This window comes from Cochlodiniinecator piscidefendens (genome assembly GCF_011326755.1).
In the GTDB taxonomy this organism is placed as follows: Bacteria; Pseudomonadota; Alphaproteobacteria; order Rhodobacterales; family Rhodobacteraceae; genus Cochlodiniinecator; species Cochlodiniinecator piscidefendens.
Map to the genome: position 1 here is coordinate 1 of NZ_JAAOIE010000007.1, position 56,481 is coordinate 56,481.

The 56,481-nt window shown below is 51.1% G+C and carries 60 protein-coding genes and 1 other RNA gene (1 of these 61 only partly in view); 23 read left to right on the forward strand and 38 right to left on the reverse strand.

Features of this window, described 5'->3' with window-relative positions; all coding sequences use genetic code 11:
* Positions 1 to 381 precede the first annotated feature (381 nt).
* From betA to betI, 4 genes are read right to left on the reverse strand one after another with little or no spacing between them, the layout of a single operon-like run.
* Positions 382 to 2,040 (reverse strand): choline dehydrogenase, encoded by a 1,659-nt coding sequence (gene betA / locus G9C99_RS15185; protein ID WP_166418378.1) that lies wholly within the window; start codon positions 2,038 to 2,040, stop codon positions 382 to 384.
* 52 nt (positions 2,041 to 2,092) lie between these two features.
* Positions 2,093 to 3,547, reverse strand: a complete 1,455-nt coding sequence (betB, locus tag G9C99_RS15190) for a betaine-aldehyde dehydrogenase (protein WP_166418379.1) — start codon at positions 3,545 to 3,547, stop codon at positions 2,093 to 2,095.
* A complete protein-coding gene (gene betC / locus G9C99_RS15195; protein ID WP_166418380.1) occupies positions 3,547 to 5,055 on the reverse strand; it encodes a choline-sulfatase in 1,509 nt (502 codons plus the stop codon). Before betC ends, betB begins: the two co-directional genes overlap by 1 nt.
* Positions 5,052 to 5,633 carry a choline-binding transcriptional repressor BetI gene (betI, locus tag G9C99_RS15200; RefSeq protein WP_205859868.1) on the reverse strand — a complete coding sequence of 194 codons (582 nt, stop codon included), beginning with the start codon at positions 5,631 to 5,633 and terminating at the stop codon, positions 5,052 to 5,054. The genes betC and betI overlap by 4 nt, the downstream gene beginning before the upstream one ends.
* An 82-nt stretch (positions 5,634 to 5,715) precedes the next feature.
* On the opposite strand from betI, the gene choX reads away from it, so the two are divergent.
* The 3 genes from choX to choV all read left to right on the forward strand — a co-directional run bounded on the left by choX (position 5,716) and on the right by choV (position 8,574).
* Positions 5,716 to 6,633: a choline ABC transporter substrate-binding protein gene (choX, locus tag G9C99_RS15205; protein ID WP_166418381.1), complete on the forward strand. Its 918-nt coding sequence runs from the start codon at positions 5,716 to 5,718 to the stop codon at positions 6,631 to 6,633.
* Positions 6,634 to 6,712: 79 nt separating this feature from the next.
* Positions 6,713 to 7,549, forward strand: coding sequence for a choline ABC transporter permease subunit (choW, locus tag G9C99_RS15210; RefSeq protein WP_166418382.1), 837 nt, complete (start codon positions 6,713 to 6,715; stop codon positions 7,547 to 7,549).
* Positions 7,546 to 8,574 carry a choline ABC transporter ATP-binding protein gene (choV, locus tag G9C99_RS15215; RefSeq protein WP_166418383.1) on the forward strand — a complete coding sequence of 343 codons (1,029 nt, stop codon included), beginning with the start codon at positions 7,546 to 7,548 and terminating at the stop codon, positions 8,572 to 8,574. Before choW ends, choV begins: the two co-directional genes overlap by 4 nt.
* 31 nt (positions 8,575 to 8,605) lie before the next feature.
* Here the strand turns inward: choV and G9C99_RS15220 are convergent, their stop codons facing one another.
* Both G9C99_RS15220 and G9C99_RS15225 read right to left on the reverse strand, forming a co-directional pair.
* Positions 8,606 to 9,499: a DMT family transporter gene (locus G9C99_RS15220; RefSeq protein WP_166418384.1), complete on the reverse strand. Its 894-nt coding sequence runs from the start codon at positions 9,497 to 9,499 to the stop codon at positions 8,606 to 8,608.
* Positions 9,500 to 9,539: 40 nt separating this feature from the next.
* Complete coding sequence (locus tag G9C99_RS15225; protein ID WP_166418385.1) at positions 9,540 to 10,136, reverse strand: LysE/ArgO family amino acid transporter; 597 nt, start codon at positions 10,134 to 10,136, stop codon at positions 9,540 to 9,542.
* An 84-nt stretch (positions 10,137 to 10,220) separates the two neighbouring features.
* On the opposite strand from G9C99_RS15225, the gene G9C99_RS15230 reads away from it, so the two are divergent.
* Positions 10,221 to 11,117 carry a LysR family transcriptional regulator ArgP gene (locus tag G9C99_RS15230; RefSeq protein WP_166418386.1) on the forward strand — a complete coding sequence of 299 codons (897 nt, stop codon included), beginning with the start codon at positions 10,221 to 10,223 and terminating at the stop codon, positions 11,115 to 11,117.
* A gap of 8 nt (positions 11,118 to 11,125) precedes the next feature.
* Here G9C99_RS15230 and G9C99_RS15235 read toward each other — a convergent pair whose 3' ends face one another.
* Positions 11,126 to 11,542: a VOC family protein gene (locus G9C99_RS15235; RefSeq protein ID WP_166418387.1), complete on the reverse strand. Its 417-nt coding sequence runs from the start codon at positions 11,540 to 11,542 to the stop codon at positions 11,126 to 11,128.
* A gap of 171 nt (positions 11,543 to 11,713) precedes the next feature.
* On the opposite strand from G9C99_RS15235, the gene G9C99_RS15240 reads away from it, so the two are divergent.
* Together G9C99_RS15240 and G9C99_RS15245 are read left to right on the forward strand one after the other, a co-directional pair.
* Positions 11,714 to 12,511, forward strand: a complete 798-nt coding sequence (locus tag G9C99_RS15240; protein ID WP_166418388.1) for an SDR family NAD(P)-dependent oxidoreductase — start codon at positions 11,714 to 11,716, stop codon at positions 12,509 to 12,511.
* Between the two features lie 231 nt (positions 12,512 to 12,742).
* Positions 12,743 to 13,033, forward strand: coding sequence for a hypothetical protein (locus tag G9C99_RS15245; RefSeq protein WP_166418389.1), 291 nt, complete (start codon positions 12,743 to 12,745; stop codon positions 13,031 to 13,033).
* A gap of 201 nt (positions 13,034 to 13,234) precedes the next feature.
* On the opposite strand, the gene G9C99_RS15250 is transcribed toward G9C99_RS15245, so the two are convergent.
* A complete protein-coding gene (locus tag G9C99_RS15250; protein WP_166418390.1) occupies positions 13,235 to 13,975 on the reverse strand; it encodes a YebC/PmpR family DNA-binding transcriptional regulator in 741 nt (246 codons plus the stop codon).
* A 121-nt stretch (positions 13,976 to 14,096) separates the two neighbouring features.
* On the opposite strand from G9C99_RS15250, the gene G9C99_RS15255 reads away from it, so the two are divergent.
* A complete protein-coding gene (locus tag G9C99_RS15255) occupies positions 14,097 to 15,878 on the forward strand; it encodes an SLC13 family permease (RefSeq protein WP_166418391.1) in 1,782 nt (593 codons plus the stop codon).
* Positions 15,879 to 15,886: 8 nt separating this feature from the next.
* Here G9C99_RS15255 and G9C99_RS15260 read toward each other — a convergent pair whose 3' ends face one another.
* The 6 genes from G9C99_RS15260 to G9C99_RS15285 form a co-directional block, all read right to left on the reverse strand.
* Entirely contained in the window at positions 15,887 to 16,234 is a 348-nt protein-coding gene (locus G9C99_RS15260; protein ID WP_166418392.1) for an SH3-like domain-containing protein, read from the reverse strand.
* Positions 16,227 to 16,880 carry a nitrile hydratase subunit beta gene (gene nthB, locus G9C99_RS15265; protein WP_166418393.1) on the reverse strand — a complete coding sequence of 218 codons (654 nt, stop codon included), beginning with the start codon at positions 16,878 to 16,880 and terminating at the stop codon, positions 16,227 to 16,229. The genes G9C99_RS15260 and nthB overlap by 8 nt, the downstream gene beginning before the upstream one ends.
* On the reverse strand, positions 16,880 to 17,524 hold the full coding sequence (gene nthA, locus G9C99_RS15270; RefSeq protein WP_166418394.1) for a nitrile hydratase subunit alpha: 645 nt from the start codon (positions 17,522 to 17,524) through the stop codon (positions 16,880 to 16,882). Before nthA ends, nthB begins: the two co-directional genes overlap by 1 nt.
* 110 nt (positions 17,525 to 17,634) lie before the next feature.
* Complete coding sequence (locus G9C99_RS15275) at positions 17,635 to 19,416, reverse strand: SLC13 family permease (RefSeq protein ID WP_166418395.1); 1,782 nt, start codon at positions 19,414 to 19,416, stop codon at positions 17,635 to 17,637.
* A gap of 25 nt (positions 19,417 to 19,441) precedes the next feature.
* The gene (locus G9C99_RS15280) at positions 19,442 to 20,362 is read right to left on the reverse strand and encodes a DMT family transporter (RefSeq protein ID WP_166418396.1); all 921 of its coding nucleotides are present in this window, start codon (positions 20,360 to 20,362) and stop codon (positions 19,442 to 19,444) included.
* Complete coding sequence (locus tag G9C99_RS15285; RefSeq protein ID WP_166418397.1) at positions 20,359 to 21,171, reverse strand: TIGR00282 family metallophosphoesterase; 813 nt, start codon at positions 21,169 to 21,171, stop codon at positions 20,359 to 20,361. The genes G9C99_RS15280 and G9C99_RS15285 overlap by 4 nt, the downstream gene beginning before the upstream one ends.
* A gap of 84 nt (positions 21,172 to 21,255) precedes the next feature.
* On the opposite strand from G9C99_RS15285, the gene G9C99_RS15290 reads away from it, so the two are divergent.
* Positions 21,256 to 21,621: a hypothetical protein gene (locus G9C99_RS15290; protein ID WP_166418398.1), complete on the forward strand. Its 366-nt coding sequence runs from the start codon at positions 21,256 to 21,258 to the stop codon at positions 21,619 to 21,621.
* A gap of 33 nt (positions 21,622 to 21,654) precedes the next feature.
* Positions 21,655 to 22,974 (forward strand): PepSY-associated TM helix domain-containing protein, encoded by a 1,320-nt coding sequence (locus G9C99_RS15295; RefSeq protein WP_166418399.1) that lies wholly within the window; start codon positions 21,655 to 21,657, stop codon positions 22,972 to 22,974.
* A gap of 42 nt (positions 22,975 to 23,016) precedes the next feature.
* On the opposite strand, the gene G9C99_RS15300 is transcribed toward G9C99_RS15295, so the two are convergent.
* Both G9C99_RS15300 and mgtE read right to left on the reverse strand, forming a co-directional pair.
* Positions 23,017 to 23,577, reverse strand: a complete 561-nt coding sequence (locus G9C99_RS15300) for a 5-formyltetrahydrofolate cyclo-ligase (protein WP_166418511.1) — start codon at positions 23,575 to 23,577, stop codon at positions 23,017 to 23,019.
* Positions 23,574 to 24,965, reverse strand: a complete 1,392-nt coding sequence (gene mgtE, locus G9C99_RS15305) for a magnesium transporter (protein WP_166418400.1) — start codon at positions 24,963 to 24,965, stop codon at positions 23,574 to 23,576. Before mgtE ends, G9C99_RS15300 begins: the two co-directional genes overlap by 4 nt.
* Positions 24,966 to 25,086: 121 nt before the next feature.
* Here mgtE and guaD point away from each other — a divergent pair, with 121 nt between their 5' ends.
* Positions 25,087 to 26,376: a guanine deaminase gene (guaD, locus tag G9C99_RS15310; RefSeq protein ID WP_166418401.1), complete on the forward strand. Its 1,290-nt coding sequence runs from the start codon at positions 25,087 to 25,089 to the stop codon at positions 26,374 to 26,376.
* A gap of 10 nt (positions 26,377 to 26,386) precedes the next feature.
* Here guaD and G9C99_RS15315 read toward each other — a convergent pair whose 3' ends face one another.
* The 4 genes from G9C99_RS15315 to G9C99_RS15330 form a co-directional block, all read right to left on the reverse strand.
* On the reverse strand, positions 26,387 to 26,866 hold the full coding sequence (locus G9C99_RS15315) for a CAP domain-containing protein (protein ID WP_166418402.1): 480 nt from the start codon (positions 26,864 to 26,866) through the stop codon (positions 26,387 to 26,389).
* A 44-nt stretch (positions 26,867 to 26,910) separates the two neighbouring features.
* Positions 26,911 to 28,251 (reverse strand): 8-oxoguanine deaminase, encoded by a 1,341-nt coding sequence (locus tag G9C99_RS15320; protein ID WP_166418403.1) that lies wholly within the window; start codon positions 28,249 to 28,251, stop codon positions 26,911 to 26,913.
* Between the two features lie 89 nt (positions 28,252 to 28,340).
* Positions 28,341 to 29,159 carry an inositol monophosphatase family protein gene (locus G9C99_RS15325; RefSeq protein WP_331460016.1) on the reverse strand — a complete coding sequence of 273 codons (819 nt, stop codon included), beginning with the start codon at positions 29,157 to 29,159 and terminating at the stop codon, positions 28,341 to 28,343.
* 72 nt (positions 29,160 to 29,231) lie between these two features.
* The gene (locus G9C99_RS15330) at positions 29,232 to 29,597 is read right to left on the reverse strand and encodes a helix-turn-helix domain-containing protein (protein WP_166418404.1); all 366 of its coding nucleotides are present in this window, start codon (positions 29,595 to 29,597) and stop codon (positions 29,232 to 29,234) included.
* 347 nt (positions 29,598 to 29,944) lie between these two features.
* Here G9C99_RS15330 and G9C99_RS15335 point away from each other — a divergent pair, with 347 nt between their 5' ends.
* Positions 29,945 to 30,901, forward strand: coding sequence for an NADPH:quinone oxidoreductase family protein (locus G9C99_RS15335; RefSeq protein WP_166418513.1), 957 nt, complete (start codon positions 29,945 to 29,947; stop codon positions 30,899 to 30,901).
* On the opposite strand, the gene G9C99_RS15340 is transcribed toward G9C99_RS15335, so the two are convergent.
* Entirely contained in the window at positions 30,898 to 31,752 is an 855-nt protein-coding gene (locus G9C99_RS15340) for a LysR family transcriptional regulator (RefSeq protein ID WP_166418405.1), read from the reverse strand. The two genes, G9C99_RS15335 and G9C99_RS15340, sit on opposite strands and share 4 nt — an antisense overlap.
* Before the next feature lie 121 nt (positions 31,753 to 31,873).
* Here G9C99_RS15340 and G9C99_RS15345 point away from each other — a divergent pair, with 121 nt between their 5' ends.
* Positions 31,874 to 32,101, forward strand: a complete 228-nt coding sequence (locus G9C99_RS15345; RefSeq protein ID WP_166418406.1) for a DUF1127 domain-containing protein — start codon at positions 31,874 to 31,876, stop codon at positions 32,099 to 32,101.
* 115 nt (positions 32,102 to 32,216) lie between these two features.
* Positions 32,217 to 32,936 carry a Bax inhibitor-1/YccA family protein gene (locus tag G9C99_RS15350; protein WP_166418407.1) on the forward strand — a complete coding sequence of 240 codons (720 nt, stop codon included), beginning with the start codon at positions 32,217 to 32,219 and terminating at the stop codon, positions 32,934 to 32,936.
* 100 nt (positions 32,937 to 33,036) lie between these two features.
* On the opposite strand, the gene G9C99_RS15355 is transcribed toward G9C99_RS15350, so the two are convergent.
* The 8 genes from G9C99_RS15355 to G9C99_RS15390 form a co-directional block, all read right to left on the reverse strand.
* Positions 33,037 to 34,002: a class I SAM-dependent methyltransferase gene (locus G9C99_RS15355; protein ID WP_331460017.1), complete on the reverse strand. Its 966-nt coding sequence runs from the start codon at positions 34,000 to 34,002 to the stop codon at positions 33,037 to 33,039.
* A gap of 170 nt (positions 34,003 to 34,172) precedes the next feature.
* Positions 34,173 to 34,340, reverse strand: coding sequence for a 50S ribosomal protein L33 (rpmG, locus tag G9C99_RS15360; protein WP_166418409.1), 168 nt, complete (start codon positions 34,338 to 34,340; stop codon positions 34,173 to 34,175).
* A 168-nt stretch (positions 34,341 to 34,508) separates the two neighbouring features.
* Positions 34,509 to 34,881: RNase P RNA component class A (gene rnpB, locus G9C99_RS15365), an RNA gene on the reverse strand.
* A 13-nt stretch (positions 34,882 to 34,894) separates the two neighbouring features.
* Complete coding sequence (locus G9C99_RS15370; RefSeq protein WP_166418514.1) at positions 34,895 to 35,512, reverse strand: N-acetylmuramoyl-L-alanine amidase; 618 nt, start codon at positions 35,510 to 35,512, stop codon at positions 34,895 to 34,897.
* A gap of 59 nt (positions 35,513 to 35,571) precedes the next feature.
* Positions 35,572 to 36,270 (reverse strand): excalibur calcium-binding domain-containing protein, encoded by a 699-nt coding sequence (locus tag G9C99_RS15375; RefSeq protein WP_166418410.1) that lies wholly within the window; start codon positions 36,268 to 36,270, stop codon positions 35,572 to 35,574.
* Between the two features lie 33 nt (positions 36,271 to 36,303).
* A complete protein-coding gene (gene gatA, locus G9C99_RS15380) occupies positions 36,304 to 37,791 on the reverse strand; it encodes an Asp-tRNA(Asn)/Glu-tRNA(Gln) amidotransferase subunit GatA (RefSeq protein WP_166418411.1) in 1,488 nt (495 codons plus the stop codon).
* Entirely contained in the window at positions 37,791 to 38,078 is a 288-nt protein-coding gene (gene gatC / locus G9C99_RS15385) for an Asp-tRNA(Asn)/Glu-tRNA(Gln) amidotransferase subunit GatC (RefSeq protein WP_166418412.1), read from the reverse strand. Before gatC ends, gatA begins: the two co-directional genes overlap by 1 nt.
* A gap of 158 nt (positions 38,079 to 38,236) precedes the next feature.
* Positions 38,237 to 38,692 carry a nucleoside deaminase gene (locus G9C99_RS15390; RefSeq protein WP_166418413.1) on the reverse strand — a complete coding sequence of 152 codons (456 nt, stop codon included), beginning with the start codon at positions 38,690 to 38,692 and terminating at the stop codon, positions 38,237 to 38,239.
* A 75-nt stretch (positions 38,693 to 38,767) separates the two neighbouring features.
* Here G9C99_RS15390 and G9C99_RS15395 point away from each other — a divergent pair, with 75 nt between their 5' ends.
* The 9 genes from G9C99_RS15395 (at position 38,768) to dtd (ending at position 47,124) form a co-directional block, all read left to right on the forward strand.
* The gene (locus tag G9C99_RS15395; protein WP_166418414.1) at positions 38,768 to 39,775 is read left to right on the forward strand and encodes a pseudouridine synthase; all 1,008 of its coding nucleotides are present in this window, start codon (positions 38,768 to 38,770) and stop codon (positions 39,773 to 39,775) included.
* Positions 39,776 to 39,844: 69 nt separating this feature from the next.
* Positions 39,845 to 40,663 (forward strand): TerC family protein, encoded by an 819-nt coding sequence (locus tag G9C99_RS15400; protein WP_166418415.1) that lies wholly within the window; start codon positions 39,845 to 39,847, stop codon positions 40,661 to 40,663.
* A gap of 196 nt (positions 40,664 to 40,859) precedes the next feature.
* A complete protein-coding gene (locus tag G9C99_RS15405) occupies positions 40,860 to 41,744 on the forward strand; it encodes a 5-bromo-4-chloroindolyl phosphate hydrolysis family protein (RefSeq protein WP_166418416.1) in 885 nt (294 codons plus the stop codon).
* A gap of 21 nt (positions 41,745 to 41,765) precedes the next feature.
* Positions 41,766 to 42,956 (forward strand): toxic anion resistance protein, encoded by a 1,191-nt coding sequence (locus tag G9C99_RS15410; RefSeq protein ID WP_166418417.1) that lies wholly within the window; start codon positions 41,766 to 41,768, stop codon positions 42,954 to 42,956.
* An 11-nt stretch (positions 42,957 to 42,967) separates the two neighbouring features.
* Entirely contained in the window at positions 42,968 to 43,912 is a 945-nt protein-coding gene (locus tag G9C99_RS15415) for a DUF2927 domain-containing protein (RefSeq protein ID WP_166418418.1), read from the forward strand.
* Between the two features lie 21 nt (positions 43,913 to 43,933).
* On the forward strand, positions 43,934 to 45,055 hold the full coding sequence (locus tag G9C99_RS15420) for an SPFH domain-containing protein (protein ID WP_166418419.1): 1,122 nt from the start codon (positions 43,934 to 43,936) through the stop codon (positions 45,053 to 45,055).
* 3 nt (positions 45,056 to 45,058) lie between these two features.
* Positions 45,059 to 45,589 carry a cytochrome b gene (locus G9C99_RS15425; protein ID WP_166418420.1) on the forward strand — a complete coding sequence of 177 codons (531 nt, stop codon included), beginning with the start codon at positions 45,059 to 45,061 and terminating at the stop codon, positions 45,587 to 45,589.
* Positions 45,586 to 46,677, forward strand: coding sequence for a TFIIB-type zinc finger domain-containing protein (locus G9C99_RS15430; RefSeq protein ID WP_166418421.1), 1,092 nt, complete (start codon positions 45,586 to 45,588; stop codon positions 46,675 to 46,677). The genes G9C99_RS15425 and G9C99_RS15430 overlap by 4 nt, the downstream gene beginning before the upstream one ends.
* 9 nt (positions 46,678 to 46,686) lie before the next feature.
* Entirely contained in the window at positions 46,687 to 47,124 is a 438-nt protein-coding gene (gene dtd / locus G9C99_RS15435; RefSeq protein ID WP_166418422.1) for a D-aminoacyl-tRNA deacylase, read from the forward strand.
* Positions 47,125 to 47,134: 10 nt separating this feature from the next.
* Here dtd and G9C99_RS15440 read toward each other — a convergent pair whose 3' ends face one another.
* From G9C99_RS15440 to glpD, 9 genes are all read right to left on the reverse strand, one after another.
* Positions 47,135 to 47,434, reverse strand: coding sequence for a YciI family protein (locus G9C99_RS15440; protein ID WP_166418423.1), 300 nt, complete (start codon positions 47,432 to 47,434; stop codon positions 47,135 to 47,137).
* Between the two features lie 108 nt (positions 47,435 to 47,542).
* Entirely contained in the window at positions 47,543 to 47,995 is a 453-nt protein-coding gene (locus G9C99_RS15445) for a molybdenum cofactor biosynthesis protein MoaE (RefSeq protein ID WP_166418424.1), read from the reverse strand.
* A 2-nt stretch (positions 47,996 to 47,997) separates the two neighbouring features.
* Positions 47,998 to 48,246, reverse strand: coding sequence for a molybdopterin converting factor subunit 1 (moaD, locus tag G9C99_RS15450; protein WP_331460018.1), 249 nt, complete (start codon positions 48,244 to 48,246; stop codon positions 47,998 to 48,000).
* Positions 48,243 to 48,923 carry a CDP-diacylglycerol--glycerol-3-phosphate 3-phosphatidyltransferase gene (gene pgsA / locus G9C99_RS15455; protein ID WP_166418425.1) on the reverse strand — a complete coding sequence of 227 codons (681 nt, stop codon included), beginning with the start codon at positions 48,921 to 48,923 and terminating at the stop codon, positions 48,243 to 48,245. Before pgsA ends, moaD begins: the two co-directional genes overlap by 4 nt.
* A gap of 16 nt (positions 48,924 to 48,939) precedes the next feature.
* On the reverse strand, positions 48,940 to 50,820 hold the full coding sequence (uvrC, locus tag G9C99_RS15460) for an excinuclease ABC subunit UvrC (protein WP_166418426.1): 1,881 nt from the start codon (positions 50,818 to 50,820) through the stop codon (positions 48,940 to 48,942).
* A gap of 428 nt (positions 50,821 to 51,248) precedes the next feature.
* On the reverse strand, positions 51,249 to 52,205 hold the full coding sequence (locus G9C99_RS15465) for a calcium/sodium antiporter (protein WP_166418427.1): 957 nt from the start codon (positions 52,203 to 52,205) through the stop codon (positions 51,249 to 51,251).
* 170 nt (positions 52,206 to 52,375) lie between these two features.
* Complete coding sequence (locus G9C99_RS15470; protein WP_166418428.1) at positions 52,376 to 53,173, reverse strand: S49 family peptidase; 798 nt, start codon at positions 53,171 to 53,173, stop codon at positions 52,376 to 52,378.
* A gap of 93 nt (positions 53,174 to 53,266) precedes the next feature.
* A complete protein-coding gene (gene glpK, locus G9C99_RS15475; protein ID WP_166418429.1) occupies positions 53,267 to 54,742 on the reverse strand; it encodes a glycerol kinase GlpK in 1,476 nt (491 codons plus the stop codon).
* A 3-nt stretch (positions 54,743 to 54,745) separates the two neighbouring features.
* A complete protein-coding gene (glpD, locus tag G9C99_RS15480) occupies positions 54,746 to 56,314 on the reverse strand; it encodes a glycerol-3-phosphate dehydrogenase (RefSeq protein ID WP_166418430.1) in 1,569 nt (522 codons plus the stop codon).
* Positions 56,315 to 56,433: 119 nt separating this feature from the next.
* Here glpD and G9C99_RS15485 point away from each other — a divergent pair, with 119 nt between their 5' ends.
* Positions 56,434 to 56,481, forward strand: partial view of a DeoR/GlpR family DNA-binding transcription regulator gene (locus tag G9C99_RS15485; RefSeq protein ID WP_166418431.1) — the beginning only. 711 nt of this gene lie beyond the right edge of the window; 48 of the gene's 759 nt are visible here — the first part of the coding sequence; it begins with the start codon at positions 56,434 to 56,436; the stop codon falls past the right edge of the window.

A 56,481-nucleotide genomic window follows, 5' to 3' on the forward strand; every position in this document is an offset into this window, starting at 1 on the left:
TCTACAAGTCGCTTCCAGCTAAATCAACCTCTAAATCCCATCCGCAACCTCAGCTGCTTCCGTTCCCCTCAGAGCGTCTCGTTTCCGTGTCGCCCTTTCGGTAAGGCGGTGTTTAGGCCTATGCGAAAAGAGTCGCAACCCCTTTTTTCGAAAAATGTGAAAGTTTTTTGAAATTTCCTTCATTATATATGTTTTTCAACAACTTACCCGAAATAGAAAAGTGAACCTTTTGCTGGAACAACAAAAACACCCCGAAAACAGAGGGTTTTGCGGAAGCCCCTTATGGATATACCCAACACAATCCGCAGCCCAACGGTTCCGACCCCCATCTAGCGTCGAAAAATACAAAAAAGGCCCGCCACTGCGGCGAGCCCTTTCTGTTTAACGCTGAGATGATTCCCAATTGGTGTTCATCCAAGGTTCATCATTTGCAGGGGCAAGCATTCCCTTACCTAAGATATGATCAGCTGCTTTTTCACCGGTCATAATGGATGGCCCATTCAGGTTCCCATTGGTAATCCGAGGGAAGATAGAACTGTCCGCGACGCGCAGCCCCTCTACGCCGATCACACGGCATTCTGGATCAACGACCGCCATTGGATCATCGGTCGCCCCCATCTTGCAAGAACACGACGGATGATAGGCACTTTCGACATGCTCCTTAATGAACCCGTTTAGCTCATCATCAGACTGCACCGCATCCCCCGGTTGGATTTCATGTTTGACGTAGGGCTTGAACGCATCCTGCGCAAAGATTTCGCGGGTCAAACGAATACAGGTGCGGAAATCTTCCCAGTCCTGTTCAGTGGACATATAGTTGAACTGAATGTTGGGTGCGTCTTTTGGATCAGCCGATGCCAATGTCACCTCACCGCGTGACGGGGAGCGCATTGGACCGACGTGCGCCTGGAACCCGTGGCCCTCGGCGGCGACCTTACCATCATAACGCACAGCAATAGGGAGGAAGTGATACTGGATATCAGGATACTCCACCCCCGCCTTTGAACGAATGAACGCGGCGCTTTCAAATTGGTTTGATGCGCCGAGGCCTTTTTTGGTGAACAGCCACTGCGCTCCGATCACCGCTTTGGACACGAGGTTCCAATGCTTATAGAGCGTGATCGGTTTTTTGGACGCCATCTGAAGATACAGTTCCAAATGGTCCTGCAGGTTTTTACCAACGCCTGGGCGATCGGCGACAACCTCGATCCCGTGTTTCGCCAATTCCGCAGCTGGGCCAATGCCCGAAAGCATCAACAGTTTGGGTGAATTGATAGAAGAGGCAGATACGATCACTTCGCGGCGGGCGCGAATGACCTCGATCTTTCCGCCACGCTCAACCTCAACCCCGACAGCACGGCCCTCTTCGATAACAACCTTGCGCGCCAATGCGCGAACCATATCGCAGTTGTCACGTTCCAGCGCCGGACGCAGATACGCATTTGCAGCAGACCAACGACGCCCATTGTGCACCGTTTGCTCCATCGGGCCGAAACCCTCTTGCTGTTGACCATTATAGTCATCGGTCACCGGATAGCCCGCTTGCTCCCCTGCATCGACGAAGGCCTGAAACAATGGGTTTTTGCGTGGGCCACGGCTGACGTGCAACGGGCCGGATTTTCCGCGCCAGTCAGGATCACCACCGTGTCCGCCAGAATCCCAGCTTTCCATGCGTTTGTAATACGGCAACACATCCGCATACGACCAACCCTGCGCACCACTTTCGGCCCAGTGATCAAAATCCTTAGCATTGCCGCGCACATAGACCATGCCATTGATAGAAGACGATCCACCAATAACTTTACCGCGCGGCGTTGCCAGACGACGGCCATCCAAATGCGGCTCTGGCAGGGATTGATACCCCCAGTCATAGGTTTTCATATTCATCGGATAGCTCAGCGCAGCCGGCATCTGAATAAGCGGCCCAATATCTGTGCCACCATGCTCGATGATGAGCACCGACGCGCCTGCCTCAGACAAACGATAAGCCATCGCGCAGCCCGCAGACCCCGCGCCAATAATTACAAAATCAGCTTCCATTTTCATTCCACCATCAAGGGCACGGCCCCGCCTACACGGGGCCTGCTCGCTTTTAGTAAGGGGCCTCTACGTCATTCATAGAGACATAAACCGTCTTCATTTCTGAGAAATGGTTGATCGCGAGCTTTGAATTTTCGCGTCCAACACCTGACATCTTGCTCCCGCCAAAGGGGGCTTCAACTGGGGCAAGGTTGTAGGTGTTGATATAACATGTCCCCGCTTCAAATCCGGCAACAACGCGGTGCGCACGCATAATGTCGGCGGTAAACACCCCGGCGGCTAGGCCAAATTCAGTATCATTGGCACGCGCCAGCACTTCTTCTTCTGTGTCGAAATCAAGCACAGACATGACAGGACCAAAGATTTCTTCGCGAGCGATAGACATATTGTCCGTCACATCGGCAAAAATCGCTGGCTCAAGGTAATACCCTTCGCCTTCGATCCGTTTGCCGCCGTAGACCAGACGTGCACCTTCGGCGACGCCCTTCTCAATATAGCTGAGCGCAATGTTCATCTGGTTTTCAGACACCATTGGGCCAAAGCTCACGTCTTCATCCATTGGGTCGCCAATTTTGGCATTGGCCAAACGCTCTGACAGGCGTTTCAGGAACTTTTCTTTGATGCCCTTCTGAACGAAAACACGGGTTCCGTTGGAGCAGACCTGACCTGAAGAATAGAAGTTCCCAAGGATCGCACCGCCAACGGCATTTTCAACATCAGCGTCATCAAACACGATCATTGGGGATTTACCGCCAAGTTCCATCGTGACGTGTTTCATCTCGGCAGCAGCTGCTGCATAAACCTTGCGACCTGTTGGAACGGACCCGGTCAAAGAAACCTTGGCCACGCGCGGGTCTGTGATCAATGATGCGCCAACTGCGCCGTATCCTTGCACAACATTATAAACACCTTTTGGTGCCCCTGCTTCGATCAGGATCTCAGCAACTTTCAACGCCGATAGAGGTGTAGTTTCTGATGGCTTGAACACCATAGAATTGCCACATGCCAGCGCAGGCGCGCCTTTCCAACAAGCAATCTGTGTTGGGTAGTTCCATGCGCCGATCCCAACGCAAACACCCAAGGCTTCGCGCATCGTGTAGACGAAATCACCGCCAGCCAATGGAATATGTTCACCAGTCAACGACCCGGCCAAACCACCAAAATACTCAAGCGCATCCGCACCAGAGGTCGCGTCAGCAACGGTGGTTTCCTGAATCGGTTTACCGGTGTCGTGGGTTTCAATCACCGATAGTTCATAGTTGCGTTCACGCATCATGTCAGACGCCTTGCGCAGCACTCGGCCCCGTTCGGTACCTGACAATGCAGCCCATTCTTTTTGGGCGGCTTTGGCAGAATTCAAAGCCAAATCAATAATAGCCGGGGTTGCTGCGTGTAATTTGGCAATTGTTTCGCCGGTTGCAGGGTAGACCACGTCGATCACATCGCCTGCGGTATCTTCGACGTATTCGCCATTGATAAAGTGGCTGGCTTTAGGTTGGTATAACATCATTCACCTCTTGGGAAACGGGCGTTTTCTTCGACCACGTTCAAATCCATATGATTGCGCATATAGCGCTCACTTGCTTTCAGAAGGGGTTGGTAATCCCACGGGAAATAGGCGCCATTGCGCAAGGATTCATAAACCACCCAGCGCCGCGCTTGCGATTGGCGCACATCCGCGTCAAATCGGTCTAAATCCCAACGATCGTCAGACTTAGCTCGCAGCGTTTGCAATGTTCCGGCATGGGCCGGATCATCCGCTAAATTGGTCAACTCGTGCGGGTCGTTTTCCATATCAAACAGCTGATCCGCGTCCAGCGCACAGCGGTTATATTTCCATTTGCCATACCGCAATGACACCAACGGCGCATAAGACGCCTCAGCCGCATATTCCATCGCAACCGGGGTCGTTCTGACCTCGCCTTTTGCATAGGGAATCAAGCTTTCGCCATCAGTCCACGGTAGAACCTCATCCAGACTGACATTGGCCAAATCACAAAGCGTCGGCGTGAAATCTATGTTGGATACGGGTTCTTTCACCAACTGCGGCTCAAGATCAGGCGACGACACCATAAACGGCACACGCGCTGATCCCTCATAAAAACACATCTTAAACCACAGACCCCGATCCCCGAGCATATCGCCATGATCAGAGACAAACATGATAATCGCCTCTTGGCGAGTGCTTTCAAGCGCTTCGATCACTTCGCCGATTTTATCATCAAGATATGAGATATTGGCGAAATAAGCCCGGCGGGACCGCTTTATGTCCTCTTCGGTGATGTTGAAGCTACGCCAATCATTCGCGTCAAAAATCCGCTTGGCGTGTGCATCATGTTCTTCATAAGGCATCGCCGGAACTTCGGGCAAAAGATGTTCGCAATCCTCATACAGATCCCAGTATTTCTTACGCGCTACATAAGGGTCGTGCGGATGTGTAAAGCTGACAGTCAGGCTCCACGGGCGGTCATCTTTGCCACGGGCAAGGTCATAGACTTTACGCGTCGCATTATAGGCAACCTCGTCATCATATTCCATCTGATTGGAAATCTCAGCCACACCTGATTCAGTGACCGAACTCATATTGTGATACCACCAATCAATCCGCTCGCCCGGCTTACGATAATCAGGGGTCCAGCCGAAATCAGGCGGATAGATATCCGTTGTTAGACGCTCTTCAAAACCATGTAGCTGGTCAGGGCCAACAAAGTGCATCTTACCCGACAGGCAGGTTTGATACCCCGCCCGACGCAAATGGTGTGCATAGGTTGGAATGTCAGATGCAAATTCTGCCGCGTTATCATAAACCCGTGTCCGCGACGGCAACTGCCCGGTCATAAACGATGCCCGCCCCGGCGCGCACAAAGGCGACGCAGTATAGGCATTTTGAAACCGCACAGATTTCGCCGCCAGTTTCTTTAAGTTCGGGGCGTGCAGCCAGTCCGCTGGACCATCGGGAAACAACGTCCCGTTCAACTGATCCACCATAAAGATGAGAATATTCGGTTGGCTCATTTGTGCCCCTCCAGCAAAAAGTCGAGATAGTCGATCACCATCGCTGCTGCGGCCTCTCCCGTAGGTTGGGCCCCCTTCAAAGCATGGCGAATATAGTGGCCATCAATCATGGCCGCGATTCCGGTCGCCGCAAATTCTGCGTGCCCCTCCAAAAGTGGACGCAGCCCAACCAAAAGGTTCGAATGCATCCGTTTTTGATAGATTCGCAAAAGCCGCGCGGCTTCTTTTGACGTCTGAGCTTGAACATAAAAATTCAGCCAAGCACTGATCACCTCAGGGCGGAAATTGCCGGCTTCAAAGCTGGCGCGGATTACGCCTTCAACTCGGTCTCGTGGGGATTTGGCCAAGACCAAAGCCCCACGAACCTGCGCGCCGTAAACTGTGAGGATATGGCGCATAGCAGCAAGAAATATTTGATCTTTTCCACCAAAGTAATGATGGGCAAGCGCTGAGGAAACCCCTGCTCGTTTTGCGATCTGTGACACTGTTACATCCAGAGATCCAGCGCGGCCAATTTCAGTGATCGTCGCTTTCACCAGCGCCTCGCGCCTGATAGGCTCCATCCCGAGTTTAGGCATGATTTTCTCCAAAAAGCTTGCTTTATGACTCTTCTTCGATTTTAATTGACTCGTCAATCAAGAAAAAACAGGGAACTAAATAATGACTTTTAAAACTGCTATCTCCGCATTGGCCTTGTCTGCTGCTGCTGGCACTGCTTACGCCGATTGCGGCACTGTTACGTTTTCAGACGTGGGCTGGACAGATATCACAGCGACCACTGCAACTGCCTCTTTGATCCTCGAAGCACTTGGCTATGAAACAGATATCAAAGTTCTGTCTGTACCTGTGACTTACATCTCTTTGGCTGAGGGCGACGTTGATGTATTCTTGGGCAACTGGATGCCAACCATGGAAGCCGACATCGCACCCTACCGCGAAGCAGGCACCGTTGACATCATGGGTCCAAACCTCACTGGTACAGCCTACACATTGGCAACCAACGCCCAAGGCGCGGCGCTCGGCATTGCAGACTTTGCTGATCTCGCAGCCCACGCAGAAGCCCTCGACGGCAAAATCTACGGCATCGAGCCCGGCAACGACGGCAACCGTATTGTTATGGACCTGATCGACGCTGACACCTTCGGCATGAGCGCGCTTGAAGTTGTCGAAAGCTCTGAACAAGGCATGTTGGCGCAAGTTGATCGCGCGTCTTCTCGTGATGAACCTATCGTGTTCTTGGGTTGGGCTCCGCACCCAATGAACTCAAACTTCGAAGTAACCTACCTCACCGGTGGCGAAGAATGGTTTGGCGCAGAGGGTGACGTGTTTACCAACACCCGTGCAGGTTATGCCGAAGAATGCCCAAATGTCGGCGCGCTTCTGAACAACATGACGTTCACCCTTGATATGGAAAACCAAATCATGGGCGCAATCCTGGACGAAGGCGAAGACGCAGATGATGCTGCAGAAGCATGGCTTGCTGCAAACGCTGACGCGCTTGGCCCATGGCTTGACGGCGTGACAACCAAAGACGGCGGCGATGCAATGGCTGCGGTTAAATCGTCACTGGGTCTCTAAGGCTTTGTAAAACTAAGATCAGAAGCTCCAGCCATCGCGCTGGAGCTTTTTTATACATGAACGGAATGTGGTGGGCGCGATGGATTGGCTGACTGAAGAGAAGATCCCAATAGGGAAAACTGCTAAAATTATTTTCGAATGGATGCGCGACAACTTCGCTTGGTTCTTTGAGGGGCTTGAAGTCTTTCTGACATGGGTGATCGAGGCAACCGTTGAACTGCTGCAATACCCGCACCCCGTTTTTCTCATCGCGCTCTTTGCCGGGTTGACTTGGGTTATTCAAAAGGACTGGAAACGGGTCGTTCTTGTTTCGCTTTGCTTTCTCTACGTCCTGAACCAAGGCTATTGGGAAGAAACCACCGAAAGCTTAACGCTTATCCTTTATGCCGTGTTGTTCTGTATGGGTGTTGGCGTTCCAATCGGCATCTATGCGGCGCATAACCCCCGTTTTTATTCATTCATCCTGCCCGTTTTGGACATGATGCAAACCATTCCGACCTTTGTGTATCTGATCCCGATGATCGTTCTCTTTGGTATTGGCATGGTTCCGGGCCTCGTTGCGACGTTTATCTTCGTAATTCCTGCGCCCATCCGCCTGACCGAACTTGGCGTATCCCAAGTTCCAACCTCTTTGATCGAAGCCGCGCGCGCCTTTGGTGCGACCCCGCGCCAAACGCTTTACAAAGTCGAATTGCCCTACGCCTTCCCGCAGATCATGACCGGGTTGAACCAAACCATCATGCTCAGCCTATCCATGGTTGTGATTGCCGCCCTCGTTGGCGCGGATGGCTTGGGTGTGCCAGTGGTTCGTGCACTGCAACAGGTGAATGCCGCCAAAGGCTTCGAAAGCGGATTTGTCATCGTCGCCGTCGCAATCGCGCTCGACCGGATGCTACGGGTGGAGAACAAGACATGAGCAATGCTGTAGAATTTGACAACGTCTCTATCGTCTTTGGCGACAGTCCTGAAACCGCGCTTCCGCTTATGGATGACATGAAGGAACGTGGCGAAATCCAAAAAGAAACCGGTCAGGTGTTGGGTGTTCACAACTGCTCAATTGATGTGGCTGAGGGCGAAATCCTCGTCCTTATGGGGCTGTCAGGATCAGGAAAATCGACTCTTCTGCGGGCCGTAAATGGGTTAAACCCCGTGGTGCGCGGATCTGTGCGGGTGAACAATGGCGATCAAATGGTCGACATCACCAACACCGATGAAACAACCCTGCGCCACATGCGCCAACACCGCATTGCAATGGTGTTTCAACAATTTGGCCTTTTGCCATGGCGCACGGTGCGTGAAAACACCGGCCTTGGGCTTGAGCTCGGTGGCATGTCCAAAGTAGAACGCACCAAAAAAGTTGATGAACAACTCAAATTGGTGAACCTGTCTGATTGGGCGGATCGCAAAGTGGGCGAACTGTCAGGCGGCATGCAGCAACGCGTCGGGCTTGCCCGTGCGTTTGCAACGGATGCGCCGATTTTGCTGATGGATGAACCCTTCTCAGCGCTTGATCCATTGATCCGCACACGGCTTCAGGATGAATTGCTAGACCTGCAACGCGACCTGAAACGCACTATCATTTTCGTGAGCCACGACCTCGACGAAGCCTTTAAGCTTGGCGACCGCATCGCGATTATGGAAGGCGGGCGCATCGTGCAATGCGGCACGCCTCAGGATATTTTCTCAAATCCTGCAAATGAATATGTGGCGGATTTCGTCGCACATATGAATCCGCTTGGCGTCTTATGCGCCCGCGACGTGGTTGAACCCACAGACGAAACACCAAAACTCACAGTATCCCCCGATACAGACATCCGCGAAGTGATGGAACGCATCGGTGAAACAGGGGACGCTGTTGGGGTCATTGACGAAGCCGGTACCCTGATCGGTAAAGTCACTAAAGACCGAGTCCTCGCAAAACTCCTCGATCCCCGCAGCTAACCTTAAAACCCGGTCTTAGGACCGGGTTTTTTTATGCCTGAGCAGCGCGTCGTTTTAATACTGTTTCCCGCCAACTGATAAAACTGATCGCAGCAATAATAATGCCGCCACCCAACATCACCCAGCTGTCCGCAGGTTCATTAAAAAACAGCGCGCCCAGCAGCGTTGCCCAAATCAGCTGTAAAAATGTCACCGGCTGCGTGACAGATACCGGGGCTGCCTGAAATGCCAAGGTCATCGAAAAATGCCCCGCCGTTGCAAACACCGCGACTAAGAACAGCCAAAACACCTGCATCCCACTCAGCGGCACCCAGACCATCCACGCAAATGGTGCAAGCCCAATGGCCACCGTGATAGACAGCATCCCCACCACGACCGAGGGCGACACCTGATCCGCCATGCGCTTTGCGATCAAATATCCCCCGGCAAACAAAATCGGGGTCAAAATCATCGCCCCGTGACCCGCTGTCAGTTCCCGCACACCCGGGCGCAAAATAATCAAAGCCCCGATCAATGCCGCCAACACCGCCCCCAATCGACGCAACGCAAAGGTTTCCCCCAGCAACAGCGCGGCCCCCAGCGTAACATAGACAGGTGATAGATAATTCATCGCCGTGACCTCAGCGATTGAAATCTGCGTCATCGCAAAAAACCACAGAATGACCCCGCCGGTTTGCATCACCCCACGCAAGGCGAACAATTTAACCTGCGTCGACGTCATGCGCGCTTCGATCATGGGTTTGATCATCGGGATGACAAACAACAGACCCAAAGCATACCGCATAAATGCCGCTTGGGCTGGTGGGACAGCCCCACCGATATGTTTCACCAATGCAGTGACGGCGACAAAATTCAAACCGGTCATCAACATCCAAAACACCCCCATAAGAGGGCGATCTGGTTTTTGTGTTTTAAGATTACTCATAGCAGCCAAAGGATACCCCTGCCCGCTCTATTGCAAGGGCTCATTGCGTCAGCAGCTTGGCCGCTATCCCCCACATGACAAGCGCAATGATGAAATCCAAAATCCGCCACGCCAATGGCTTTGAAAATAAGGGCCTGAGAAGCCGCGCGCCGTAGGCCAACGAAAAGAAAAAAACAAAAGAAGACAAGACAGCCCCCGCTCCAAAGGCCAATGCGCTGTCATATTGTGTCGATACAGAGCCCAGAAAAACCACCGTATCCAGATACACATGCGGGTTTAGCCAAGTCAGCGCCAAACAGGTTAGCAATGCCTTGCTCAAACTTTGCCCTCCGTTCCCTTCAGCAGTCAGTGCTTCTCCACCGCGCCACGCTGCCCGCATTTTTTCAAATCCGTACCAGACCAAAAACGCCACACCACCATATAGGAACACCGGCGTTACGAGCGGCAGCGTGCGTTCAATCCAGCCAAAACTGCTGACGCCGAACGTGATCAACAAAGCGTCTGACACCGCGCAGGTCAAAGCCACCCAAAACACATGCTCCCCACGCAACCCCTGTCGCAACACAAACGCATTTTGCGCCCCAATTGCCAAAATCAAACTTAGCCCCAAAAAGAACCCGGCACTTGCACTTTGCATATCAAACTCCTTGCTTGACGAGGGGATACTCTGGGCGCACAGTTTAGCCAAATTAATAATTTTGAAATGGAATTAAAATTTCTAATGTTGGATTATACCCTCCTTACCGCCTTTGCCGCTGTCATCCGACATGGCAGCTTTGACGCGGCGGCCTCTGCATTGGGGTTAACGCAGTCCGCTATCTCCCAGCGTATTAAACTGCTCGAAGAACGCTTCGGCAGCACCCTGATCATTCGCGGACAACCCGCCCAACCAACCTCCTCGGGGAAAACACTCCTGCGTCACGTTCAAGAAGTCCAAATGCTTGAACGCGCCTTAACAGACGATCTCGGGATTGCGACGGATGCCCCAACGACACTGCGGATCGCGGTCAACGCCGACAGCCTCGCGTCATGGTTTTTAGTTGCCTTAGCAGACTTCACCCAAGACCATCCGAATATTTACTTCGACCTCATCACAGATGATCAGGATCATTCCGCCGAGTGGTTGAAATCTGGCGAAGTTGTCGCCGCAGTCACCGCCATTGCCCGCCCAATCAGCGGATGCGATTGCACATCGCTGGGGAATTTTCGCTATATCGCAACTGCCAGCCCTGCCTTTGTCAGTCGCTATTTTCCAAATGGCGTCACAATTGCAGCCCTGAGCCAAGCTCCCGCCTTGCAATACGACACCAAAGACCAGTTGCAAAATCAATGGGCCCAGCGCGAATCCGGTGCCTCGCTAAAAGCCCAACATCATGTTGTTCCATCGACCCAAGGCTTCATCGACGCCGCGAAACTCGGCCTCGGTTGGGGCATGAATCCCGCACACTTGGTTGAGCCACTGATAAGGTCCGGTGAGCTCGTGGGGTTGGGGCAAAATCCACAATTTGATATCCCGCTCTATTGGCAATGCAATCGCATCACAGCCAAAACATTAGCCCCCCTTACCAAAGCCGTACGCAATGTGACCAAAGACCAAAAATCTGCAGCGAGCCTCTGATTGTCAAACTACCCGCCGCGTCCGGGCTCATCCGGGTTACTGGAAAAAAGTGCGATTTTGTTGCCTTGGGGATCGCGTAGATATCCCACATAAAAATGAGGCCCATAAGCATCACGAAAACCAGGTTTTCCCTCATCAAATCCCCCCGCGGCAAGCGCCGCGGCGTGCAGATCACAAACCTGCTGTTGATTGCGCGCCTCAAATGCAACCATAGTTCCATTCCCTGCCGAGGCCGGATGCCCGTTAAAAGTAGGTTTAACGTAAAAATCAGGCGAAACGGGACGCTGCCCTGGCGGAACAGACAGTACGTAGCTCAAGCCCTCATCCCCCTCCGTCAACCCATAATCAAGCGTCGGTAGGAAGGCAGAATAAAACAGTTTCGCCCGCGCGATATCATCTGCGCCGACAGTGACGTAGGCAATCATTTCATATGTTCCTCATCATAAATTTGGCGAATGCAATAGGTCTGAGACCTTATGCTAGGCCAACGCAGCCAACCGTTCAATAACCGTAATAAAACGGGTCAATTTTCCTCTTTAATAAATCAAAATCGACCTTAGATACATAAACAGTTCATTAAATGCAGGGGCAACACCATGAAACCACTCGAGGGAAAAGTTGCCATAGTGACAGGGGCCTCTGCGCCTCAAGGCATAGGTCGTGCAACGGCATTGCGCCTTGCCAAAGACGGCGCTTCTGTGGTTGTGGCTGACTTGCAGGCGCACGAAGGCCTTCTTTCCCAACTGACTTCGGTTATTCAAGCTGAAGGCAATAGCGCGAAATCAGTTATCTTAGACGTCACATCTGCACAAAACATCCAAGATTGCATGGCAACAACGCTCGCCACATTTGGGCGGCTGGACATCCTCGTAAACAACGCGGGCTCATTGGCCGGGTCAGACAATTTCCTGTCCACCACCCCTGATCAATGGCGCCAAAGCTTTGACGTCAATATTTTGGGGCCCATGATGTTAGCCCAAGCCTGCATTCCCGAAATGCAACGTGTCGGCGGTGGACGCATCATCAATATCGGCTCAACCGGAAGCCTCGGCGCTGAACCGGGCTTTGGGGCTTATACTGCGATGAAACATGGGCTGGTCGGCTTCACCAAAACGCTTGCAGCGGAATTTGGACCTGACGGCATTCTCTGTAACACCGTCTGCCCTGGCTACATCGCGACGGATATGCACACTGCTGCCAATACCCGCCTAGCCAAAGAAAACGAATTATCTGTCGATGACATTAAAAAACGCCGCTATGCAAATGTCGCTCTGCGGGATGCCGGCCTACCGCTGGATGTGGCCAATGCCGTTGCCTATCTGGCCGGGCCACAGGCAAATTACGTCACCGGTATCAATCTTCCGGTGACAGGAGGCGTACCATTCGGGATCTAACCAATCCACAACCATATTCCTTTGCCACAATGAGGTTGCGAAAGATGGCGTATTCCATCTGTGACAATGCCGGGCAGTTTGCCATGTGGTGCACTAAGCCTCGAAGCGACTAGGGCAACCAACAATAGCTACGGCCCAATCAACGCCGTGAGGCTCTGTTCTACTGGTTCCGTTGTTATGTCTTCAGCTATTCTTGTATGGTGTAGGCATCTTTCAACAGAGGGGTTCTAAATGCCAATCAATGTTTTCGCCGACGTCGACGATACCATTCCCACTCAAGAGAAACCTAAATCCATGGCATGGCTTTGCGACGATAGCTGGGAATTGCCTGTACAACTCGTTGAATTTGAACGCTGGCTTGAAAAAGACGGGAAGAACCTTCCCAAAGGTAGTTACATCGCAGATATCGGTTTTAGCCCACGATCGGACGCAAGCGGCGGCGGCGGCACCCTATCAGTCTCAGCAATGCAGACGCTCGTGAAGATCAGAATGGAAGTATGGTTTTCTGAGTACCGTAAATAACAGGAGACCATATGGGTTGTCGCTTCGTCCTGCATAGCAGACCTTGGCCTGGCCACGAGGAGCACGTTAGTTGTAGCCCTCAAACGCAAAGCGGCGCCCCAAAGGACGCCGCAATTCGTATGCATATAAACCATATAAACCATATAAACCATATAAAAGCTGCATAATTCCTGCATAGAAACCATACAGTCGTTTTGATGGTTAAAGCTGCGCCATAACTTCGTCTGATGCATCAAAGTTTGTGGTGACGCGCTGCACGTCATCATCGTCTTCCAACGCATCCACAAGCTTCATCAATTTCTGCATATCTTCTAGGCCCAATTCCGTGGAAATGGTTGGTTTCCATATCAGTTTTGTTGAATCCGTCTCGCCCAATTCCGCCTCAAGCGCGTTGGAAACATCGTTCAAATCGGTATCCGCACAAATGATTGTGTGGCCCTCTTCTGAACTTTCAACATCCTCGGCCCCAGCTTCAATCGCCGCCATCATAACCGTATCGGCATCCCCAACAGAAATCCCATAAGTGATCTCGCCTTTGCGATCAAACATGAAGCCAACAGAACCGGTTTCACCAAGGTTTCCACCGTTTTTTGTAAAGGTGGAACGCACGGTAGAAGCAGTACGGTTTTTGTTATCAGTCATCGTTTCAACGATCACCGCGACCCCATTGGGACCATAGCCCTCATAGCGGATTTCATCATATGTTTCAGCGTCGCCACCGATTGCCTTTTTAATAGCGCGATCAATAACGTCCTTAGGAACGGAATTTGATTTTGCTTCTTTAACAGCCAGACGCAAACGCGGGTTTTTATCGACATCAGGGTCGCCCATTTTCGCTGCGACGGTTATCTCTTTGGAAAGTTTAGAGAAAAGCTTTGAACGAATGCCATCCTGGCGCCCTTTGCGGTGCTGGATGTTTGCCCATTTTGAGTGACCTGCCATGCGAGCCTCCTGATCCGGTAATGTAAAGTTACCCCCATATACTGCAGGTCTACAGATGGCCGCAAGCCATTGCAATTTCGTGCCCAATCCGATTGGTTAAAGAGGACAGAAGGAAACGACCATGACCAGTGACCAGATTATTCTATTTAGCCTCTTTGCCGTTGTGTTCGCGATGCTGCTTTGGGGGCGCTTTCGCTATGATCTCGTGGCATTTGGCGCGCTTATGGTGGGTGTTGTGCTGGGCGTAGTTCCAACGAGTGATGCCTTTTCCGGGTTCGGGCACCCCGCGACATTGGTGGTCGCGCTTGTGCTCATTGTATCCGCTGGTTTAGTCCGGTCTGGTGCGGTATTTCTGATTACACGCACCTTAGTAGACAGCACGCGATCCCTTGCTGCACATATCACATTGATGGGGGCCATTGGCGGTGTGCTTTCTGCATTTATGAATAACGTTGCCGCCCTTGCGTTGTTGATGCCTGTCGATATTCAAACCGCGCGCAAAGCTGGTCGTGCGCCGGGCCTTTCACTTATGCCACTTTCCTTCGCGACGATTCTGGGGGGCATGGTTACAATGATTGGCACCCCGCCAAACATCATCATCGCCTCTATCCGCGAAGAAAGCTTAGGTAGCCCATTTCGAATGTTTGACTTTGCCCCGGTTGGTGGCGTGGCCGCAATCGCCGGACTTGTCTTTGTCGCATTGATTGGTTGGCGATTAATCCCGCAAAGCGCAGGCACTGATTCCGGCAGTGATCCAATGGCCGAAATCGGTCAGTACATCGCAGAACTCACCATTCCCGAAGGTTCTAAACTCATAGGGCAGCGATTGTCAGAACTCTATGAAACCGCAGACAAAAGCGATGCCGCCATTTTGGGGTTGGTCCGAGACGGCAAAAGACGCTTTGGAACCGCACGTCATACAGAGCTAAAAGCTATGGATGCTATTGTGCTCGAAGCTTCGCCCGATGCACTCGACGAATTTCGGGCAACCCTGTCGCTTGATTTTGCTGAATCTGGTCGCCAAGAAGCACTTCGCGCTGACGGTGAGGGTCTGTCGGTAATCGAGGTTGTCGTCCCAGAGAATGCCCGCATTGCAGGGAAAACTGCGCAAGGCATCGGATTGGGCTGGCGCCGTCGCACCGTACTGATGGGTATTTCGCGTGAAGGAAAGCGCATCACCCAACAGGTTCGTAAAACTGAAATCCAACCCGGCGACATTCTTCTTTTGTTGGCTCCGGCCGAAAGCGGTGCAGAAGTCACTGAATGGCTTGGCTGTTTGCCACTTGCCAATCGTGGATTAAACGTCACAGAGAACAGTAAAGTCTGGCTCGCTATCGGCCTTTTTGCTGCGGCTGTCGCGGCGGCAAGTGTCGGTTTAATTTATCTTCCCATTGCGCTTGGGCTGGTTGTCATTGGGTTTATCTTAACCAAAATCATTCCCGTTCAAGAGGTCTATGATCATATTCAATGGCCGGTTGTCGTTTTGCTCGGATCAATGATCCCTTTGGGTTCAGCCCTGCAAACATCGGGTGGAACTGAACTCATTGCGGGCACACTCCTATCATTAACAGCAGGATTTGCCCCGTGGGTCATTTTGACCATTCTAATGGTTGTGACAATGACATTATCGGACGTGCTTAATAACACGGCTACAACCATTGTCGCCGCTCCGGTGGGAATAGAGATGGCGAACGCCCTAGGTGTAGATCCCGATCCATTTTTGATGGCAGTCGCAGTCGCCGCCTCATGTGCGTTTCTCACCCCAATCGGTCATAAGAACAACACGCTCATTTTAGGGCCAGGCGGATATAAATTTGGCGACTACTGGCGTATGGGGCTACCGCTTGAGATACTGATCGTCGCGGTATCAATCCCCGCAATATTGGTATTCTGGCCGTTTTAAACAGCCCGTTATTTCAAGATTACCGGCTGACCGTGGCGTGTCTCTAAATAAGCGGTTTCCCAATCGTTGCGCCTTTGGGTTAGATCGTTCGTTGAAACAAGCGCGCCTGATGCCAGCACATGTTCAAGCGCGCGAAGTGCCGCTTCGTAATAACTGGTTTCGGTGTCTGGTGCGCCTTCGGCCTCGCCTTTGCGTAATTCTGCACCAAGAGTTTCAGCCCACAAGTTGGCCGAAACCCGGCCATTTGTGATCATTGTATCCGCGATTGCCAAAACCTGCGCGTGCCATGCTTCTGCAAATTTAGGCGCATTCGGAGCAAGCCCGTCTTCGGGTCCGAACTGACACGTCTTATTCAAAATAGCTCTCCCACAGATCAAGCGTCACAGTATCGCGTGGGTCAGCCTCTTCACCCCAAAGTTCCGTAGCCTTAAACACCACTGTGTAAAGATGCTCAGCCACCTCTAGACCTTGCGCGCTTTTGTCCGGGAGAGGATGCGCACCATGATGACTGATTACCTCCCCTATCCGCCCCCGCGCATAGGCCGGTAGGCGCGTATGGGTCGGCACAGCATAAGAAATCGTGCGCACCTGATCCCCTACGGAAAATTTGGCAGGTTCATCGGTGGGCACTTCAAAATCTTTTACTGAAAGACGCATATTCTCCATCAGCTCGGGCAACCCAATTCCCTTTGGCGGTGTCCCTTTTGGTGTTGTTAAAAGATGTCCCTCAATCGCCTCGCCCACCGTGAAATAACCTGTGTCGATATATCCAACCAAGTCGGTCAGACACCACTTTTCGAAATACGGGACTGTCATATAAGTCGCAGGATCCATACGTTCGACCATGTGTCGCCACCAATCAATCGTCAGTCCGGGCCGCCCGCCAGCCCGCGCCAATGCCCAAGCACGCGCTTCCCAATCATGGTGAAAAGGCACTTCGGGTTCGTTGACGTCCACTGGACCAAACCCCTGTTTACCGCCAAGGTCATGAATTGTATCCATCAAGCAGCCCCCGTTTTTAAATCGCGGTCAGTGCCAATCATTGCGTTACGAGTAACAATTTCTGCCAGTTGCACTTCTGACCAGCCTTCGGTTCCTGCAGGGCGCTGTGGCACGATCAAATAGCGCAGCTCAGCCGTGCTATCCCATACGCGCACGGCCACATCCTCGGATAATTCTACACCGAACTCCTTTAGAACTTTGCGCGGTTCGCGTACTGCGCGCGCACGATATGCCCCGGCCTTATACCATGCGGGTGACATTCCGAGTAAAGAAAACGGATAACAAGAACACAGCGTACAAACGACAAGGTTATGCGTCGTGTCCGTGTTTTCTACGGCTTTCAAGTTGCCCGTGGCGTTGCCTTCAAACCCAAACTCTTTGATGGCTTCGGTTGCATTTTCAAGCAGACGCGCGCGAAAATCCTGATCAAGCCAAGAGCGCGCAACAACCTGCGCACCGCGTTTCGGACCGATTTCTTCAGTGTAAGCCTCAACCCATGAGTCAAGTGTTTGGGTGCTGACCAACCCGCGTTCCACCAGCAAGCTTTCTAACGCCTTTACACGCAAAGCAGGTTCTGGGGGCAAATGAGAATGTAAATGCCGATGCAATGCGGCCGCTTTATCGCTGTCAAAACTTGCTGCCATTTTGCTTTTCCTCACGCTGTTTAGCCGAAGTGTCGGCGTGAACCGCTTATGAAGTCAAGTCAGCATGACCCGCATCTCAGCCTGCGCGAATGTGTATTCACGCACAGGCTTTATAAGGGCCAGAAATACGGAATCATAAGCGAAGCCAACAGCCCAACACTCAAATTCAAGGGAATCCCAATGCGCATAAAGTCTGTGAACCGATATCCACCGGGCCCATATACAAGCATGTTTGTTTGATACCCAATCGGCGTCGCAAAGGACGCCGAAGCCGCAACCATAACGGCGACAACCAAAGGCCGCGCGTCAAACCCAAGCACATCAGCCAAACCAATCGCAATCGGCGTCACCACGACAGCAACCGCATTGTTTGAAACAAGTTCGGTTAGGATAGAGGTTAGCAGATAAATCGCCCAAACAATCAAAAACGGCGGCATTTGTGCCAAGGCCGGTGAAATTGCCTCAACGATCAAAGCGACAGCCCCTGAAGCTTCGAGTGCCGCACCGATGCCCAACATAGCAAAAATCATCGCGAGCAATCGCCCATCCACAAAAGAAAACGCCTCTTCCGCGTCAATGCAGCGGGTAACGAAAATCAGAGCAACGGCCAAAACTGACAACAAAAAGATCGGAGCAACGCCCAAAGCGGCAAGCGCGACAATACCCACCAAAGTTGCGATCGCAATTGGCGCATGTGCGCGACGATACGCTCGGCCAGACGGCTTACTCACATCAACAAGCCCAACATCGGCAGCGAGTCGTTGAATGTCTTCGGGTGCGCCTTCAAGCAAAAGCGTATCCCCAACACGTACCACGAGTTCGTCCAATTGGCGTCCGATATTCTGATTGCGACGATGCACCGCCAATGGATACACACCGTAACGCCGCCGCAACCGCATCGCCCCAAGCGAACGGCCAATCATTTTACAACCCGGCGAAATCAGAACTTCGACCGTTGTGGTTTCAACAGCTGACAGCTGATCAACACGTTTTAAACCTTTGTCGCGCTGCAGAGAAAGCAATTCGGTAACCTCAGTCCTGAGAACCACGCGGTCCCCAACCTCGAGCGTGACTTCCTTTAGGTTCCGACGCAGTGAAAGATCACCGCGCAAAACATCCACCAAACGCACGCCTTCCCGCTTAAACAGTTGCACTGACGTTACTTCGCGACCAATGAGGTTACTGTCCGGGGGAATTGCGGCCTCTGCGAAAAACTTTCTCTTGGACTGATTTGATAGCAAATCCGCCATAGAATCCCGATCCGGCAGCAACTTTGGTCCTATAAAACGCAGATAAATCATCCCCCATAGGACAAGGATAATCCCCAAAGGCGTGACTTCGAAAATGGAAAACGCTTCCATCCCATTCGCGCGGGCAACGCCATCCACGAGCAGGTTTGTTGACGTACCGATCAGCGTCAAAGTCCCCCCCAATATCGCCGCATAGCTAAGCGGAATAAGCAGTTTAGACGCTGAAATATTCAATTTTCGCGCCAACTGAACAAACACTGGGATCATAACAACAACAACGGGTGTATTTGAAACAATTGCGGACGCAATGATCACAAATCCCATCAAAGCGGCAATAGCGACAACTGGGTTTTTCTCTGCTTTTCGTTCTGCGACCTGAGTAAACCAATCCAGAGCCCCCGTTCGCACCAATGCCCCCATGACAATAAACATTGCTGCAATCGTCCATGGCGCCGGGTTTGATAGTACGGACAACCCAGTCTCATATGGTAAAATCCCTGTGGCCAGCATCAAAGAGACACCAGCAATTGCAACCACTTCGGTCGGGAAAACTTCCCTTATGAACAAAACAAACATTAAGCCCACAACACACAGGGCTAAGATCGCTTCGCCCGTCGGCGAAAGAAAGGAATTGAGGTCCATAAGGTCCTATAAAGTTACTTCGGTTTTATACAGTGTCGCCTAGCCCAGTCGAAGGATCAAGCGCTGGTTCGTCGCGTGGCTGAACAAGAAACATCCCAACGAACATAATCCCCATAGCGGCCCAAATGTAACCGGAATAGGTTTCTCCCAAAATGAACATAGACCAAAAAACACCCGATCCTGTCACGAGGTAGGCAACCTGCGCCGCAAATACGGCGCCCGCACGTCCAACAAGCCACACATACCCCGCATATGCGATCGTATTAATCACCGCAGCAGCAACGATGGCAAAGTCTGGCAAGCCATAAGGCGGCAATGGAGAAATCATATGATTGCTAAGCAAAGCAGGTGGTGCGCTCACAATCACACCTAAACCCATCGCCGCGGTTAAAATTTGCACAGGATCGGCATTAGGCAATCTAAGTTTTGCAACAAGGTTCCCCTCAAGCCCATAAAAGAACGGTGCGATAAGAGCCAGCGGAACAAAAATCACTAATGCCCGATCAGGGAGGCTCGTGCTGGGGGCCATGATCAAGACGATCGCAATCATCCCTAGGACAAGCCCTAACATACGCGTTATGGAAAATTCTTCCTGCCCAAGAAACAGCGCGATTGGAAATGCGAACATGGGAACTAACGAAATCATCAGCGCGCTCAATCCCCCCGGCAAATAGACCGCTGCCTGATAGATCCCGATATTCGGCAATACGCTCCCGAATAACATAACGACTGCGTAAAGCTTAAAATGCTTGGAAGAAAAGACGGGCCATTTTCCCCGCCATAACGACAGGAGTAAGAGGAGTACAAAAGAAACCAGCTGGTTCCAGAAAATCACCCCGAAATGCCGATACCCTTCAGAAACCGCAATTTTATTCAGAGGGAAAGACATCCCCCAAATGCCCCCCAATGCGATCAGTACGAGAAAGGGGAGCCAGCGCTTCATCATGGTGTCGACTGCTCTAACCTGCCGCCAACTCGCACCATTTTAACGGTTTTGGCTTTGCCGGTTTGATCATCGGTTTCAACAAAAAGACCCGAAAGCGTTGCTTCGCCCGATGCCGGCGTAAAACGCCCCTTTGACATTCCGGTAATAAAGCGATGCATCGGTTCAGATTTCTCCATACCGATGACGGAGTTATAGTCCCCACACATCCCGGCATCAGCCTGAAACGCCGTACCCTTAGGCAGGACTTGCGCGTCACCTGTCGGGATATGAGTATGCGTTCCAACCACAACACTGGCACGACCATCGCACCAATGACCCATTCCCATTTTTTCGCTTGTCGCTTCGCAATGTACATCGACCAAAATGGCGTGGGCTTGTCCACCAAGCGGATGGCGTTTCAACACTTCGTCAACTGCTGAAAACGGGTCGTCAAACGGGCGCTTCATAAACACCTGACCCAAGACTTGTGTAACTAGGATTTTGCGACCGCGCCCTGCATCAAACAAACGCGCGCCAACACCGGGGGCATTTTTAGCAAAGTTCAATGGGCGTACGATGCGCTTTTCTTGTTCGATAAAGGTCAACATATCGCGCTGATCAAAGGCATGATCGCCAAGCGTCAAAGCATCGGCCCCAGCATCTAACAAAACTTTTGCATGTGCTGCAGACAGCCCCATACCACCCGTTGCATTTTCGCCGTTGACCACGACAAAATCCAACTTCCAGTCTTCGCGCAGACCCTTAAGCCGCTCAACCACAGCCGTACGTCCCGCGCGGCCCACAACATCGCCTAAAAACAGTATTCTCATACCGTCCTGCCTAGGCCGGAAATTTCGTTTCGGCAAGGAGAGAAAAGACTGGAAACAAAGTTTATCTCTTGTTAGCTCCCGATCATGACACCGATTTTGCGTATCATTTCTATTCTATTGGTTTGCACCGCGATTTTAATGCCGCGTGTGAACGCAGCACTCATTGCTGCATTGCCCGGAGCTTTTCAAACGATAATCATTTGTACCGGCACAAGCCTTACGACGATTGTGTTGGATGCATCCGGTGCTCCTGTATCAGAAAAGATAACTGAAAATGCCCCGTGCATTTTTGCACATGGTGCGTTGCTGCCAGAACAAAATACAGAGTTTTGGCAAAAGCTGTCCTTGTCATATACACGCGTTGCTTCATTTTTCGAAGCGCCAACCCTGCATGACAAGGGTTTACTCTACAGACCTCCTGCCCGCGCCCCACCCTTTAACGTTGTTTGATCGTCTTACTCTTCAAATACGTTAGGAATTATTATGTCTTATGAAACACCTGCGGTGGATACCGCAGACGTGCCTGCGCGCGGCGCTACCTTTTATCGACTCGTCTGGAAATGGCACTTTCTCGCTGCTTTATATGTGCTGCCATTCATGGCCATATTATCGGTGACAGGCACGCTATATCTTTACAAACCCCAAATCGAAGCTTGGATCTATGCCGATCGGATGGTCGTTCCGGTCACCGGAGAAATGCTATCCCTTGAAACACAAGTAAACGCAGTGGAAGAGGCTGTCGGCGTCACCAGACTACGCGGAATAACCATATCTGATCAGCCGGGCCGTTCGACGGTTATTGAATTCAACGACGATGATCGCGTTCGTAGCTATGCTTGGGTGAACCCATACACCGCTGAACTTTTGGCGGTAACACCGCGCGATGAAACCTTGATGCGGATGATTAAAAAGTTTCACGGCGAATTGCTGCTCGGCGGGTTTGGCACCAAATTTGTTGAACTGGCGGCCCATTGGGCCATCGTCATGTTCGTGACAGGCGTCATCATGTGGTGGCCGCGTAATAACCGAAGCCTCAAAGACGCAACCCGCCTCCCCCGTGGTACTGGCCGTAAATGGTGGCGCGAGGCACATCTGTTTTCAGGGATGATGGCAACCGTGCTGATTGTCCCTATCTTAATCACGGGGTTGCCTTGGACCGATATTTTCGGCGGCGGATTGTCTTATGTACAAACACAGACAGACCAGGAATCGCGCTCTTTGCGGTTTGGCGGCAATGCCCCCAGTTCAACCACATCAGAGGGCGTACAAATTCCCTTTGCTTCGGTATTGGACATCGCCAAATCTGAAGGGCTTATTGCCCCTTATGAATTGCGCTCACCACGCAAACCAGAAGAGGCGTTTTGGATTCGTTCAGCAAGCACAAATCGGTTTGAGCAAACAGAGCTGGTAATCGACCAATACAGCGGTGAGGTTCTGGCCCGTGTCAATTTTGATGAAAACCCCGTTTTGGCGCAGGCTATTTCGCTCGGGATTTCATTTCACCAAGGCGAGCTTTATGGCCCTTTAAACATTGTGCAAAATACGCTTGCAGCTATCCTCGGCGTCTTCTTATCCGTTTCCGGTTTTGTAGCTTGGTGGATGCGAAGGCCAGCTGGATCAATTGGAGTGCCAACCACACCTGACGCGAAACTAAGCGCAGGGGTTATCATCGCAATCGTGGTTATGATGGTCCTCTTGCCGCTTATGGGGCTTTCATTGATCGTCGCGCTTTGTTTGGATTGGCTTTTGTTTAAACGCATTGGGTGGTTCCAAAGCAAACCAACCAACATTGCGGCTGAATAAGCAATTGGGCGGCCAAAAGGTCGCCCAAATATCATTCGAGGACTAGAACTGAATAAGTTCTTTTTCCGTCACGATACAATCTAGCGGCTGATCTGTTGGCTCCAACGGCAAATTCTCTGCCTCTTGGTCAGCGTAGGCAAAACCAATTGCGATAGTTGGTCGAATGCCGCGCAGTCGTTCCAACGTGCGATCATAAAAACCACCACCATAGCCCAGCCGCCCGCCTTGGCGGTCCCAACCGACCAATGGTACGATCAACACTTCAGGCTCTAAAAACTGGGCTTTTTCCGGGACGCGCGCGCCAAAAGGTCCATCGACCAAAGCGCACCCCGGCGTCCACACACTGAAATCCAGTGGAAAACCCGCGTCTTTGATCACCGGAACTGTCACAAAGCCAGTTTTTGACATTTCAGCCATAGCGTTAAGTGGGTCGATTTCTGTGCGGATTGGCATATAACCCGCAATCGTTTTTCCCGCAAAAGGCTCCAACACTTCAAGCAAACGCGCCGCACCTAGCGCGCCTTGCCCTCTTTCGTGTGCAATCTTGCGCCGTGCGAATGCTTCTTTGCGTGCGACTGCCTTACGTTCAACTAAATCCATCAGAGTAATATCCAAGCTGCGAGCCCCAAAAAGGCGAAAAAGCCGACAACATCCGTGACCGTCGTGACAAAAGCACCGGAGGCCAATGCCGGGTCAACGCCAAGCTTTTCCAACGAAACGGGCACCAATATCCCCGCCAGTCCAGCTATAACGAGATTAATCACCATAGCCGCAGCGATAACGACGCCAAGCCCCGCATTTGCGAACCATATATATCCGACGATCCCCATAACCACGGCAAAGACCAACCCATTTGCCAACCCCACCAATGCTTCGCGTTTGATCACACGCCACATGTTAGAGCTGGTCAAATCTTTAGTTGCAATGGCACGCACTGCCACGGTCAATGCCTGTGTCCCCGCATTGCCACCCATTGACGCGACAATTGGCATCAACACAGCGAGTGCCACAAACTCAGCAATCGTCGCTTCAAACTGAGCGATAACCAAAGACGCCAAAATTGCCGTAATCAAATTCACAAAGAGCCAGGGAAACCGGGCCTTTGTGGTTTCGAAAACTTTGTCAGACAGGCTGGTTTCACCAACACCCGCGAGCCGAAGAATATCTTCTTCGTGCTCTTCATCCAGAACCGCCATCGCGTCATCAATGGTGATCACACCAACCAAACGGTCGTCTTCATCGACAACCGGTGCAGAAATCAGGTGATACTGATTAAACGCGTAAGCGACGTCTTCTTCGGGCTGTGTCACGCGAATTGGGCGGAAACTGTCTTCGGTCAGGTTTTGCAACGGCATCTTGCGCGGCGATGCAAGTAACTTCCCAAGTGTTACATACCCGGTTGGTTTCAAGCGCGGGTCGGTCAGAATGACATGGTAGAATTCTTCGGGTAGGTCGTCTTGGCGACGTAGATAGTCTATGGCTTGCCCAACATTCCAAACCTCAGGCGCAATGACAACTTCGCGCTGCATAAGCCGCCCGGCAGAGTCTTCGGGATAAGACAAAGCGCGTTCAACCGCCACACGCTCCGCATCTTCAAGTGCGCCTAGAATTGTTTCTTGCTGATCCTCATCAAGGTCTTCGACCAGATCAACAACATCGTCGGTTTCAAGATCACGTACCGCATCAGCCAGTTCTTCGGGTTCAAGCGCGTCGATTGCTTCTTCGCGCAGGCCCTCGTCTAACTCCGAGAGAACATCACCGACCTCACCATCGTCACCGCCATCCCAGAGTTGGATAAGCGCGCGTCGTTCTTTACGCCCGATTTGTTCGAGGATGTCGGCAATATCCGCAGCGTGCAGCGGCTCAAGTAACTCACCAAGACGCGGACTGTCAAAATTGGAAACCGCGGTAAGAACTTCGCCTACAAGGTCATCATCAAGCGAAAAATCTTCTTCTTCGTCTTCTTCGATCTCGAGGAGTTCTTCACTCATCCGCGGCCCCTTTCGCTTTTTTAAGTACAATATCCAAAGGTGTTTCAAATAAACAGAGGCAAAGCCAAGATTTACCGCAGCCGTTTCACCCTTTAGTCTGTCAGAAAAAGGAAACACTCGCATGACATCATCGGTTTTACTGTTAGGACAGACTCTAAGTTTTACTGCGAACCCAATGCACACGTCTGTAGACGATGCTGCCCACTGGCAAACCCATGGTGCCGTGTTGATCGAAGGTGGAATAATTGCGGCTGTTGGCGAACGCGATGCCATGCGCGCCCGTTACCCCATGGCTAAAACTGTCGATTATGGGGACCACCTGATCACTGCTGGGTTTGTTGATGCGCACGCCCACTACCCCCAAACAGCAATTATCGCCAGTTGGGGGAAGCGCCTGATAGACTGGCTAAGCACCTATACGTTCCCCGAAGAAATGCGTTTTGGCGACAAAACTTTTGCCACCGATATTGCCCAGCGATACTTGGACCTAACGCGCGCAAATGGAACAACCACCGTTGCAACCTTTTGCACAATTCACCCCGAAAGCGTCGATGCAATATTCGAGGCGGCAGAGCAGCGCGGACAGCGCATTGTTGCAGGAAAAACATGCATGGATCGCAATGCCCCAGACGGATTACGCGATACAGCCCAATCAGGATACGACGATAGCAAAGCATTGCTGCAAAAATGGCACGGGCGTGAACGGGCCAGTTATGCCATTACGCCCCGCTTTTCTCCGACATCAACACCAGAGCAACTCGAAGCTATGGGTACTCTGTGGGCTGAACATCCTGATTGTTTGATGCAAACCCATTTGTCTGAGCAAGTTGACGAAATCGAATGGGTGAAAAACCTGTTCCCCGACGCAAGAGATTACTTGGATACCTATGAACGCTTTGGCCTTGTTGGCCCCGGCGCATTGATGGGGCATGCGATTCACCTAACACCCCGCGAACGCGCTAGGATGAAGGACCTTGATGTGAGCCTCGTGCATTGCCCAACATCAAACACATTCATCGGGTCCGGCCTGTTTGACATGCAAGGCCTCACTGCCGAAGGCCACCGGATAGGGTTGGCTACAGATACCGGGGGTGGATCGAGTTTCTCAATGCTGCGCACCATGGCCGCTGCATATGAAATTGGCCAATTGCGCGGAACAGCACTGCACCCCGCACAGCTTTACTGGCTTGCAACGCAGGGATCAGCCCAAGCCTTAAGAATGGAAGACAAAATCGGTAATATCGCCGTAGGTATGGAGGCAGACCTTACCGTACTTGACCTATCATCTACACCAGCAATTGCGCAAAGGTCAGCCCGTGCGAACACCCCATGGGAGGCCCTTTTTCCGACCATCATGATGGGGGATGATCGGGCAATCAAAGATGTTTGGATCAACGGGAAAAAGGGCTAATTTAGCCCTTTCAACACCCTTCTCGACCAAAGACAAGCACCCAGTTGTTATTTGCAGCAACCCCTACGCCAACGTCATCTACACGTGTATCTAGATTATTGGCACGGTGCCCTGATGATCCCATCCAACCCGCTAAAATAGTCGCAGCGGTGGGCTGCCCCTGCCCAATATTTTCAGTGGTACGGCAATAGCTATAGCCTTGTGCGCGCACTCGGTCGACGCTTGTTTGTCCATTTGGCGAGGTATGGGAAAAATATCCGCGTTCCGCCATATCACTTGCATGGTTTTGTGCTGCGGTTTCAAGCCTCGCATTGCGGTTCAACAACGCTAAGCCACGTCGGCTGCGTTCCTGATTCAGTAATGCAAAAAGCAAATCATCTGCGGGTTGACCAGATTCAACAACGGCGTTTGAAACCTCAGTTGTTGTTGGCGCGGACACACAACCGACGACCAATAACATCGCTAAACACGTGGTAAACATCTTATGCATATGAAGGCTCCATCAATTTTTTTGACGCTGGCGATACCATCATATTACTTCGAAGTGGCCAGATGTCTCGCTAAAATGTTTTGCCGCTCAATCACCCTAGGTAGATCAAGTGTCACCATCTGTCCGTCACGCACAATTTGACGCCCTTCAACGATCAGATCCCGCACTTTATCTGGGCCTGCCAAGACTAAAGCAGCAGCATCCCAACTGCCGGCACTCTCAATACCATTCGTATCCCAAATTGCCAAATCCGCGCGTTTTCCAACAGAAATTTGCCCGCAATCGTCACGCCCCAGCACTTCGGCGCCGCCTCGGGTTGCTATTTCCAAAGCCTCGCGGGCGCTCATCGCATCTGCACCGTTTTGCACGCGTTGCAATAACATGGTCTGGCGCGCTTCTCCGATTAGATTACCAATGTCATTTGACGCCGATCCATCCACTCCCAAAGCGACAGGCACCCCTGCGTCACGCATCGCCCTCACGGGTGCAATACCTGATCCAAGCCGGCAATTTGAACATGGACAATGCGCAACCCCAGTCTTTGATCGCGCAAACAGATCAATTTCGCGGCCATCCAGCTTTACACAATGGGCGTGCCAAACATCGTCACCTGTCCAACCCAAATCTTCGGCATATTGCCCGGGGCGACAGCCAAATTTCTCTAGGCTATAGGCAATGTCTTCTTCATTCTCAGCAAGGTGCGTGTGCAGCATGACCTTTTTATCCCGCGCCAAGAGCGCGGCGTCCCGCATCAAATCTCGGCTTACAGAAAACGGAGAACAGGGCGCGATCCCCACACGCAACATCGCGCCGGGGTTAGGATCATGAAATGCATCAACCACCCGAATACAATCTTCCAATATCGCGCTCTCACGTTCGACCAAAGCATCTGGTGGCAACCCACCATCGCTTTCACCAATTGACATTGCCCCGCGCGTCGGATGGAACCTAAGTCCGACCTCCTGCGCAGCAGCGATGGTATCATCCAATCGCGCGCCATTTGGATAGAGATACAAATGATCCGACGTCATGGTGCAGCCAGACAGCGCAAGTTCCGCTAAACCGACTTGGGCAGAAACGAACATTTCCTCAGGCCCAAATCGCGACCAAATCGGATAGAGCGTCTGCAACCAACCAAACAACAACGCGTCTTGCCCGCCGGGAACAGCGCGTGTCAGTGTTTGGTAAAGGTGATGATGGGTATTAACCAGCCCTGGGGTAACAACGCACCCTCGCGCATTTATTGTTTCACCTGATGTGGTTAAAGCATAACCGACCTTCTTGATCACGCCATCTACGACCAAGATGTCAGCGCCGCACACTTCGTCGCGGGCGTCGTTCATGGTTACGATCATATCGGCATTTTGGATAAGAAGTTCGGTCATAGCACACGTTCCTTGCGCCCCTTCGGTGAACGTGTGACTGCGCCGACAGAAGGGGTAAGGACTCGTGCGCTTACGCGAAAATTAGATAACTATTCGCCGCTATTCAAGCTTTTTTGGATAAGCTCAAGCGCTTCTTCGTGTTGTTGTTTATTTGCAGCCGCAATAACGCGTCCACCATCATGTGCAGGGTTTCCATCCCAATCCGTTACAACCCCACCAGCGGCAGTTATCACTGCAATCGGTGCCTGAATATCATAGGCTTGCAACCCAGCTTCGATGACAAGGTCAATTTGCCCAGCAGCCAGCAACGCATAGGCGTAGCAATCCATACCATAGCGAGTGAGCTTTGCTTTTTCAGCAACTGCTCTGAAGGCTTGCCCTTCGGTAGCGGTCCCAACTTCTGGAAATGTAGTAAATACGATTGCATCGCTCAAAGGGCGTGCTTCGAGCGTTTTCAACGCCATGCCCCCGTGCGGCCCCAACATCTGAGAAACGCCAAAACCACCGCAAAAACGTTCCTGAATATAAGGTTGATCAATCACGCCATACAGAGGACCAGAGCCGTCACGAATTGAAATCAAAACACCCCAAGTCGGGGTGCCACTTAGATATCCACGTGTCCCATCGATCGGATCAAGCACCCAGGTGAGGCCGCTACTGCCTTTTTGGTACCCGTACTCTTCGCCCAAGATGGCATCATTCGGACGCCTGATAGCAAGAATTTCGCGCATGTCGCGTTCTGCGGCACGATCTGCGACGGTGACAGGATCAAATCCCGATCCATCTTTATTATCCGCAGTCAAAGTACTTGAACGAAAATGCTCAAGCGTCGCAGCCCGCGCGGCCTGAGCCAGCGCGTCTGCAGTTTCGCGGATAGATTGTTTTTCGAGATCAGTTAGTATAACCACTTCGCCCTCCTGCAATGTCTGCCGACGCGTAACGCTATCGGCTCCATTGCGTCAAGGCATAGGGTGCTTCTCTCAGGCAGCGTCGCTTAGGACACGTGCGAGATCGAACAAACGACGACGCTGATTTTCAGGTATCGCATAGTAGGAACGGATCAATTCCAAAGCTTCTTTGTCAGCAAGGATATCACCCTGTTTGACTGTTTCCTCGTCAACACCAGTGTCACGTAGGCCTTCGAAGAAATATGCAACCGGAACGCCAAGAGTCTCTGAGATATCCCAAAGACGAGACGCGCTCACACGGTTCATACCTGTTTCGTATTTCTGAATTTGCTGGAACTTGATGCCGACATCTTCAGCAAGTTGCTGTTGAGTCATTCCCACCATCCAACGCCGGTGGCGAATGCGTTTCCCGACATGTACGTCTACTGGATGTTTCATTTCTTATCTCCCGCTTTTTTGACACAACAAACTAGAATTGTTTCATATGATAAGATTACCTAAATCCTTAAAAAATCTCGACCTTTATTGCCAATGCTCGCTTTTTTTTGAAGTTTTTCTCCCAGTTTGAAACTTTATCCGCTAAAAACTTGAAATATAAAGACAGTTTCCAACTGCCTTGAAACGCGTTCACAAGACCATTCAGTTTACTTTTACGTGTGTGATTATTTTTTTTGCATTTTGCAAAAATGACCTAAGGGTAGGTTTTTGCAAAATGCAAATCGAGTTAACTACGAAGAAATCAAAATGACGAGAAACACATCATGTCCGAATCAACCTCTGCGCAAATGAAAGCCTTTCGAACACTTCAATTTGGAGAAGCAAAACTGGAGAGTTGCCCCATCCCAACTCCAAAGCCCGGCCAAGTGCGCGTTAAAATCAAAGCCTGCAGCTTGAACTTTGCGGACCTGTTGATGATCAAGGGTAAATACCAAGATACACCACCTCCGCCCTTCACTCTTGGGCTGGAACTGTCCGGAGTCGTAGAGGCAGCCGCCGAAGATGTTGACCCCACACTCGTCGGTAAAAGCGTGGCTATTTTTGCGGGACAGGGTGGCCTCGCGGAATACGGGTGTTTTGATGCAAACCTTTGCGTCCCCCTACCAAGCAACATGAGTCACGAACATGCCGCTGCGTTTCAGATCGCTTACGGCACATCCCACGTCGCACTTGATTACAAAGCCAATCTGCGCGCAGGGGAAACATTGCTTGTTTTAGGTGCATCTGGTGGTGTCGGCTTAACCGCAGTCGAAATCGGCAAACGAATGGGCGCGACAGTAATAGCCTGCGCACGTGGTTCCGAAAAATTAAAAATCGCCCAACAAGCCGGAGCCGACCACCTTATTGACAGCGAAACAGAAGATTTGCGCAATGTTGTGAAATCCCTTGGCGGTGCAGATGTTGTCTACGACCCTATTGGCGGGGATCTGTTTAGATCTGCACTGCGGGCCTGTAATCCTGATGCACGCATATTGGTCATTGGCTTTTCTGGAGGCGACGTCCCGCAAATTCCGGCCAACCATCTACTGGTAAAAAACGTTACCGCAATCGGATTTTATTGGGGGGCATATCTCAAATTCAAACCTCATGTTTTAACCGACAGCATGTCTAGACTGTTTAGCTGGTATGAAGCAGGGGATTTACGTCCTCACATCAGTCACACCCTTCCTCTGGAACGCGCTGAAGACGCCCTCGAATTACTCAGAAGCCGGGCTTCAACTGGTAAGGTTGTTGTTACCCCTTAGAGCGTTCGAAAGGCCGCGCGTATGGCTTCAATCAATGCCTGCTTTGCTGGGCCTTGATCGAGGTCCGACGCATACAGGTTTATCTGTTTGCGCGTCAGGTTGGGCAACGCTCCGCCGTGCTGGATTGCTTCGAGATAAGGCGCGTTCATTCCTTTCAAGACAGTGTGAACCGCAAGGTCAGCGCTTACGCTGGCTTCTATCGCACGTGTGCTATCTGACTCTACGGCCATTTCCCACGGAATACCGGCCTTATCCAACGCTGTAACAACGTCTTTGCGAAATATACACCGATGTTCATAGGCAAGTCGTAACGGGCGCGCTTTCCAAGCCGCACCGCCGGGCGCCCCGATCCATTGTAGTTCCAACTCCGTCAGTGTCTCTCCGCCGGGCGACACAGCTGTTTCCGTTGTCAAAATAACGTCACATACCCCCTGGCTGAATTGCTCCATCAATTTCACCGTGAATGACGCCAAAAGGTGAACTTTCACACGCGGATAATCTATGTTGAATTGCTGCAAAACCTGAGGAATCGCCGGATATACGATGTCGTGCGGCACACCCAGTGTTATTTCCCCCTCGAACTCTTGATTGGTCAGGCGTCCGAACACTTCGTCGTTCATCGCAAGAATTCTACGTGCATACCCCAGAAGTTGCTCGCCCGCGGCAGAAAGGCCAATTTGACGGGCGGACCGATCCATCAATTCCACACCCAGCATTTCTTCCAAGCGCTTCAATTGCATAGATACGGCGGACTGCGTCAAATTTAAGAAACCCGCAGCCTTTGTCACGCCACCCGTATCAGCGACAGTCACAAAAGATCTTAGCGCAGTTATGTCTAAATTCCTATACACATCAAAATTCCTGATACTTTCCATGAAATAGTTTCATTTTCAAAATACAACAGACACCCTCATATATCAACAACAAGAATACTATCGTCAAAAACAATCACCATATCGAAAGGATAAAATCATGTCTGAGACATCACAATGCGCACATGCAGGGCATTCTTGCCAAACAGGCTCGGTGTCGATTTTAGCAATGTTACGGAATTGGCGCGAACTAAGCAGACAGCGCAATGCGCTGCTAAAACTTGATTCTACACAACTAAACGATGTCGGCATCCAGACCGAAGAGGCCCTAAAAGAGGCAAATAAGCCGTTTTGGGACGCTCCGACGTATTGGCACCACTTGAAATAGCTAAATTGCACCCGATCATGCGGGTTATCCTTGAAAACCGCGCCGTCTTTCCCGATATTTAGCGGGAAGGCGGCGCAATCGCGCCCATAACGAATTTAGCAATTGGAGGCCACGGATGGCACAATTTCAAAACGTAGGTATTGGCGCACGCGGAGTTGCCGCGGATATCGACGCCGGCTTGCGTACACACATGAACAAAGTCTACGGCACCATGTCTGTAGGCATGATCATCACAGCGCTCGTTGCTTGGGCCATCGGCACCAATGAAACACTTTTGAATGCCATTTTCGGGACTCCTCTAAAATGGGTTGTAATGTTTGCGCCGTTAATCATGGTCTTCGCATTCGGCGCGTTGATTAACCGTCTGTCTTCCGCTGCAGCACAATTGTTCTTCTATGTTTTTGCAGCAGCAATGGGTGCGTCCATCAGCTTTATCTTTGCTGTATACACCGGGTATTCCGTTGTTCAGGTCTTTCTCGTAACGTCAATCGCCTTTGCGGGTCTCAGCCTTTACGGCTACACCACAAAGAAAGATCTATCCGCAATGGGTACGTTCTTGATGATGGGTGTTATCGGTTTGGTAATCGCGTCTGTCATAAACATCTTCCTCGGCTCTCCGGCGATCACCTTTGCGATTTCTGCATTGGGTGTTTTGATTTTTGCAGGCCTAACCGCCTATGACACGCAAACAATTAAAACCACCTACCTGCAACACGCACATTCTGGCGACCAAGAATGGCTTGCGAAGGCAGCCATCATGGGCGCGTTGAACCTATATCTCGACTTTATCAACATGTTCATGTTCTTGCTTCAGCTCTTGGGCAATCGTGAATAATCACGCGAACCAAGTCGTAAAATAAGAAAACCCGCCAATTCTATTGGCGGGTTTTCTTTTGGGTGTAGCAACCGTCTATTAACGCACCACGTATTCAAACTTAATTCGGAACCAGAGCATCTAAAATCTCTTTGGGATCACGGCCAGCAGACCCCCTGAGTTCCTCGATTGTCTGCTGAGTTTTTCGAGCAATACTAAACGCCCCCCCATTTAAAAAATACTCAGGAAGTGCTTTGTTCTTCAAACGGGTGTTAGCCAAATCTACTGCGTTTTGATTTCCCTCAGGAATTGCCGAAGCGTCAGAAGATGCAATCTTGCGACAAACTGCATAGAGAACATTAGAGTTATCCAAGAATTCAATTTTAAACCTGCCAGATAACAAAACTTCCAGAGATAGACTGGTAAAATACGTTATGTGAGCCTTGAAGTAATGATTGGTCGGGGAAGAGCGTTTAGATTCCAAATTGGGCACTTCGACAACAAATACGCCATCATCGCTTAGCAATGCGTGGATTTGCTCGATAACTTCCAAAGGGTGCGCCAAATGCTCAAGCACATGAAACATCGTGATCACATCAAACTTAGGCTCAGTCGGAAGCTCAGAGACTTCTTTCGTTTCTAGAGGGACCTCATACGCCGTTCGGCCGAATTCTAGATATCCACTGTTTGGGTCGATCCCGTGTGCATCCAATCCGAATCGAGACGCAAGATAAGTAAATTCGCCTCCCCCAGCCCCGATATCCAGATGGCGCTGCCCCGCTTCAAAAAATGGCTGCATCTTTTGCAAACGCTCCAAAGCGGACTTCCCAGCCCTAAAAATGTGCTTGGGTTTTGGTTGGGCTTGGTTCTTATATTCTACACGATAAGCGGTTGAGTAGAACGCCGATAACTCCTCATCAGTGGGCACGCGTGCGAGTTGAACTAGACCGCAACTCTGACACGCTGCAACGTCCAACGCTTCACCAGTTTTTGCATCTGATATCGATTTTGATCTACTTTCTTTTCCGCCACATAAAATGCAAGAAAATACCATATCTGAACCCCATAGAGTAAGCTGCTTTTGCATTGTGCTCTGCAGCACCCTATTTGAAAACAGCAATTAATCTAGACAAACCTTCCCATTTTTTTCGGCTAAGGAAATGATCCCTCCCTGCAAATCAAACACTATATTCAAAACAGAAAAAAACCGCGTCAACTAATGTTGCGCGGTTTCGATCTTGGAATGACAAAGTAGGCTTACTTGATTTTGCCTTCTTTGTATTCAACATGTTTACGAACAACAGGATCGTACTTACGCATAACCATTTTTTCGGTCATGGTACGTGCGTTCTTTTTGGTCACATAAAAGTGGCCAGTGCCCGCAGACGAGTTCAGGCGGATTTTAATTGTGGTCGGCTTCGCCATGGTTATCTCCAGTCAACGGGGCGGCTTCGGGCCACCCGTGGAATACTTGAAGCCTGCCTTTTAGACGCTTTGGCCCCCGAGTCAACCGCAAAGCAAAAGAAAGAACACGCCAGCATTGAAAAACCTGCCATATCACGAACAACTCTAAACATCGAAGCAGAATTGATATGACGCGGATAGCCTATAAGCCGGATTCTGTCCAAGGGGCGAACCCCTCTGGATGACCATTCTTCTGCGCATGCTGTTGCCAACATACTGTAGCTGCCTACCCGAATCTGCTGGGGCGAAGCGGCCCTGCGAATTACTTCGCGCGCGATCCCTATTCGGCATTGCTCCCGGTGGGGTTTGCCCTGCCATCCTTGTTACCAAGCATGCGGTGGGCTCTTACCCCACCGTTTCACCCTTACCCCAACCTTGATCGAGGCGGTTTGTTTTCTGTGGCACTTTCCCTCGGGTTACCCCGGCCGGGCGTTACCCGGCACCGTTACTTCATGGAGTCCGGACTTTCCTCACCCTAAGGTGCAGTCACCCAGCCATCCGCGTCACGGCAGGGCTTAGGCGTTTCTGATCGAAGGGTCAACGGGGAAGCAAAGTGCAAGATACGCCGCAAGCGCCATATCGACACCATCCAGTGGACCAAATGCCTGAGGACGAAACCTTAATCTAAAAGCCGTCAACCTACCACCTACCAATGGGTAACCAATAGCGGACAGGTTTCCTTCAAATAACACTTCATCTACCGGACAGGTCAGGTCATTATCTGGCCAAACTGAAAGCCCTTGTCGTGCCAAGCGCCTCCAATCGAATCGGGAGCCTGGGTCCAACTTTCGATCCGGCGCCATATCTGAATGCCCGATGACGCGCTCTGGCGGAATGGACCACCTTTTCAATACATCCGCTAACAATGCCTCAAGCGCGTCCATTTGCGGTGCTGAGAAGGGCGTTGAGCCTGTATTCGCCAACTCAATTCCGACAGAGTGACTATTTACATCGCGCACATTTCCCCAAGATCCCGCACCGGCATGCCAAGCACGGTTTTCCTCAGACACAAGCTGCAGAACGTCACCTTGCTCTGAGATCAAATAATGCGCCGATACTTCAATTGCAGGATCAGACAGACGTACACGCGCCTCTTCGCAACTATTCATCGCAGTATAGTGAAGAACCACCATATCCGGAGCATCGACACCTCGACGCGCCCCGAAATTTGGCGAGGGGCAATCGCGAAGGATCACTGCTCAGGCGTATCAGTATCGGACGCAGAACTCACAGCGATTTCAGCTGTAGCAGCACGAACAGCCCGAAATGGTGCTGGGTCCCAATAACAGGCAAATCCATCCCCATCCGGGTCCAGCCCCTGACGATCTTTCTCAGGACCACCGTTTGCAAGAAACGCTTCTTGCGCTAAATCTTGGGATGTGAATTGCGCGCAGTTCCGATTGAAGCGATTGGTCGCAAATAGTCCAAACCGGCTATAAAGCGCTTCCCCAACTTGGTTGGAAGTGCTCAACGCATATTGCACAATATTCGGTCCTGCCCCTTCTGAAAGGCTAGGCAAGGCTGTTGGCTCAATCTGCTGAAAACGATCGCGGTTTGCCTGAATGCGCGCCGCGTCGCTTTCGATTGTTTCGCGGCCCGACACAGCGCTGAATTCTTGTTCATCCGAAATACTAGGACTCGCGGAAGCCCGAGCGTTTGAAGGCACCGGAGCTTGGGCTGGCACCGCTGTAGCGGTAGGCTCAGCACGAACCGCATCTAGGGACTCCGACGAAACCGCCCCGGCAGGTGGCAGTGCCGCGTCTCCAGCAGAAGTCCGCGTTTGATATTCTGCATAATCGCCAAATCCAACGCCTGCCCCTGAATCAGGGATAGGTGGGCCGCCACATCCTAGGAGTGCGAGAGACGACAAAACCGGAATAACAAACCGCATGGAACAACTGCCTTTTTAATCTTTACGCGAAGCTTACCACCATTTCGCAGGCTTGGAAGCAAAACCCGCAGCCTGCTCAAGCACATAGGCAGAATTCAGCAAATCGCCTTCTTCCCAAGGCCGACCAATCAACTGAAGACCAAGCGGAAGCCCCTGTGCATCAAGACCAGTCGGAACGGTAATGCCGGGCAAACCAGCAAGGTTCACCGTAACGGTAAAGACATCATTCAGGTACATCTTAACCGGATCAGCATCCTTCATTTCGCCCAGACCAAAGGCCGAAGACGGAGTTGCGGGTGTCAAAATCGCATCAACACCTGCCGCGAACACGTCTTCAAAGTCTTTCTTGATCAACGTCCGCACACGACGTGCGCGGTTATAATATGCATCATAGAAGCCGGCGGACAGAACATAAGTCCCGATCATCACCCGGCGCTGTACTTCTGGCCCAAAGCCTTCGGCTCGGGTTTTTTCGTACATTTCGGTAATGCCATCACCCTTGCCGAGACTCGCCCGATGCCCATAACGCACGCCATCATACCGCGCGAGGTTCGAAGACGCCTCAGCTGGTGCGATCACGTAATAAGCAGGCAAAGCGTATTTTGTATGTGGCAAAGAAATATCGACGATTTCAGCGCCTGCATCTTTCAACATTGCCGTGCCATCCGCCCAGAGTTTTTCAATCTCAGCAGGCATCCCATCCATATGGTATTCTTTTGGAATACCTATTTTCTTGCCACGGATATCGCCCGTTAATGCCGCCTCGAAATTCGGGACAGCAAAATCTACAGACGTTGAATCCTTGGCATCATGAGAGCACATCGTTTCCAACATAATCGCAGAATCACGAACAGTTTTCGTCATTGGACCTGCTTGATCCAAAGACGAAGCAAAGGCGACAACGCCCCAGCGAGACACGCGCCCGTAGGTCGGCTTAATTCCGGTGATCCCCGTAAAGGCCGCCGGCTGACGGATAGATCCGCCCGTATCTGTTCCGGTCGCGGCCAAGCATAGATCAGCAGCAACAGCGGATGCCGAACCACCAGAGGAGCCACCCGGCGTCAAGGCAGTATCGTCACCCGTCCGGCGCCACGGATTAACGGCATTCCCGTAGGTTGATGTTTCGTTAGAGCTACCCATGGCGAATTCATCCATGTTTAGCTTCCCTAGCATCACTGATCCGGCGTCCCACAAGTTTTGCGTCACGGTCGATTCGTACTCGGGTTTAAACCCTTCCAAAATCGCAGACGCTGCTTGGGATGCGACACCTTTCGTGCAGAACAGATCTTTGATTCCCAAGGGAATCCCGCACATGTCAGGGGCATTTCCCGCCTGAATACGCACGTCGGCCGCTTTGGCCTGCTCTAGCGCAATTTCGGGTGTGTTATGAACGAAAGCGCCAAGGGCTGATGCACCTTCGATTTCACTCAAACATGCTTCGGTCAGTTCAACAGAGGTGACTTCACCTGCACGCATTTTATCACGTGCATCCGCTAGGGTCAGTTTGTTTAGATCAGACATTATTCAACCACCTTTGGAACCGCAAAGAACCCTTCACGCGCATCAGGCGCATTTTTCAACACTTTGTCCTGCTGGTCACCGTCAGTGATCTCATCGACGCGACGCTTCAAACGCATTGGCGTCACAGAAGTCATCGGCTCAACACCGTCCACATCGACTTCATTCAATTCCTCGATAAAGCCAAGGATTGCGTTAAACTCTTCAGCAAGCGCCGGAAGCGCGTCTTCTTCTACTCGAATACGAGCAAGCTTCGCCACGCGGGCAGCGGTGTCCTTGTCAATTGACATTGGGGTCTCCGTCATTGGTCTTTGATGCGTTTAACCTGCCCCTTGCCCAGTCGCAAGTCAGAGCATGCGCCACATACCGCCAAATTTCCGAAATTTTCCACCTACCGAGCGCTTTTATCCCAATTTAAGCCAAGCCCGCGACGAGGCTGCCAATTCGGCTAATCCCGTTTGGCCGCAAAAAATGCCCTAAGCAATTGTTCTGACTCCGCCCCGGCAATTCCATCATAGACCTCGGGAATATGATGCGCTTGCGAATGGCTGAATATTCTAGGTCCTTGCGCCACCCCGCCTGATTTCGCATCACTGGCCCCATAATATAAGCGCGCTATGCGAGAAGCCGAAATAACCATCGCGCACATGGGGCAAGGTTCCAGTGTCACATAAAGACTATAACCGACCAAACGCTCGCTCCTCAACGCGGCACAAGCGGATCGAATAACCAACACCTCAGCGTGAGCGCTTGGGTCAGACATTTCTCGGGTCCGGTTCCCATCTTTCGCAACAACATGGCCCTGCGGATCAATCAACACGGCGCCAACAGGCACTTCACCACGTTCACCAGCAAGGCGCGCTTGATCAAGAGCAAGAGACATATAGCTGTTAAAATTGGTCATTTTCCTTATTTGCCTGCGTTCCTTGGGTTTGCCAAGCCACTTTCCCTTTTCCGCCAGACAAGATAGGACAGGTCCATGACGGATAATACACATAAAGGCGACCGGATCGCCAAAGTTCTGGCCCGCGCAGGAATTGCTTCGCGCCGGGAGGCCGAACGCATGATCGAAGCAGGTCGCGTAAGCGTAAACGGAAAGGTTATCACCTCTCCGGCGCTGAACGTCACGCCTGAGGATCGCATTGTTGCCAATGGCAAAGAAGTCGGTGAACCGGAGCCACCTCGGCTTTGGTTGTATCACAAACCCACGGGCCTGATCACGACGGAACGTGATGAAAAGGGTCGTGAAACAGTATTTGACGCCCTACCGGAAGACATGCCTCGCGTTGTTTCTGTTGGGCGGCTCGACATCAACTCCGAAGGGTTGCTGTTGCTCACAAACGATGGCGAAATCAAACGTAAGCTTGAACTGCCGTCAACAGGTTGGCTGCGGCGCTATCGTGTACGCGTCAATGGGCGACCAACAGAAGAAACCTTTGAACCCTTGCGTAAGGGAATCACGGCTGACGGCGAACAATTCCAACCGATGGATGTCACGTTAGACCGTCAACAAGGCGCGAACGCTTGGCTTACCATTGCGATACGCGAAGGTAAAAACCGCGAAATCCGGCGCGCAATGGAGGCAATCCATTTAAACGTAAATCGCTTGATCCGCGTCAGCTATGGTCCCTTCCAACTGGGCATTATTAAACCTGGAGAAGTTGAAGAGTTAAAATCCCGCGTTGTGCGTGATCAGTTGGGGCTTCCGCCATTAGATCCAACGCAAGTCAAGAAAACACCAGTCCGCAAGCGCAATGGGGCGCCTGCCACAGCGCGTGAAGAAAGACCGCTTCGCGGAGCACCTAAAACCGATGGTACTAAACCGGCACGCCCCAATCGTGACGGAGCGAAGCCAAACGATCGCCGAGGCTCAAAGCCAGGCACCAAAAACAACGGGTACTTTATCGACAAGCCCGACAATAAATCCGCAAAACGATCTGGCAACAAACCCGGCGGCCGACCGACAGGTAAACCGCGCACGCGTTAGAACGGTTTCCTTTCTAGACTCTCCGGTTTAAGACATCACAAGTTATATGTTTTGGACCGGAGCAGTGAAATGGCTGACCTTTTGACCATCGAAAATATCGGCACATTATTAATGTTGTGCTTTCTTCAGGCCGTGTTGGGGTTTGATAACCTTCTTTATATCACCATCGAAAGCCAGCGCGCACCCGTCGCACACCAAAAGGCTGTCCGGTTCTGGGGAATCATTGTTGCGGTTGCGCTCCGTGTCATCCTCCTGTTCGTGATGATCCAGTTGATCGAGTCGCTAAAAGAACCGTTCTATACCTTCAATATGCCCGGCATTCTTGAGGGCAGTATGAACTTCTCCTCTTTGATTTTTGTTATAGGTGGTGTTTTCATCATCTATACTGCGGTGAAAGAAATTTCACATATGCTGTCGATCAAACACCTAGATGCAGATGTTGAAAACAAATCAGGAAAATCGGCAACACAAGTTGTTCTATTGATCGTGTTTATGAATTTGATCTTTAGCTTTGACTCTATTCTGTCTGCGCTTGCGATCACAGATTTATTCCCGCTTTTGGCCGCAGCTATTATCATTTCTGGCCTTGCCATGCTTCTGCTGGCCGACGGCGTGACACGATTTCTGGAAAAAAACCGCATGTACGAAGTGCTTGGGCTATTCATTTTGCTCATCGTGGGCGTCGTATTGCTGGGCGAAGCAGGCACTGCTGCGGCACATGCAACGCACAATGAAATGGACCAAATCAAAATCTTTGGCCACGCTCTGATTCCGATGTCAAAATCCACCTTCTACTTTGCTGTAATTGTATTGTTTGTCGTTGAGATCATCCAATCTGGCTATTCTCGCAAACTAGAAGCGGAGCGTAACGCGCAAAGCAATCACTGATAGATTGACGTAAAGGTAAATCTTTTCCCCCTACCGGGAGACTGGATTGAAAACGGTGCTTGGATTATATCTAATCTAAGCACCGGATTATCCGGCCAACTGGGGGAACTATCATGAGCGGAAGCGGCCTACAAAAAATGGCCTTTCTCATCCTTGTGGTGCTGATTGTTTATGTTAGCGTGACGGGGGGCATTTAATGGCACAACGCTTTGGTGGGAAATTTAGCCCAGATGGTGCACCTGCATCCCAAAAACCCAAACGCAGCACGTTTCACAACGCTAAGCGCAGCCGTGTTGGTGCCCGTGTAAACCTACTATTCTTTGCGCCAATCCCATTGGCAATTCGAGCGTTTTTTCATGAACCCGCTGGCTTGGCATTAAACTTGCTGGCTTTTGGGGCTTTGATATTAGCCGCGTGGCTTACTCGTGAAGGCTTGTTAGCCCAAGAAGCCTATGAAGCACGCAAAATTGCACGACGTCCTGCAATTCCCCGGAAACTCTTTGGCTCAATACTCATAGGAATCGGGATATATATCGCAGGCTTCGCTGACGGCGGCGGCGTGTTCACACCTGTTATTCTCGCCATGGTAGGCGCCGTATTACATGGGTTTGCCTTTGGGCTTGATCCGATGCGGGATAAGGGTGCTGAGGGTGTTGATCAATTTCAATCAGACCGCGTTGCGCGCGTGATTGACGAAGCAGAAAAGCACCTAACCGGCATGTCCGACGCGATCAAACGCGCAGGAGATCGTCAGTTAGAAAACCGTGTGACTAGATTTCAGGCTACAGCTCGTGAGATGTTTCGCACCGTTGAAGAGGACCCGCGTGATTTAACCGCTGCACGAAAGTATCTGGGCGTTTATTTAAAAGGGGCCCGTGATGCGACGGTTAAATTTGCCGACCTTTATGATCGCACTGGCGATGCACGCGCTCGTGATGCCTATGAAGATTTACTAAACGATTTAGAAGAAAATTTCGCCGCGCGCACCCGTGCGCTTTTGTTAGATGATCGCAGCGACCTCGATGTTGAAATCGAAGTTCTCCGCGAAAGATTAGCACGTGAAGGTGTTCAGCTTAGCTGAACCCAGTAAGAGGAGACACTCATGTCTGAAACTGTACGTCAAAAAGCTGAACAATCTCTGGCCGCTATCGAAGAAGTCACCGCAGTAGAACTGATCGAACCCAGCACCGAAATCGTGCCGATGGCCCAAGCGGACGCACCAGTTAGCGCTGAAATCAGCCGACGTATGAACGAAATTGACATGGGCAACACAAATTCCATCGTAAGTTTCGGGTCAGCAGCGCAGGCCGAATTGCAACAGATCAGCCAAGCAATGCTCGCCGATGTGCGTAATAAAGATGTTGGTCCCGCAGGGGACTCACTCCGTGAAATCGTTACGACCATTCGCGGATTTTCCGTATCTGAATTGGATGTACGTCGCAAACGCAGCTGGTGGGAACGCATATTGGGTCGTTCTGCCCCATTCGCAAATTTCCTTTCAAGGTTTGAAACGGTTCAGGGTCAAATCGACAAAGTCACAGACAATTTGCTAGACCATGAGCACAAACTATTGAAAGACATCAAATCGCTTGATCAGCTGTATGAAAAAACACTGTCCTTCTACGAAGAGTTAGGCCTCTATATTTCTGCTGGCGAAGAAAAGCTCCGCGTATTGGACGAAGACATCATTCCAGAAATGGCTGCCGCGGTCGAAGCAGCAGGCGAAGATGACGCAATTTTGAGGGCCCAAGAGCTGCGCGATATGCGTGCAGCTCGTGACGATTTGGAGCGCCGCGTTCATGACCTGAAACTGACCCGTCAGGTCACAATGCAATCTTTGCCATCTATTCGTCTGGTGCAGGAAAACGACAAATCGCTTGTCACGAAAATCAACTCCACACTGGTTAATACTGTGCCGTTGTGGGAAACTCAGTTGGCCCAAGCCGTCACCATTCAACGTTCATCCGAGGCGGCAATGGCCGTACGCGAAGCGAATGATCTGACCAACGAATTGCTGACCGCCAACGCGAAAAACCTCCGCGAGGCCAACAAAGTGGTGCGCGAAGAAATGGAACGCGGCGTCTTTGACATCGAAGCAGTAAAAACAGCCAATGCTGAATTAATTGCAACCATAGACGAAAGCCTGCAAATTGCGGATGATGGCAAAGCAAAACGTGCCGCTGCCGAAGTCGAACTGCAAAAAATGGAAAAAGATCTCAAAGAGACACTTGCCGCAGCGAAGTCACGCGGCGATGGTACTGGGGATAACGCAGGCACCTCTGTGCCACAGTAAAAGGATCCAAAATGCCTCTGCGCCCTATATTATTCTGCCTATCGTTTGCACTTGTAACAGTTCAAACTTTAGGCGGACTCTGGGCGCAAGAAACAACGCAGGCCTATTTACAACGCCCACCTCAAGAATTGCTGACGGGGCGTGCGGGGGTCAGCTTGGATATGGAATCTCATTTCCTGCGCCGCCAAACGAGTCGAATCGCCCAAGGCCTCATGCGTACAGATGATGGTGGGCGCCTAACACGCGCCCATACCGAAGATATAATATCGAATTTCGTTCGTATTGCTTTGTTTACTGAATATTCCGGATCACTTAGGCGCGCGCACAATCAACGTTCAGCCAGCCTTTTGCGACGCTGGGAACGCCCTGTTCGTATGTCTGTGACCTTTGGCCAAAGCATACCACTTGAACAGCGCGCAGAAGATCAGCGTACAGTACGCGAGTATGCACGCCGCTTGTCTCGTGCAACCGGGCATTCAATCCACACAGCGCCGCCTCAGCATGCAAATTTCCACATTCTTTTTGTAAATGAAAACGAACGTGTTGGCGCTTTGGGGTTATTGCGCGAGCTTCTACCCGACATTAGCGATCGGAATTTGCGGCAATTGGTATCCATGAATCGCCATGTAAATTGCCAAGTGTTTACGTTTTGGAATCCAAACTCTGAATCGGATCAGTCTTACTATAATGCTGTTTCGATTATCAGGGGTGAACTACCGCCCTTGGCACGTAAATCGTGCATCCACGAAGAGTTGGCTCAAGGTCTCGGATTACCAAATGATAGCCCTGACGCGTTTCCATCCATATTCAATGACGACGAAGAATTTGCATTGCTCACCCGACACGATGAGTTGTTGCTAAAAATTCTCTACGATGAACGGCTCCGCCCCGGCATGAGCGCCCCCGAAGCTGAGCCAATCGTTCAAACAATTGTTGCGGAATTACTTCCGCACTGAGCCTGACCTTACGGAGTGACCATGGGTATTTTTGATTTCCTTTCCGGCGAATTTATTGATGTGATCCATTGGGTGGATGACACACGTGACACAATGGTCTGGCGCTTTGAACGCGAAGCCCATGAAATTAAATACGGTGCCAAACTCACCGTGCGCGAAGGTCAGGCCGCAGTATTTATCCATGAAGGTCAACTCGCGGATGTTTTCACGCCAGGCTTGTACATGTTGGAAACCAACAACATGCCGATACTGACCACACTACAGCATTGGGATCATGGATTTAAAAGCCCGTTCAAATCCGAAATCTACTATGTAAATACAACGCGGTTTAACGACCTAAAGTGGGGAACCAAAAACCCCATCATCCTGCGTGACCCAGAATTTGGACCCGTCCGTATTCGGGCCTTTGGCACCTATTCGGTCAAGGTCACTGATCCCGCCAAATTCTTAACCGAAATTGTGGGCACTGATGGCGAATTCACAATGGATGAAATCAGCTACCAAATTCGCAATATCATCGTACAGGAATTTTCGCGGGTTGTAGCCGCATCGCGTATTCCCGTGCTGGACATGGCAGCAAATACACGGGACTTAGGAAAACTGGTCGCCGCTGAAATTTCCGGAACATTAGAGAGCTACGGCATCTCTATGCCCGAGCTATACATCGAAAACATCTCTTTGCCGCCTGCCGTTGAAGAAGTGTTGGATAAACGAACTTCAATGGGCATCGTGGGTGATCTTGGGAAATTCACTCAGTTCTCCGCAGCCGAAGCCATGACCGCCGCCGCAAAAACACCCGGCAGCGATATGGGGTCTGGCATCGGAATGGGGATGGGCATGGCGATGGCCCAGCAGATGGCGCAATCTGGGCCTTGGGGTGCAATTCCGCAGCAGCCCACCGCGACGATTGCACCACCGCCGCCACCTCCCCCTGTAGAAAAAGTTTGGCATGTAACGAGCAGCGGTGAAACCACGGGGCCGTTTTCCAAAGCTTCATTGGGCCGGATGGTCACTGAAGGTAATCTTAAGCGTGAAACTTATGTCTGGACCGCTGGTCAGGACGGGTGGTTAAAAGCCGAGGATATAGGAGAGCTGGCGCAATTGTTCACGGTTATGCCACCTCCCCCGCCTCCCGGGAGCTAAACAATGAACAGACGTTTTGTCCTCAAATGGCTGCATTGGGTTGGCTTCTCAGTGCTCCTATATTTCTTTTTCGTTGAACCCGACGAGAACAGAGCAGACCCCGGTGGCGCATTATCTACGCACGCAGGGGCTGGGCTTATTCTTGCTCTTATCACGACAGTATGGATGGGCATGTACATCCGCAAAGGCCTTATGGGGCGTCCCGGGCCCAAACTACCCTCGTGGGGAAAACGGTTTCACTTTCTGTCTCATTGGGCGCTGCAATGGGGACTACCTATTGTCGTTGCATCAGGTGCAATCGCAGGGCTTGCAGCACCTTTTGCCATAAGAGCCTTTGGCGTGGTTCCAATCAATCCAGCGGCCGGAACAAACGGCTTGCATGGCTTTGCCGAGGAAATCCACGAAATCGCCTTTGATGGGTTTATGATCTTAATTGGCTTTCATATCGCTTTTCATGTTTGGCGGCATTTCTGGCTGAAAGACAACGCCCTTCGAATTATGGTACCAAAGATTTTGCACAGGTATTTGAGATGAGTGACGACCCCATCGAAGAGCATCGCTTTCCATGTGACTCCTGTGGATCGGACCTTCGGTTTGACGCCGACGCAGGTTTGATGTCTTGCGACCACTGTGGGAACACTATGGCGTTAGAAGGTCATGGGCCAAGCGGCGCAATTCGAGAACTGGATTTCAATTCGGCACTTAGCGACAAACTTCCAGATTCGGACATGGAAGAAAACCGCATACTAGCCTGCACAAATTGTGGTGCCCAAGTTGAATTAAGCGGTGCGGATCATGCCTCTGAATGCCCATTCTGCGCGACACCGGTCGTGTCTGATACAGGCACCCATCGCCAAATCAAACCCAAAGCTCTCGTTGCATTTGCGTTAGAAGAACGCGAAGCGCGTGCCCACATGACCAAATGGCTGGGGCGTCTATGGTTCGCCCCAAATGGATTGCAAGAATACGCACGAAAAGGCCGAAAAATGCAGGGGATCTATGTCCCCTACTGGACCTATGACGCGGACACAAATACGCGCTATTCTGGTCAACGTGGCACGGTCTACTATGTTAATCAAACCGTCACCATTAACGGTAAGCGGCAGACACGCCGTGTGCCTAAGGTGCGCTGGTCTCCGAAATCTGGCCGGGTTGCACGTTGGTTTGATGACGTGCTTGTCCTTGGTTCAAAGTCGCTTCCAAAACGATATACCGACGCGCTAGAGCCATGGGATCTTTCTCAGCTAGAGCCTTACCGCCCAGAGTACCTCGCTGGTTTTCGGGCCGAAGGGTACACTGTTGATTTGGAAACGGGTTTCACAGAAGCCCGAGCCAAAATGGATCGTGTAATCGAACGTGATGTCAAATTTGACATTGGCGGTGATCGTCAGCGGATCAGTTCTTTGAGCACACAAATCAATGATGTCACCTTTAAACACGTTCTACTACCAGTTTGGCTGGCGGCCTATAAATACCGTGGGAAAACATATCGGTTCGTAGTGAATGGACAATCTGGACGTGTTCAGGGGGAACGCCCTTGGTCTGCATGGAAAATTACCTTTGCAGTGATTGTCGGGGCGGCTATAGCCGGAGCAATAGGTTATCTTGCGGCACAACAATAAGGCGACACCATGCGGGCACTCATTCAACGCGTTTCAGAGGCGTCAGTCACTGTTGATGGCAATGTCATAGGAGAGATCGGAGAAGGCCTGTTGATCCTCGTCTGCGCCATGCAGGGCGACACAGAGGCGAACGCCGATACACTTGCCACCAAAACATCAAAACTGCGGATATTCAAAGACGATGATGGCAAGATGAACACATCACTGTTGGATGCTGGCGGTAGCGCGTTGGTTGTCAGTCAATTCACGCTGGCTGCAGATACTTCGCGTGGGAACCGCCCCGGTTTTTCTACAGCCGCACGGCCGGACGTTGGCGAACCGCTATACGAATACTTTTCCGATAAAATGCGCGCCCTCGGCATCACAGTGGCGCAAGGCCAATTCGGCGCTGATATGAAAGTCGCCTTGGTCAACGATGGCCCTGTGACAATTTCGATGGAGTTTTAACTGGCTGAGTTCAAAGAATAGCGGTTTGATCTTCTAACAGCTTTCCCCATGTGAAAATCTCATAGGTGCGAACTTCTGGAAAATAGAACGGATCGTTAGCAATGATTTGTTCAACTTCGGCTTTTGTTGCAGTTTCTACAACCCACATTGCACCACAAAACGGCCCGTCAACTTCTGACTTTAATCCGCCACCAATGAGCAACTGGGGATTAGCCTTTGCATAAGCTACATGGGCATCTCGCAAATCCTGTCTTGCGCGAACATCCAGCATTTCAGGCGCATCTTTGAACACAACAACCCAACGTATCACAGCAAATCTCCCATGTGTACGACGAGGATAGGCAGTATTACGTTTTTACATAGGGCCAAGAGCGCCTTCCAATAGATCCAGGTTTGGATCTGGACCCAATCCGGAAATTTATTTCTGCTTTTCCCAGCGGGTTAGCGCATCTTCATCTTCTGTTTTGCTCGCAACCCAAGCGCTACCGTCCGCTGTGAACTCTTGTTTCCAAAACGGGGCGCGGGATTTGAGATAATCCATCAAAAACTCCGCTGCTTCAAATGCGTTTACACGGTGGGCGGATGCTGTGGCGACCATCATGATCATATCACCGGGGCGCAATTCACCGTGACGATGGATGACCAGACTGTCCTTTAGCGCCCAGCGTTCCGTCGCTTCATCATTGATCGCTTGCAGTGCACGTTCCGTCATGCCGGGGTAGTGTTCGATAACCATGCGATCAAGCGTACCATCGGTATCGCGTACAATACCGGTGAAAGTCACCACAGCGCCCGCATCAGTACGTCCGCGCGCAAAGGCTTCGGCCTCAACCCCGAAATCAAAAGGTTCGTCCTGAACACGCACGGCCATAGCTAGCCACCCGTCATTGGCGGGAAAAATGCCACTTCGCGTGCGTTTTCAATTGATGCAGAGAATTCGGTTAATTCCTGATCAACGGCCACCCGCAGAGCAGATACATCAGAAAACGCCAATGCGTAGCGTTCTTCGCGAGACTTTAATTCCTCGACCAATTCATCCACTGTAGTTGCGTTGGTTGATACTTGTTCTTTAGGAATGCCAATCCGTTCACGCACCCAAGCGAAGTAGAGTACATCAATCACGGTTTTGGGTCCTCTTTCAACATCGGCATTGCTTTGGCAAAATAATCCCAGCCAGTGATAAGCGTCAGCGCCCCGGCCAGCCACAGCAGGATCGTACCGCCGTAGTAACTATAATACATCCCGTTGTACTTCCAAATCAAACCAAGGTGATCTTCGGTTTCGCCGCTGAGAACAGCGCCAACGATTTCTTGGTTCATACCGTAAGACTGCATGACAAAATAATGCTCAAACACCCCAAAGGCAAAAAGGACCGCTATTGCTACCATCTGAACGGTGGTTTTCCACTTCGCCAGGTTGGTCACTTTTAACAACCCGGCTTTATCCCCCAGAAATTCGCGCAAGCCCGAGACGAACACTTCGCGGAACATAATCGCAACGGCGGGGATCAACACCATAGGGTTCGCCCCATTCTGAGAGCTATAAGCCGTCAAAATCAGCAATGCGATTATCACCATCGCCTTGTCTGCGATAGGGTCCAACATCGCACCAAATTTGCTCTCTTGTTTCCACGCTCGCGCGAGATAGCCGTCAACAAAGTCGGTTATGGCCGCAAAGGCAAACAGCGACAATGCAAACCAATCCGCCCAAGGTCGGGAGAAATAGAGAAACATTACAGCCACACCGGGGGCTGCTAAAAGACGAAACACCGTCAGGATATTGGGAAGATTCCAGATCATAGCTCTCTCTAACGCGTTAACCCTTCTCATGGAAGAAGTCATAAATGGTTTCTGCCAAAGCGTTAGAGACTCCGTCAACCGCTTTTAGATCCTGAAGCGCAGCACGACTAACAGCTTTGGCGCTTCCGAAGTGGGCCAAAAGAGCTCGTTTGCGAGTAGCGCCAACGCGCGGCACGTCATCCAACGGCGTTGCGCCAATCGCTTTGGCACGTTTCGCACGGTGAGTTCCGATGGCAAAACGGTGCGCTTCATCCCGAAGACGTTGCACAAAATACAACACGGGGTCGTTCATCCGCAGGGCAAATGGCCGCTGCCCTTTACGGTGAAACTCTTCCTTACCGTGGTCACGATCCACGCCTTTTGCGACACCAACCATTGCGATATCACTGACACCGAGTTCTTCCATAATTTCGGCAACAACGCTCACCTGCCCTGCTCCCCCATCGATCAACAGAAGATCTGGCCAGTTTTCGGTTTCACGCTCAGGATCTTCTTTAAGCAGTCGTTTAAAACGCCGTTTCAAAACCTCTTTCATCATGCCAAAATCATCGCCGGGGGTCAGATCATCGCCTTTGATGTTGAATTTACGATACTGGCTTTTCAAGAACCCTTCGGCCCCGGCAACAATCATACCACCTACGGCGTTCGTTCCTTGAATATGCGAGTTATCATAAACTTCGATCCGCGCTGGCGGAGCCTTCAAATCGAAGGCATCAGCCAACCCTTTCAGGAGTTTTTTCTGAGTAGCTGTTTCGCTCATTTTCCGAGCTAGGCTTTCACGCGCATTTCGAGCTGCACCCGACATAATCTCAGCGCGTTCACCGCGCAAAGGCACCGCAAGATCAACTTTGCGTCCTGCCTTTTGATTCAGCGCATCTTGCACCAAATCATCATTTTCCAAAGGATGAGAAAGTAGTACAACCTTTGGCGGAATTTTATCGCTGTAGAATTGCCCCACGAAAGCCTCTAGAACTTCGCTCTCGTCAGCCCCAGCGCCTGTGCGCGGGTAATAATCCCTGTTACCCCAGTTCTGATTTGCCCGGATGAAAAACACCTGCACACAGGCCTGACCGCTTTCCATGTGCAAGGCGATGACGTCTGCTTCGGGAATAGTACGTGGATTAATGCCCTGCGTGGTTTGAACCTGGGTCAGCGCCCGAATTCGATCACGTAAAGCCGCTGCGCGCTCAAATTCCATCGCATCACTTGCTTTGGCCATTTCCTCGGCCAGATCACTTTGGACACGCGTAGAACGCCCAGCCAAAAACTGGTTCGCATCTGACACCAGGGCCGCGTAATCTTCTTTGCTGATTTTATCAGCACATGGACCAGCACAGCGTTTGATTTGATACTGCAAGCACGGACGGGTGCGGCTGGCAAACATTGCATCCGTACAGTTCCGCAACAAGAAAACCCGCTGCAACTGGCTCAGGGTGCGATTAACCGCGCTCGCGCTTGCGAAAGGCCCGTAGTAATCGCCCTTTTCCTTTTTCGCGCCGCGATGCTTTTTAATTTGCGGAAAATCGTGGTGCTTGGTGACCAAGATATTCGGAAAGCTCTTATCGTCCCGCAGAAGAACGTTGTAATGGGGCTTGAGCTGCTTAATCAGGTTTTGCTCTAACAACAGCGCTTCGGTTTCAGTTTTGGTTGTCAAAAACATCATCGATGCTGTTTTTGAAATCATCTGGCGAATGCGTTCTGTGTGCCCATTGGGATTGGCATAATTTGAAACGCGCTTACGCAGCTCTCTTGCTTTACCCACATACAAGACTCGGCCCGTTTCATCGAGCATTCGATACACACCCGGTGAATGATCCAACAACCGCAAGTAAGACTGCACACAGGCATGCCCGCGCGGCGTGTCTTCTTGATTTTCATGGTTTGTTTCGTCACTCATCTTGTGTCTAGCCCTGATTCTCGTTCGTCTTCATTTTATCATCTCAAAATCAAGCTTGAATATGTCCACTGAATCTGTGGATAAGTCTGGGTGTAACTTTCGGGAGCTACACATTTTCCCTTGTTTTTCGCCCCTTTTAGCTCACTGCCTAAAAAATAGGCACTTACATAACCCATTGAATTAAAACGGAAAAAATATACGCTCTGTACAAGATATTGAAAACAATAACATTTTTGTAACAGCTTCGTGACCCTTCAGCTTGCAGTGCAAAACTAAATTTAGTTTGCTTAAAACCACAGTATGTTTGTCTTCATTCCATCAACAATAAAAGAGCTGTTTTCCTAGGCATATTGGACTGAGTCTGTATTTTAGTAACCAGCGCTTGCGACCAATGCACCCGAACAGCCAAGCCGTTCGGGTGCATTTAGTCAGCTCAAAACAGCGTATATATAGAGGACATACAAACCACTAAAGGTGATGCCCCAACGCTTGGTTAGGTTCCAACGTAAAAACACAAAAGGTGCAAGAACAACCGAAGCGGCCAACATCACCCAAAGATCAAAGCACAGGAATTGTTCAGCAACCGGGATGTTACCAAAGAAACTCGCGATGCCGATAATCGCGAGCAAGTTAAACATATTCGATCCGATAACATTGCCCATCGCAACATCCGCCTGATTGCGCAGCGATGCCATAACAGTCGTCGACAATTCAGGAAGTGACGTACCAATCGCTACCAACGTCAAGCCAATCACTGTTTCACTGATACCGAAAGAACGCGCAATATTGCTTGCACCTTCAACCAGAAGCTCCGCCCCAAGAGGCAAGCCAATAAGCCCCAAAAGGAGAAACACAGCAATACGCCAACCGGGCATGTCGGGATCAGATCCCTCGACCTCATCCAAATCCTCTTCGCAAACTGTGAGTTGACCCGCTTTGCGATGCGCTTTGACTTCGCTGAATTGATCCCACAGCACGGCGCCCAGCGCCGCTAGCAAGATAAGTCCATGTACCCATGTGATTGGTCCCGTGAAGGCAACTATTATAAACAGCAGCGTCGCGAGGATCATATAGACATAAGTTTTACGGATATTGCATTCACTCGAACGCAGCCCTGAAATGATAGCAGGTATCCCCAACACCAACAAAATATTGGCCGTGTTCGATCCTACGACATTCCCCATCGCAATACCGGGGGCACCTTCATCAATCGCACTGATAGCAATCAGGAGTTCGGGCGCAGATGTACCAAATGCAACGATTGTCAAACTTACAATCAACGCCGGCACACCCAGCCTTAATGACAAATTCACCGCGCCTTTAACCAGAACATCACCTGCCAATAGCAAGATAATCAGCCCCAGTCCTGCATAGACCCAATCCATGGTCAGCCCTTCCCTTGTCGGCAATCACACGGGCCTTTGCCCAACCGATAGCGTCCGCAGTGCGAACATTTCTTTGAGTTCAACGCAGCTTGACCGGGGAAGCGGAGCCGGCCGAACATGGCCAGCACCCCCATCCCAATCAGAAATAACGTGACGATTTTTACTAACATTCAGAGTCCAAACCGCGCATATTCTGCGCGTTCTTCGATCCCGGCGATTGCGTCATGCACAATTTCCGCGCCAAAGCGCTGAAACAGGCCTTTTTTCTGTCCGTATTTCATGAATTGAACCTTCTCCCCGAAGTGTTCTTTCATTTTCGGCACCAGATGTCCAACACCATCGACGAGCCCAAGCTCGGCCGCCTTCTGACCGATCCAAATTTCCCCGTTAAACAGGTCCGCTTCGCCTGACAACTTACCCGAACGGCGCGTCTGAACATGATCGATAAATATTTCGTGAAGCTGGGACAGATAACCTTCGAGTCGCTTTAAATCTTCGGGGTTTTCAGGCTTGAACGGATCAAGAGATGATTTAGATTTTCCCGCAGTATAAACCCTGCGAGACACCCCATGTTTTGCAATCAGCTCATCCAATCCAAAGCCTGACGAAATAACGCCGATGGAGCCAACGACTGAACTTTGGTCCACCCAAATCTCATCCGCGGCACAAGCCAACCAATATCCACCTGACGCAGCTACATCCTCGACAAATGCAAAGACTTTTGTATCATTTTCTTGTGCCAAACGCTGAATCCGGGCCGCAATCAAAGACGATTGCGCAGGCGATCCGCCGGGCGAATTCAAAATCAACGCAACCGCGTCAGGCTTACCTTTTTTAAAGGCGCGTTCCAGAACAGGACCGATGCCCGCATCATTCAATCGGCCCCGACCAGAGCTGGCGATAACACCTGAGAGCCGCACGACTGCGACCTTCGGTGTTTTTTTCAAAAAGGGTATCCACTGTTTCATACAAGGGATGTAGAGCTCGCAGGGTGCGACAACAAGGCCAAGTGCAAAAACGGCCTAAACTGTTGCGACCACGCACCCTATAAATTTAGGAATTTACACTTGTAACGTGGCGTCAATTGCACGTGCCCAACGATCTCGCTTTTCACGTCGCTCAGCAGTAAGCATTTCGGGTGAAAAACTGCGATCAAGTGACCAAGTTGATGCAAACTCTGCTTGATTTGGATATAAGCCCACCGATGCTCCGGCTACCCATGCAACGCCAAGCGCCGTGGTCTCTAATCCTGCGGGACGATCCACCCGAACGTTCAAAATATCTGCGAGAAACTGCATGGTATAATCGCTCGCGCACATACCGCCATCAACACGTAACACACGTGTTTCGGCGCCTGCCTCCCAATCTGAACCCATAGCGTGCAACAAATCTGCGGTTTGATATCCAACACTTTGCAGTGCAGCACGCGCGAATTCAGCAGGTCCAGAATTGCGGGTCAATCCATACACTGCCCCACGGCTTTCGGCGGACCAATAGGGCGCGCCAAGCCCGGTAAAGGCCGGTACCATGATCACGTCTTGCTGCGCGTCAGCCGCCATAGCCAAGGGCTGAGATTCAGTTGCTGTTTCAATGATCTTCAACCCATCACGCAACCATTGCACCGCCGCACCAGCGATGAAGATCGATCCTTCCAGTGCATAGGTCACTTTTCCGTTCAATTGATAGGCAATGGTCCCCAATAGGCGGCTTTTACTCTCGACCAAAGTGTCACCAGTGTTGAGCAAGGCAAAACACCCAGTACCGTAAGTCGACTTCATCATACCGGGTTCAAAACAGGCTTGCCCAATAGTTGCCGCTTGCTGATCCCCAGCAATACCACGAATGGGAATGGGGGCGCCAAACAGCTCCGTTACACCGAATTCACCGTCACACCCCAACACTTCAGGTAGCAGAGTCATTGGCACGTCTAGCATCTGGCAAAGATTTTCATCCCACTGTCCATCGCGAATGTTATACATCATGGTCCGCGCCGCGTTGGTTGCATCCGTCACGTGGCGCGTTCCCCCAGTCAGACGCCACACTAAAAAACTATCCACGGTACCAAACAGCAGATCATCCGCTCTGTCACGCGCACCTTCAACTGTATCTAGTATCCACTTAACTTTGGTTCCGGAAAAATACGGATCAAGCAATAAGCCCGTGCGGGCGGTCACATCTGATGCGAAACCTTTACGAGCCAATTCATCGCAGATGGATGCCGTGCGACGATCCTGCCAAACGATCGCATTGTGAATTGGTTTGCCCGTGGCTTTATCCCAAATGATTGTTGTTTCGCGTTGATTGGTAATACCAATAGCAGCGATATCTTTAGCGCTGATACCAACTTTAGAAATGACCGATTTACAGGTTTCGACAACGGTTTCCCACAGATCCTCTGGATCATGCTCGACCCACCCCGCCCGAGGAAAATGCTGAGTGAACTCTTTTTGGGCAGAACCCGCGACTTGCATCTTTGCATCATACAAGATGGCTCGGCTCGACGTCGTGCCCTGATCAATCGCCAAAATAAATGTCATCGCCTATTTGCCCCCTTGCGCATCAAACCAGATTTGGATCGCCGCTATTTCATCATTTGACAAGCGCAGCCCCAGCTTTGTTCGGCGCCACACCACATCTTCCGCAGATTTTGCATATTCGTTAGACACCAGCCAAGCGAGTTCTTTTTCGGTCAAAGTCGCGCCAAAGCATCTTCCTAAATCCTTCGACGTTTCTGCACCATCAAGCATTTTATCGGCCTCAGTTCCATACAACCGAACCAAACGCCGAGCCCAACGATCAGATAAGAAATCAAACTTGCGGCGCAATGCAACCTCAAGCCCACCGCGCCCATCGACGGGAAAATCCCCACCCGGCAAAGCGACACCTGCGGTCCATTCAGGATTTGTATTTCCCAACAGCGGTGCGATTTTCTCCAAAGCGGCTTCGGCCAATTTGCGATAAGTCGTAATTTTTCCGCCAAAGACACTCAACAAAGGCGCCCCTGTGTTATCGTCAAGTGACAGTACGTATTCTCGCGTTGCGGCAGTCGCAGAACTCGCGCCATCATCATACAAAGGGCGTGTGCCGGAGTATGTCCACACCACGTCTTCTCGACGTACGGGACTTTCAAAGTACTGCGACGCAAATCTGCAGAGATAGTCCTGCTCCGCCTCAGATGCCTTGGCCGGCGTATCAGCGTCTGGATGATCAGCATCAGTCGTTCCAATAAGCGTGAAGTCATCCTCATAAGGGATCGCAAAGATAATGCGGCCATCCTCACCTTGGAAAAAATAGGCGCGATCATGGTCGAAACGCTTACGGACGACGATATGGCTACCTCGGACCAGTCGAATGCTTTCCTCGGTTTGCCGCGCCAACGTCCCCTTTAGCACATCTTCGACCCATGGACCTGCAGCGTTTACGATCGCTCGCGCTTTATGAAGCGTTTCAACGCCAGTTTGCTGATCCTTTGTTTTAATATGCCAAATCCCGCCCTCACGGGTCGCACCAAGCACTTTTGTTCGGGTCATTATTTTTGCCCCACGCTGCTGCGCATCGCGAGCGTTTAAAACAACCAACCGCGCGTCATCCACCCAACAGTCTGAATATTCAAAGGCCTTCTGAAACTTATCCTTTAGAACTCCGCCAGCCACATCAGATGTCAGGTCTACGGTCGATGTTCCCGGCAAAATGTCTCGCTTGCCCAACCGATCATACAAGAACAACCCTAATCGGATAAGCCAAGCCGGACGCCGCCCCTTCATCCACGGCATGAACGTCGTAAGCAGCTTTGACGTTGGTGTCCCTTTTTCAAATCGCATTTCAGCGTGATAGGGTAAAACAAACCGCATCGGGTGACTGATGTGCGGCATCGCGGATAACAGTGTTTCACGTTCTTTCAACGCCTCAGCCACCAGCCGAAAATCGAAAAACTCAAGATACCGAAGCCCGCCATGAAAGAGTTTGGTTGACGCAGAAGATGTCGCCTGAGCCAAATCCCCCATTTCCGCCAGAGTCACATCCAAGCCCCGGCCAGCGGCATCTCGTGCGATACCACAGCCGTTGATGCCCCCACCTATGATGAAAATATCGCTTATCGAATCTGTCATGTCGCACCCGTTGAAATCAGTCACTTTCTTTCTATAATGTTCGGATGTGTTTCGAAATGGCGCGAATACCATTCGTATTGCAAAATTCGAACATTAACCTAAACGAAAGTTTCGATTGAATGGGAATAACCCGACAAACAAACATTTTGCGCCTCGCACAGGAAAAT

Bases quoted from the DNA above. Each gene is read 5' to 3' on its own strand.
- betA (WP_166418378.1), bottom strand. From the start codon at position 2,040: ATGGAAGCTGATTTTGTAATTATTGGCGCGGGGTCTGCGGGCTGCGCG.
- betB (WP_166418379.1), bottom strand. From the start codon at position 3,547: ATGTTATACCAACCTAAAGCCAGCCACTTTATCAATGGCGAATACGTC.
- betC (WP_166418380.1), bottom strand. From the start codon at position 5,055: ATGAGCCAACCGAATATTCTCATCTTTATGGTGGATCAGTTGAACGGG.
- betI (WP_205859868.1), bottom strand. From the start codon at position 5,633: ATGCCTAAACTCGGGATGGAGCCTATCAGGCGCGAGGCGCTGGTGAAA.
- choX (WP_166418381.1), top strand. From the start codon at position 5,716: ATGACTTTTAAAACTGCTATCTCCGCATTGGCCTTGTCTGCTGCTGCT.
- choW (WP_166418382.1), top strand. From the start codon at position 6,713: ATGGATTGGCTGACTGAAGAGAAGATCCCAATAGGGAAAACTGCTAAA.
- choV (WP_166418383.1), top strand. From the start codon at position 7,546: ATGAGCAATGCTGTAGAATTTGACAACGTCTCTATCGTCTTTGGCGAC.
- G9C99_RS15220 (WP_166418384.1), bottom strand. From the start codon at position 9,499: ATGAGTAATCTTAAAACACAAAAACCAGATCGCCCTCTTATGGGGGTG.
- G9C99_RS15225 (WP_166418385.1), bottom strand. From the start codon at position 10,136: ATGCAAAGTGCAAGTGCCGGGTTCTTTTTGGGGCTAAGTTTGATTTTG.
- G9C99_RS15230 (WP_166418386.1), top strand. From the start codon at position 10,221: ATGTTGGATTATACCCTCCTTACCGCCTTTGCCGCTGTCATCCGACAT.
- G9C99_RS15235 (WP_166418387.1), bottom strand. From the start codon at position 11,542: ATGATTGCCTACGTCACTGTCGGCGCAGATGATATCGCGCGGGCGAAA.
- G9C99_RS15240 (WP_166418388.1), top strand. From the start codon at position 11,714: ATGAAACCACTCGAGGGAAAAGTTGCCATAGTGACAGGGGCCTCTGCG.
- G9C99_RS15245 (WP_166418389.1), top strand. From the start codon at position 12,743: ATGCCAATCAATGTTTTCGCCGACGTCGACGATACCATTCCCACTCAA.
- G9C99_RS15250 (WP_166418390.1), bottom strand. From the start codon at position 13,975: ATGGCAGGTCACTCAAAATGGGCAAACATCCAGCACCGCAAAGGGCGC.
- G9C99_RS15255 (WP_166418391.1), top strand. From the start codon at position 14,097: ATGACCAGTGACCAGATTATTCTATTTAGCCTCTTTGCCGTTGTGTTC.
- nthB (WP_166418393.1), bottom strand. From the start codon at position 16,880: ATGGATACAATTCATGACCTTGGCGGTAAACAGGGGTTTGGTCCAGTG.
- nthA (WP_166418394.1), bottom strand. From the start codon at position 17,524: ATGGCAGCAAGTTTTGACAGCGATAAAGCGGCCGCATTGCATCGGCAT.
- G9C99_RS15275 (WP_166418395.1), bottom strand. From the start codon at position 19,416: ATGGACCTCAATTCCTTTCTTTCGCCGACGGGCGAAGCGATCTTAGCC.
- G9C99_RS15280 (WP_166418396.1), bottom strand. From the start codon at position 20,362: ATGATGAAGCGCTGGCTCCCCTTTCTCGTACTGATCGCATTGGGGGGC.
- G9C99_RS15285 (WP_166418397.1), bottom strand. From the start codon at position 21,171: ATGAGAATACTGTTTTTAGGCGATGTTGTGGGCCGCGCGGGACGTACG.
- G9C99_RS15290 (WP_166418398.1), top strand. From the start codon at position 21,256: ATGACACCGATTTTGCGTATCATTTCTATTCTATTGGTTTGCACCGCG.
- G9C99_RS15295 (WP_166418399.1), top strand. From the start codon at position 21,655: ATGTCTTATGAAACACCTGCGGTGGATACCGCAGACGTGCCTGCGCGC.
- mgtE (WP_166418400.1), bottom strand. From the start codon at position 24,965: ATGAGTGAAGAACTCCTCGAGATCGAAGAAGACGAAGAAGAAGATTTT.
- guaD (WP_166418401.1), top strand. From the start codon at position 25,087: ATGACATCATCGGTTTTACTGTTAGGACAGACTCTAAGTTTTACTGCG.
- G9C99_RS15315 (WP_166418402.1), bottom strand. From the start codon at position 26,866: ATGCATAAGATGTTTACCACGTGTTTAGCGATGTTATTGGTCGTCGGT.
- G9C99_RS15320 (WP_166418403.1), bottom strand. From the start codon at position 28,251: ATGACCGAACTTCTTATCCAAAATGCCGATATGATCGTAACCATGAAC.
- G9C99_RS15330 (WP_166418404.1), bottom strand. From the start codon at position 29,597: ATGAAACATCCAGTAGACGTACATGTCGGGAAACGCATTCGCCACCGG.
- G9C99_RS15335 (WP_166418513.1), top strand. From the start codon at position 29,945: ATGAAAGCCTTTCGAACACTTCAATTTGGAGAAGCAAAACTGGAGAGT.
- G9C99_RS15345 (WP_166418406.1), top strand. From the start codon at position 31,874: ATGTCTGAGACATCACAATGCGCACATGCAGGGCATTCTTGCCAAACA.
- G9C99_RS15350 (WP_166418407.1), top strand. From the start codon at position 32,217: ATGGCACAATTTCAAAACGTAGGTATTGGCGCACGCGGAGTTGCCGCG.
- G9C99_RS15355 (WP_331460017.1), bottom strand. From the start codon at position 34,002: ATGCAAAAGCAGCTTACTCTATGGGGTTCAGATATGGTATTTTCTTGC.
- rpmG (WP_166418409.1), bottom strand. From the start codon at position 34,340: ATGGCGAAGCCGACCACAATTAAAATCCGCCTGAACTCGTCTGCGGGC.
- G9C99_RS15370 (WP_166418514.1), bottom strand. From the start codon at position 35,512: ATGGTGGTTCTTCACTATACTGCGATGAATAGTTGCGAAGAGGCGCGT.
- G9C99_RS15375 (WP_166418410.1), bottom strand. From the start codon at position 36,270: ATGCGGTTTGTTATTCCGGTTTTGTCGTCTCTCGCACTCCTAGGATGT.
- gatA (WP_166418411.1), bottom strand. From the start codon at position 37,791: ATGTCTGATCTAAACAAACTGACCCTAGCGGATGCACGTGATAAAATG.
- gatC (WP_166418412.1), bottom strand. From the start codon at position 38,078: ATGTCAATTGACAAGGACACCGCTGCCCGCGTGGCGAAGCTTGCTCGT.
- G9C99_RS15390 (WP_166418413.1), bottom strand. From the start codon at position 38,692: ATGACCAATTTTAACAGCTATATGTCTCTTGCTCTTGATCAAGCGCGC.
- G9C99_RS15395 (WP_166418414.1), top strand. From the start codon at position 38,768: ATGACGGATAATACACATAAAGGCGACCGGATCGCCAAAGTTCTGGCC.
- G9C99_RS15400 (WP_166418415.1), top strand. From the start codon at position 39,845: ATGGCTGACCTTTTGACCATCGAAAATATCGGCACATTATTAATGTTG.
- G9C99_RS15405 (WP_166418416.1), top strand. From the start codon at position 40,860: ATGGCACAACGCTTTGGTGGGAAATTTAGCCCAGATGGTGCACCTGCA.
- G9C99_RS15410 (WP_166418417.1), top strand. From the start codon at position 41,766: ATGTCTGAAACTGTACGTCAAAAAGCTGAACAATCTCTGGCCGCTATC.
- G9C99_RS15415 (WP_166418418.1), top strand. From the start codon at position 42,968: ATGCCTCTGCGCCCTATATTATTCTGCCTATCGTTTGCACTTGTAACA.
- G9C99_RS15420 (WP_166418419.1), top strand. From the start codon at position 43,934: ATGGGTATTTTTGATTTCCTTTCCGGCGAATTTATTGATGTGATCCAT.
- G9C99_RS15425 (WP_166418420.1), top strand. From the start codon at position 45,059: ATGAACAGACGTTTTGTCCTCAAATGGCTGCATTGGGTTGGCTTCTCA.
- G9C99_RS15430 (WP_166418421.1), top strand. From the start codon at position 45,586: ATGAGTGACGACCCCATCGAAGAGCATCGCTTTCCATGTGACTCCTGT.
- dtd (WP_166418422.1), top strand. From the start codon at position 46,687: ATGCGGGCACTCATTCAACGCGTTTCAGAGGCGTCAGTCACTGTTGAT.
- G9C99_RS15445 (WP_166418424.1), bottom strand. From the start codon at position 47,995: ATGGCCGTGCGTGTTCAGGACGAACCTTTTGATTTCGGGGTTGAGGCC.
- pgsA (WP_166418425.1), bottom strand. From the start codon at position 48,923: ATGATCTGGAATCTTCCCAATATCCTGACGGTGTTTCGTCTTTTAGCA.
- uvrC (WP_166418426.1), bottom strand. From the start codon at position 50,820: ATGAGTGACGAAACAAACCATGAAAATCAAGAAGACACGCCGCGCGGG.
- G9C99_RS15465 (WP_166418427.1), bottom strand. From the start codon at position 52,205: ATGGATTGGGTCTATGCAGGACTGGGGCTGATTATCTTGCTATTGGCA.
- G9C99_RS15470 (WP_166418428.1), bottom strand. From the start codon at position 53,173: ATGAAACAGTGGATACCCTTTTTGAAAAAAACACCGAAGGTCGCAGTC.
- glpK (WP_166418429.1), bottom strand. From the start codon at position 54,742: ATGACATTTATTTTGGCGATTGATCAGGGCACGACGTCGAGCCGAGCC.
- glpD (WP_166418430.1), bottom strand. From the start codon at position 56,314: ATGACAGATTCGATAAGCGATATTTTCATCATAGGTGGGGGCATCAAC.